Annotated in this window: 57 protein-coding genes (1 of these 57 cut by a window edge); 37 read left to right on the top strand and 20 right to left on the bottom strand. The window is 65.0% G+C overall.

The window, feature by feature from the left end; translation table 11 throughout:
* A protein-coding gene (locus tag A0J57_RS19900) for a prepilin peptidase (RefSeq protein ID WP_025547813.1) crosses the window boundary here: on the bottom strand, positions 1-431 show its 5' portion. 43 nt of this gene lie to the left of the window's left edge; 431 of the gene's 474 nt are visible here — the first part of the coding sequence; its start codon is at positions 429-431; its stop codon lies off the left edge, out of view.
* 42 nt (positions 432-473) lie between these two features.
* Here A0J57_RS19900 and A0J57_RS19895 point away from each other — a divergent pair, with 42 nt between their 5' ends.
* Positions 474-1,454, top strand: coding sequence for an alpha/beta hydrolase (locus tag A0J57_RS19895; protein ID WP_082718755.1), 981 nt, complete (start codon positions 474-476; stop codon positions 1,452-1,454).
* A complete protein-coding gene (locus A0J57_RS19890; protein WP_061938970.1) occupies positions 1,451-2,554 on the top strand; it encodes an FAD-binding oxidoreductase in 1,104 nt (367 codons plus the stop codon). Before A0J57_RS19895 ends, A0J57_RS19890 begins: the two co-directional genes overlap by 4 nt.
* Position 2,555: 1 nt before the next feature.
* Here the strand turns inward: A0J57_RS19890 and A0J57_RS19885 are convergent, their stop codons facing one another.
* A complete protein-coding gene (locus tag A0J57_RS19885; RefSeq protein WP_061938968.1) occupies positions 2,556-3,887 on the bottom strand; it encodes a lipopolysaccharide biosynthesis protein in 1,332 nt (443 codons plus the stop codon).
* A 117-nt stretch (positions 3,888-4,004) separates the two neighbouring features.
* Between A0J57_RS19885 and A0J57_RS19880 the strand changes: the two genes are divergently transcribed.
* Positions 4,005-4,772 (top strand): sugar phosphate nucleotidyltransferase, encoded by a 768-nt coding sequence (locus A0J57_RS19880; protein WP_061938966.1) that lies wholly within the window; start codon positions 4,005-4,007, stop codon positions 4,770-4,772.
* Here A0J57_RS19880 and A0J57_RS19875 read toward each other — a convergent pair.
* The 3 genes from A0J57_RS19875 to A0J57_RS19865 are packed head-to-tail and all read right to left on the bottom strand — an operon-like array spanning position 4,760 to position 7,367.
* The gene (locus tag A0J57_RS19875) at positions 4,760-5,188 is read right to left on the bottom strand and encodes an HIT family protein (RefSeq protein ID WP_061938965.1); all 429 of its coding nucleotides are present in this window, start codon (positions 5,186-5,188) and stop codon (positions 4,760-4,762) included. The genes A0J57_RS19880 and A0J57_RS19875 overlap by 13 nt on opposite strands.
* Positions 5,185-6,279, bottom strand: a complete 1,095-nt coding sequence (locus A0J57_RS19870) for a CDP-alcohol phosphatidyltransferase family protein (RefSeq protein WP_061938962.1) — start codon at positions 6,277-6,279, stop codon at positions 5,185-5,187. The genes A0J57_RS19875 and A0J57_RS19870 overlap by 4 nt, the downstream gene beginning before the upstream one ends.
* Complete coding sequence (locus A0J57_RS19865; RefSeq protein WP_061938960.1) at positions 6,276-7,367, bottom strand: hypothetical protein; 1,092 nt, start codon at positions 7,365-7,367, stop codon at positions 6,276-6,278. Before A0J57_RS19865 ends, A0J57_RS19870 begins: the two co-directional genes overlap by 4 nt.
* 154 nt (positions 7,368-7,521) lie before the next feature.
* Here A0J57_RS19865 and A0J57_RS19860 point away from each other — a divergent pair, with 154 nt between their 5' ends.
* The 9 genes from A0J57_RS19860 to lpdA all read left to right on the top strand — a co-directional run bounded on the left by A0J57_RS19860 (position 7,522) and on the right by lpdA (position 18,060).
* The gene (locus A0J57_RS19860; RefSeq protein ID WP_025547823.1) at positions 7,522-8,310 is read left to right on the top strand and encodes a succinate dehydrogenase iron-sulfur subunit; all 789 of its coding nucleotides are present in this window, start codon (positions 7,522-7,524) and stop codon (positions 8,308-8,310) included.
* Positions 8,311-8,344: 34 nt separating this feature from the next.
* Positions 8,345-8,791, top strand: coding sequence for a PaaI family thioesterase (locus A0J57_RS19855; RefSeq protein ID WP_061938980.1), 447 nt, complete (start codon positions 8,345-8,347; stop codon positions 8,789-8,791).
* Positions 8,788-9,900 (top strand): cell division protein ZapE, encoded by a 1,113-nt coding sequence (zapE, locus tag A0J57_RS19850; RefSeq protein ID WP_044661780.1) that lies wholly within the window; start codon positions 8,788-8,790, stop codon positions 9,898-9,900. Before A0J57_RS19855 ends, zapE begins: the two co-directional genes overlap by 4 nt.
* Positions 9,901-10,188: 288 nt before the next feature.
* Positions 10,189-11,151 (top strand): malate dehydrogenase, encoded by a 963-nt coding sequence (mdh, locus tag A0J57_RS19845; RefSeq protein WP_044661781.1) that lies wholly within the window; start codon positions 10,189-10,191, stop codon positions 11,149-11,151.
* Positions 11,152-11,255: 104 nt separating this feature from the next.
* Entirely contained in the window at positions 11,256-12,140 is an 885-nt protein-coding gene (gene sucD / locus A0J57_RS19840; RefSeq protein WP_025547828.1) for a succinate--CoA ligase subunit alpha, read from the top strand.
* Between the two features lie 86 nt (positions 12,141-12,226).
* A complete protein-coding gene (locus A0J57_RS19835) occupies positions 12,227-15,022 on the top strand; it encodes a 2-oxoglutarate dehydrogenase E1 component (protein WP_061938958.1) in 2,796 nt (931 codons plus the stop codon).
* 8 nt (positions 15,023-15,030) lie between these two features.
* Positions 15,031-16,272, top strand: coding sequence for a 2-oxoglutarate dehydrogenase complex dihydrolipoyllysine-residue succinyltransferase (odhB, locus tag A0J57_RS19830; protein ID WP_061938956.1), 1,242 nt, complete (start codon positions 15,031-15,033; stop codon positions 16,270-16,272).
* 75 nt (positions 16,273-16,347) lie between these two features.
* On the top strand, positions 16,348-16,656 hold the full coding sequence (locus tag A0J57_RS19825; RefSeq protein ID WP_099186335.1) for a GIY-YIG nuclease family protein: 309 nt from the start codon (positions 16,348-16,350) through the stop codon (positions 16,654-16,656).
* A gap of 3 nt (positions 16,657-16,659) precedes the next feature.
* Entirely contained in the window at positions 16,660-18,060 is a 1,401-nt protein-coding gene (lpdA, locus tag A0J57_RS19820) for a dihydrolipoyl dehydrogenase (protein WP_048576156.1), read from the top strand.
* 210 nt (positions 18,061-18,270) lie between these two features.
* Here lpdA and A0J57_RS19815 read toward each other — a convergent pair whose 3' ends face one another.
* The 3 genes from A0J57_RS19815 to A0J57_RS19805 all read right to left on the bottom strand — a co-directional run bounded on the left by A0J57_RS19815 (position 18,271) and on the right by A0J57_RS19805 (position 21,019).
* Positions 18,271-19,443, bottom strand: coding sequence for a diguanylate cyclase (locus tag A0J57_RS19815; protein WP_061938954.1), 1,173 nt, complete (start codon positions 19,441-19,443; stop codon positions 18,271-18,273).
* A gap of 149 nt (positions 19,444-19,592) precedes the next feature.
* Complete coding sequence (locus A0J57_RS19810) at positions 19,593-20,354, bottom strand: enoyl-CoA hydratase/isomerase family protein (protein ID WP_061938953.1); 762 nt, start codon at positions 20,352-20,354, stop codon at positions 19,593-19,595.
* Complete coding sequence (locus A0J57_RS19805) at positions 20,351-21,019, bottom strand: HAD family hydrolase (RefSeq protein WP_173664372.1); 669 nt, start codon at positions 21,017-21,019, stop codon at positions 20,351-20,353. The genes A0J57_RS19810 and A0J57_RS19805 overlap by 4 nt, the downstream gene beginning before the upstream one ends.
* Positions 21,020-21,179: 160 nt before the next feature.
* Between A0J57_RS19805 and glmU the strand changes: the two genes are divergently transcribed.
* From glmU to glmS, 3 genes are all read left to right on the top strand, one after another.
* Entirely contained in the window at positions 21,180-22,472 is a 1,293-nt protein-coding gene (gene glmU / locus A0J57_RS19800; RefSeq protein ID WP_229742502.1) for a bifunctional UDP-N-acetylglucosamine diphosphorylase/glucosamine-1-phosphate N-acetyltransferase GlmU, read from the top strand.
* Positions 22,469-23,326 (top strand): metallophosphoesterase, encoded by an 858-nt coding sequence (locus A0J57_RS19795; protein WP_061938978.1) that lies wholly within the window; start codon positions 22,469-22,471, stop codon positions 23,324-23,326. Before glmU ends, A0J57_RS19795 begins: the two co-directional genes overlap by 4 nt.
* An 83-nt stretch (positions 23,327-23,409) precedes the next feature.
* Complete coding sequence (gene glmS, locus A0J57_RS19790) at positions 23,410-25,233, top strand: glutamine--fructose-6-phosphate transaminase (isomerizing) (protein WP_061938949.1); 1,824 nt, start codon at positions 23,410-23,412, stop codon at positions 25,231-25,233.
* A 19-nt stretch (positions 25,234-25,252) separates the two neighbouring features.
* Here glmS and A0J57_RS19785 read toward each other — a convergent pair whose 3' ends face one another.
* On the bottom strand, positions 25,253-25,447 hold the full coding sequence (locus A0J57_RS19785) for a KTSC domain-containing protein (protein WP_048576152.1): 195 nt from the start codon (positions 25,445-25,447) through the stop codon (positions 25,253-25,255).
* 54 nt (positions 25,448-25,501) lie between these two features.
* Here A0J57_RS19785 and A0J57_RS19780 point away from each other — a divergent pair, with 54 nt between their 5' ends.
* Positions 25,502-26,050: a GNAT family N-acetyltransferase gene (locus A0J57_RS19780; protein ID WP_235600918.1), complete on the top strand. Its 549-nt coding sequence runs from the start codon at positions 25,502-25,504 to the stop codon at positions 26,048-26,050.
* 20 nt (positions 26,051-26,070) lie between these two features.
* Here the strand turns inward: A0J57_RS19780 and A0J57_RS19775 are convergent, their stop codons facing one another.
* The gene (locus tag A0J57_RS19775; RefSeq protein ID WP_061938945.1) at positions 26,071-27,684 is read right to left on the bottom strand and encodes a bifunctional GNAT family N-acetyltransferase/carbon-nitrogen hydrolase family protein; all 1,614 of its coding nucleotides are present in this window, start codon (positions 27,682-27,684) and stop codon (positions 26,071-26,073) included.
* Between the two features lie 98 nt (positions 27,685-27,782).
* Positions 27,783-29,003, bottom strand: coding sequence for an NADP-dependent isocitrate dehydrogenase (locus tag A0J57_RS19770; RefSeq protein WP_025547848.1), 1,221 nt, complete (start codon positions 29,001-29,003; stop codon positions 27,783-27,785).
* Positions 29,004-29,168: 165 nt separating this feature from the next.
* On the opposite strand from A0J57_RS19770, the gene A0J57_RS19765 reads away from it, so the two are divergent.
* Complete coding sequence (locus tag A0J57_RS19765) at positions 29,169-29,903, top strand: phosphatidylserine decarboxylase (protein WP_025547850.1); 735 nt, start codon at positions 29,169-29,171, stop codon at positions 29,901-29,903.
* A complete protein-coding gene (locus A0J57_RS19760) occupies positions 29,903-30,679 on the top strand; it encodes a phosphatidylcholine/phosphatidylserine synthase (protein ID WP_062017357.1) in 777 nt (258 codons plus the stop codon). The genes A0J57_RS19765 and A0J57_RS19760 overlap by 1 nt, the downstream gene beginning before the upstream one ends.
* A gap of 3 nt (positions 30,680-30,682) precedes the next feature.
* On the opposite strand, the gene A0J57_RS19755 is transcribed toward A0J57_RS19760, so the two are convergent.
* Positions 30,683-30,985, bottom strand: coding sequence for a hypothetical protein (locus A0J57_RS19755; RefSeq protein ID WP_235600917.1), 303 nt, complete (start codon positions 30,983-30,985; stop codon positions 30,683-30,685).
* 172 nt (positions 30,986-31,157) lie between these two features.
* Between A0J57_RS19755 and rpsB the strand changes: the two genes are divergently transcribed.
* The 12 genes from rpsB to rpmE all read left to right on the top strand — a co-directional run bounded on the left by rpsB (position 31,158) and on the right by rpmE (position 42,597).
* The gene (rpsB, locus tag A0J57_RS19750) at positions 31,158-31,916 is read left to right on the top strand and encodes a 30S ribosomal protein S2 (protein WP_025547855.1); all 759 of its coding nucleotides are present in this window, start codon (positions 31,158-31,160) and stop codon (positions 31,914-31,916) included.
* 98 nt (positions 31,917-32,014) lie between these two features.
* Positions 32,015-32,941 carry a translation elongation factor Ts gene (tsf, locus tag A0J57_RS19745; protein WP_044661795.1) on the top strand — a complete coding sequence of 309 codons (927 nt, stop codon included), beginning with the start codon at positions 32,015-32,017 and terminating at the stop codon, positions 32,939-32,941.
* A 170-nt stretch (positions 32,942-33,111) separates the two neighbouring features.
* On the top strand, positions 33,112-33,837 hold the full coding sequence (pyrH, locus tag A0J57_RS19740; protein ID WP_020821031.1) for a UMP kinase: 726 nt from the start codon (positions 33,112-33,114) through the stop codon (positions 33,835-33,837).
* Positions 33,838-33,843: 6 nt separating this feature from the next.
* A complete protein-coding gene (gene frr / locus A0J57_RS19735; protein ID WP_025547858.1) occupies positions 33,844-34,401 on the top strand; it encodes a ribosome recycling factor in 558 nt (185 codons plus the stop codon).
* Positions 34,402-34,444: 43 nt separating this feature from the next.
* The gene (locus tag A0J57_RS19730; RefSeq protein WP_025547860.1) at positions 34,445-35,221 is read left to right on the top strand and encodes an isoprenyl transferase; all 777 of its coding nucleotides are present in this window, start codon (positions 34,445-34,447) and stop codon (positions 35,219-35,221) included.
* 5 nt (positions 35,222-35,226) lie between these two features.
* Positions 35,227-36,006 carry a phosphatidate cytidylyltransferase gene (locus A0J57_RS19725; RefSeq protein WP_061938940.1) on the top strand — a complete coding sequence of 260 codons (780 nt, stop codon included), beginning with the start codon at positions 35,227-35,229 and terminating at the stop codon, positions 36,004-36,006.
* A complete protein-coding gene (locus A0J57_RS19720; protein ID WP_061938938.1) occupies positions 36,003-37,160 on the top strand; it encodes a 1-deoxy-D-xylulose-5-phosphate reductoisomerase in 1,158 nt (385 codons plus the stop codon). Before A0J57_RS19725 ends, A0J57_RS19720 begins: the two co-directional genes overlap by 4 nt.
* Entirely contained in the window at positions 37,157-38,290 is a 1,134-nt protein-coding gene (gene rseP, locus A0J57_RS19715) for an RIP metalloprotease RseP (protein ID WP_025547864.1), read from the top strand. Before A0J57_RS19720 ends, rseP begins: the two co-directional genes overlap by 4 nt.
* A 112-nt stretch (positions 38,291-38,402) precedes the next feature.
* Positions 38,403-41,042, top strand: coding sequence for an outer membrane protein assembly factor BamA (gene bamA / locus A0J57_RS19710; protein ID WP_061938936.1), 2,640 nt, complete (start codon positions 38,403-38,405; stop codon positions 41,040-41,042).
* Complete coding sequence (locus tag A0J57_RS19705) at positions 41,042-41,701, top strand: OmpH family outer membrane protein (RefSeq protein WP_025547868.1); 660 nt, start codon at positions 41,042-41,044, stop codon at positions 41,699-41,701. The genes bamA and A0J57_RS19705 overlap by 1 nt, the downstream gene beginning before the upstream one ends.
* Positions 41,702-41,708: 7 nt before the next feature.
* Positions 41,709-42,191: a 3-hydroxyacyl-ACP dehydratase FabZ gene (gene fabZ, locus A0J57_RS19700; RefSeq protein ID WP_025547869.1), complete on the top strand. Its 483-nt coding sequence runs from the start codon at positions 41,709-41,711 to the stop codon at positions 42,189-42,191.
* Between the two features lie 181 nt (positions 42,192-42,372).
* Positions 42,373-42,597, top strand: a complete 225-nt coding sequence (gene rpmE / locus A0J57_RS19695) for a 50S ribosomal protein L31 (protein WP_007687040.1) — start codon at positions 42,373-42,375, stop codon at positions 42,595-42,597.
* A gap of 253 nt (positions 42,598-42,850) precedes the next feature.
* On the opposite strand, the gene aroB is transcribed toward rpmE, so the two are convergent.
* Positions 42,851-43,963 (bottom strand): 3-dehydroquinate synthase, encoded by a 1,113-nt coding sequence (gene aroB / locus A0J57_RS19690; RefSeq protein ID WP_061938934.1) that lies wholly within the window; start codon positions 43,961-43,963, stop codon positions 42,851-42,853.
* A complete protein-coding gene (locus tag A0J57_RS19685; RefSeq protein WP_025547872.1) occupies positions 43,954-44,502 on the bottom strand; it encodes a shikimate kinase in 549 nt (182 codons plus the stop codon). The genes aroB and A0J57_RS19685 overlap by 10 nt, the downstream gene beginning before the upstream one ends.
* 94 nt (positions 44,503-44,596) lie before the next feature.
* On the opposite strand from A0J57_RS19685, the gene A0J57_RS19680 reads away from it, so the two are divergent.
* From A0J57_RS19680 to A0J57_RS19660, 5 genes are all read left to right on the top strand, one after another.
* Positions 44,597-44,785, top strand: coding sequence for a hypothetical protein (locus tag A0J57_RS19680; RefSeq protein WP_044661801.1), 189 nt, complete (start codon positions 44,597-44,599; stop codon positions 44,783-44,785).
* A 5-nt stretch (positions 44,786-44,790) separates the two neighbouring features.
* Positions 44,791-46,605: a hypothetical protein gene (locus A0J57_RS19675; RefSeq protein ID WP_061938932.1), complete on the top strand. Its 1,815-nt coding sequence runs from the start codon at positions 44,791-44,793 to the stop codon at positions 46,603-46,605.
* Positions 46,605-47,522 carry a tyrosine recombinase gene (locus A0J57_RS19670; RefSeq protein WP_048576144.1) on the top strand — a complete coding sequence of 306 codons (918 nt, stop codon included), beginning with the start codon at positions 46,605-46,607 and terminating at the stop codon, positions 47,520-47,522. Before A0J57_RS19675 ends, A0J57_RS19670 begins: the two co-directional genes overlap by 1 nt.
* Before the next feature lie 11 nt (positions 47,523-47,533).
* Positions 47,534-48,478, top strand: a complete 945-nt coding sequence (locus A0J57_RS19665; protein WP_044661804.1) for an acetyl-CoA carboxylase carboxyltransferase subunit alpha — start codon at positions 47,534-47,536, stop codon at positions 48,476-48,478.
* A 79-nt stretch (positions 48,479-48,557) separates the two neighbouring features.
* Positions 48,558-50,036: a M48 family metalloprotease gene (locus A0J57_RS19660; protein WP_061938930.1), complete on the top strand. Its 1,479-nt coding sequence runs from the start codon at positions 48,558-48,560 to the stop codon at positions 50,034-50,036.
* Between the two features lie 66 nt (positions 50,037-50,102).
* On the opposite strand, the gene A0J57_RS19655 is transcribed toward A0J57_RS19660, so the two are convergent.
* Both A0J57_RS19655 and A0J57_RS19650 read right to left on the bottom strand, forming a co-directional pair.
* Complete coding sequence (locus A0J57_RS19655; protein WP_025772654.1) at positions 50,103-50,267, bottom strand: Flp family type IVb pilin; 165 nt, start codon at positions 50,265-50,267, stop codon at positions 50,103-50,105.
* A gap of 138 nt (positions 50,268-50,405) precedes the next feature.
* Positions 50,406-50,591 (bottom strand): Flp family type IVb pilin, encoded by a 186-nt coding sequence (locus A0J57_RS19650; protein ID WP_061938928.1) that lies wholly within the window; start codon positions 50,589-50,591, stop codon positions 50,406-50,408.
* Between the two features lie 78 nt (positions 50,592-50,669).
* Between A0J57_RS19650 and A0J57_RS19645 the strand changes: the two genes are divergently transcribed.
* Positions 50,670-51,077: a (deoxy)nucleoside triphosphate pyrophosphohydrolase gene (locus A0J57_RS19645; RefSeq protein ID WP_061938926.1), complete on the top strand. Its 408-nt coding sequence runs from the start codon at positions 50,670-50,672 to the stop codon at positions 51,075-51,077.
* Positions 51,078-51,194: 117 nt separating this feature from the next.
* On the opposite strand, the gene bfr is transcribed toward A0J57_RS19645, so the two are convergent.
* The 3 genes from bfr to A0J57_RS19635 all read right to left on the bottom strand — a co-directional run bounded on the left by bfr (position 51,195) and on the right by A0J57_RS19635 (position 53,293).
* Positions 51,195-51,674 (bottom strand): bacterioferritin, encoded by a 480-nt coding sequence (bfr, locus tag A0J57_RS19640; RefSeq protein WP_025547881.1) that lies wholly within the window; start codon positions 51,672-51,674, stop codon positions 51,195-51,197.
* A gap of 150 nt (positions 51,675-51,824) precedes the next feature.
* A complete protein-coding gene (locus A0J57_RS25500; protein WP_076605796.1) occupies positions 51,825-51,995 on the bottom strand; it encodes a bacterioferritin-associated ferredoxin in 171 nt (56 codons plus the stop codon).
* Between the two features lie 53 nt (positions 51,996-52,048).
* Positions 52,049-53,293, bottom strand: coding sequence for a DUF418 domain-containing protein (locus A0J57_RS19635; protein WP_061938924.1), 1,245 nt, complete (start codon positions 53,291-53,293; stop codon positions 52,049-52,051).
* Between the two features lie 61 nt (positions 53,294-53,354).
* Between A0J57_RS19635 and A0J57_RS19630 the strand changes: the two genes are divergently transcribed.
* Entirely contained in the window at positions 53,355-54,122 is a 768-nt protein-coding gene (locus A0J57_RS19630) for a methyltransferase domain-containing protein (protein WP_061938922.1), read from the top strand.
* A 124-nt stretch (positions 54,123-54,246) separates the two neighbouring features.
* Here A0J57_RS19630 and A0J57_RS19625 read toward each other — a convergent pair whose 3' ends face one another.
* Positions 54,247-55,188 carry an IS110 family transposase gene (locus A0J57_RS19625; RefSeq protein ID WP_061938920.1) on the bottom strand — a complete coding sequence of 314 codons (942 nt, stop codon included), beginning with the start codon at positions 55,186-55,188 and terminating at the stop codon, positions 54,247-54,249.
* Between the last annotated feature and the right edge of the window lie 211 nt (positions 55,189-55,399).

Genomic DNA, 55,399 nt, shown 5'->3' with positions numbered 1-55,399 from the left:
GCCGCGAACGAGATGGCGATGCCATAGGGGATTTGCGGCTGGCCCAGCCGCCGGGTCATGCGATGGTGCACGACGGTCACGATGGTGACGATGCCCCCCAGCACCGCCATCAGCATCAGCATCGACAGGGTCGCCTGCCAGGGAAACCAGAGCGCCAGCGCGCCCAGCAGCTTCACGTCGCCGCCGCCCATGCAGCCGAGCGCGAACAGGGCGGCGAACGCCATGAACACGATCAGCGCCACCAGCAGCTGCACCGCCATGCCCGGCCAGAAGGGCAGGCCGCAGGCCAGCCACCAGAGCGGCGCCAGCGCGGCCACCGTCAGGTTGAGCCGGTTGGAGATGATGCGCGACCGCAGATCGGTGACGGACGCCACGATCAGCAGCACTGTCAGGGCGCCGATCAGCGCCATTTGGAAAATATCCCCCGTCATGGGTTCGAAACTATAGACCGCATGGCTTACCAAAGCGTAACCATGCGGCGCATGGATTCGCCCCGTTTCGTTCCCGTTGCTTTCGACCGGCGCGCCTGGCCGATGGACGGGCGGCTCGATTACTGGACCGCGCCCGATGGCTGGCGCCTTCGCCGCTACCGGCTGGGCGAAGGTCGTCGCGGCCGGATGCTGGTGCTGGGCGGACGCGGCGACATGATCGAGAAATATCTTGAGGTCATCCGCCACTGGGCCGACCGGGGCTGGGCGGTCACCGGCTTCGACTGGCGCGGTCAGGGCGGATCGGGCCGCACGACCGGCGATCCGCTATGCGGCCATATCGACGATTTCGGACAGTGGATCGCCGACCTTGAAGCCTTCGCCACCGATTGGCGCGGGCAGGGGGTGGGGCCGAGCGTGATCGTCGGTCACAGCATGGGCGGCCATCTGTTGCTGCGCGCGCTGGCGGAGGGGATGGCTCCGCCCGATGCCGCCGTGACGGTTGCGCCGATGATGGGACTGCACACCGCGCCCCTGCCGCGCTGGCTGGCGGTGGCCATTGCCGAAGCGATGTGCGCCCTGGGCTTTGCCGAAAAGCAGGCGTGGACGCAGAAGGAGGAGTCGGAACGCCAGCGGCGCATGCGGCAGAAGCGGCTGACCCACGATCCCGAACGCTATGCCGATGAGCTGTGGTGGCGCGATCATAGCAGGGAGGTGGCGCTGGGCCCGCCGAGCTGGAAATGGGTGGCGCAGGCGCTGCATTCGACCCGCGCGCTGGAGCAGGGGCGCGCGATCGAGCGGATTGCCGTGCCCTTGCTCATCCTGGCGGCGCGGACCGACCGGCTCGTCTCCACGCCTGCCATCGCGCGGATCGCGGCGCGGATCGCCGGCGCGCGGCTGCATGTCTATGGGCGGGAGGCCGCGCACGAGATATTGCGGGAGCTGGACCCGGTGCGGCTGGATGCCTTGGCGCGGATCGATTGCTTTCTGGATGAAGTCGCCCCCGGCCGGGCCGGACTGGAATGAACCGGCCCGACATCGTGATTGTCGGCGGCGGGATCGCCGGGGCGAGCCTTGGCGCGGTGCTGGCGGACCGTGCCAGCGTGCTGATGCTGGAGATGGAGCCGAGCGCCGGCTATCACGCGACGGGGCGGGCGGTCTCCTTCTGGGAGGAGACCTATGGCGGGCTGGCGGTTCAGCCCCTGACCACGGCGTCGGGACCGATACTGGCCGCGCCCGATCCGGACTTTTCCGACACCCCTTTCCTGACGCCGCGCCGGACGTTGCATATCGGGCGGGCAGGCGATGCGGCGGCGCGGGACCGCCTGCTGGAGCAGTTCGGCGGCAAGGTCGACCTGGTTCCGGTCGAGCCTGCCGGGCTTGTCCCTGGACTGCGGCCGGAATGGACGCTGGGCGTGCTGGAGCCGGGTGTGTGCGACATCGACGTGGCGGCGTTGCATCAGGCCTGGTTGCGGCTGTTCCGTCGCCTGGGCGGCGAGGTGCGGCTGGCGACGGCGTTGCGGCGTGCCGAGGCGCGGGACGGCGGCTGGCGGGTCGAAACGGACAGGGGCGCGATCGATTGCAGGATGATCGTCAACGCGGCGGGGGCCTGGGCGGACGATGTGGCGCGGGCCTGCGGGGTCGCGCCGATTGGCATTGCGCCGCTGCGGCGGACAGTGGTGCAGTTGCGCGTGCCTGCCATGCCTGCGGCCGATCTGCCGCTGGTCATGGACCTTGCCTCGCAATTCTATTTCAAGCCGGAGGGGGAGGGCCGGGTCTGGCTCACGCCCCATGACGAGGAGCCTTCGCCGCCCTGCGACGCCGCGCCGGAGGAAATGGCGGTGGCGGAAGCGATCGCCCGCTTCGAGGCGGTGGTCGACTGGCCGGTCGAGGCGGTGGAACGCAAATGGGCCGGGCTGCGCAGCTTCTCCCGCGACCGGGCGCCGGTCTATGGCTTCGATCCGGCGGCGCGGGGCTTTTTCTGGTTTGCGGGGCAGGGCGGGTTCGGCATCCAGACCTCGCCCGCTGCGGCCTTGCTGGGCGCTGCCCTTCTCAGGGGAGAGGCTTTGCCGCCGCAGATCATGGGGATCGATCCGGCGCCTTATTCTCCGGCGCGGTTCCGTTAATTCAGCCTGCTTCCTTCATGCCGGGCTGTGTCAAAACCCGTCGGCTCGCCAGCCCCATCATGGCAAAGCCCGCGATCGCGGCGACGATATTCGCGCTTGCCGCCCCGACCGTGCCGTAGATCGGCAACAAGGCCGCCTGCATCCCCAGCAGCAAGGCGGTCGAAACCAGCGTGATGCGCAGCGACAGGCTGGCCCGGTCGGTCGCCATCAGCAGCGGACGATAGCTCACCCCGACCAGGTCGATGCAGGCCGCGATCCCCAGCAGCAGCAGCAGCGGATAGGCCGGCAGAAATGCCTTGCCGGCAATCAGCCCCAGCAGCGGATGGCCGATGGTCAGGATGAGGGCGATGATCACGGCCCCTGCGATCAGCGCCAGCCGGTTGGTCCGCCGGAACAGCGTACCCAGCGCCTCATGGCCATGGCTGGAATGAGTGCGGCTCAGTTCCACGAAGATGCTGCGGGAGAGCAGGCTGGAAATCTTGGTCAGGGAATTGGCGAGCTGGTTGGCAAGCCGGTAGAGGCCAGCCCCCGCAGGCCCCACGAACAGGCCGACCACCAGCACGGCCACCTGCTGGCCCACGGATGACAGGGTCGTCTGCAAATTGGTGGCGGTGAGAAAGCCGACGATGCCGGGATTTTCCCTGCGCGCGTCCAGCGCCCGGCCGGACCGCCAGCGCCCCAGCCTTTCGCCCCCGACGCGCAGCGCCAGCCACCAATAGCTGATCGCGCACAACAATTCCGCCGCGCCCCAGGCGATCAGGAAGCCGGTGACATCGGGCATCAGCACCCAGGCCAGCCCGGCGCCGATCATCCGCCCGACCGGGATCATGGTTTCGGCAAAGGCGCCGGAATCGAACCGGTCGAACAGCCGCAGCACGCCGGTCGGGCTGGAGCGGATGGTGATCATCATCACCATACAGAAGATCCAGGCCTGCCACCCCATGCCCGCCGACAATTCCATCAGCGGTCCGAAGGCGAGGATGATGAAGGCCGCGATCAGCCCGCCCGCCACGGCGGAGCCCAGATCGATCAGGATGCAGAAGCGCAGCACCCGGTTCAGCGCATCGCCGTCGCCCGCGGCCAGATGCGGCTGGCCGTAGCGCACGACGATCTGCCAGCTGTCGAAGCTGACCAGCGTCTTGATGACGTTGGCGGCGCTCAGCACCAGTGCGAACCGGCCGAAATCCGCGACGCCCAGCGTTCGCGTGACGATGGCCAGATAGGCAAGGCTCAGCACCGCGCCTACGCCCTTGCCGCCCAGCAGCCAGCCGGTATTCGCCAGGATGCGGGCGAAGCCTTCCTGAGCGCCAGCCGATCCGCGCTTGCTCGTCACTTGGGTTCCGGCCTTTCCTGATCGCCGACCGACCGGCGCGGGTCTATCTAGGATTGGGCCGGCTGTGATGCAACATGGCCTGTCCATCGGCCTGTCTTTGCTTTAATGGCCCGACGCATGACTATCTCGAAAGCCATCATCCTTTCCGCGGGCCAGGGATCGCGCCTGCTTCCGCTGACCCGCGACGTGCCCAAATGCATGATCGACTTCAACGGCCGCACTCTCATCAGCTGGCAGGTCGCCGCGCTGGTGGCCAATGGCGTGACCGACATCGTCGTCGTCACCGGCTTCCGCACGGAACGGGTGGAGGATCATGCGCTGCAACTCTACCGCGACACCGGCGCGCGCATCCGCACTGTCTTCAACCCCTTCTTTCAGGTGGCGGACAATCTCGGCACCTGCTGGATCGTGCGGGAGGAGATGGATCGGGACTTCATCATCCTGAACGGCGACACCATCGTCTCGGACGAGATCGTGGCGAAGCTGATCGCGGGGGCGGAGGACGCCATCACCGTGACCGTGGACGTCAAGCCCGGCGACTATGACGATGACGACATGAAGGTGAACCGGGACGAGACCGGCCGCCTGCTTGCCATCGGCAAGCGGCTGCTGCCCCATGACACCAATGCCGAATCCATCGGCATGCTGGCCTTCAAGGGCGAGGGGCCGGCGATCTTCCGCAACCAGATCGACCAGATGATGCGCACGCCAGAAGGCGTCGAGCGCTGGTATCTGCGCGCCATCGACATCATCGCCAAGGGCAACCGCGTCGGCACCGTCTCCATCGAGGGGCTGGACTGGCAGGAAGTCGACTTCCCGCAGGATGTGGAGGCGGCGAAGAGGCTCACCGCCCGCTGGCTGGCCGAGGGGCGTTACGCGAAATAGGGCCTGAGCCAGCCCGTCAGCGCGGCGATCTGTTCGGACGAGAGCTTCACCGCGCTGCCAAGGTCGGGCTGTCCCGGCCATCCGGCGTCCGTTATCCGCAGGCCCTCATGCTCGCGGCTGCCCCCATGGCGGGGCAGCACATGGAAATGGACGTGTGGGTCCACCATCATCAGCATCAGATAATTGATCTTCTCATAGCCGACTGCCTCAGTCAGCGCGCTTTCGATTGCCTTGGTCGCAAGGGCAAGTTCGGCATGGGCTTCCGCCGGCAGGTCGCCAAAGGCCGTGGCGTCGGACTTCGCCGCCAGCACCAGCGACCCCAGCGTCGGCTGGGCGGGGCGCAGCAACACCAGCCAATGCGCGAACTCCGCGATCAGGGTCGCGGGATAGCCGAATTTCCCGATGGTCGCGTTCATGCCCTTGCCTCCATCCAACTGACGATGGGCCGCCCGGAGCGCTTCACGCCATAGGCCTGCATCAGCCGCACCGCATGGACGCCCAGCGAGATGATCGTCCACCAGGCGAGCGCGATCAGCCCGATGTCCGGCCGCCCGGCCAGCAGCGCGACGAACAGGATCACCATATTCGGGTTGCGCCGCGCGGTGATCAGCCGGAACCAGCTGTCGAACCGGCCCCAGACATGGATGTCCATGCCGAAATCCTTGATGAACATCCCCTCGATCAGCCGCTGGAGCACATAACCCGCGATCACGGCCGCCATCACCAGCGCGAAAGTCTGCGTCGACAGCGCCAGCCCCCAGGCCGACAGCCCCACGCCCCAGAAATACCACCAGAAGGGCGGATGGATCAGGTCGACGCCATGGTCCGCGACATTGCCCCATTTGGACGAGGTGATGGTGCAGCGGGCCAGCTTCCCGTCTACCGTGTCCAGCACCATGAAGACGAAGCCGGCAAGCATGCCGGTCCAATACAGCCCCTGCGCGAAGAACCAGGTCGCCAATATGCAGAGCGTCGCGCCGATGGCCGTCACCATATTGGGCGTCATGCCGATCGAGGCGGCGAGCCGCGTCAGCCACAGCGCCAGTTCGGGCCAGAGATATTTGGTCAGCAGGTCGGTGACGCCCTTATAGGCGCCGAAATAGCTTTGCCGTTCGATGCCGCGCCGGGTCGCGGGCGTCAGTTCCCGGACGAAGGGCTGCTCCAGCTTGCGGAGTTGCCGGTTATAGAGCTTCCGCCCATCCGACAGATCGACGAGATGCGGCGCGCTCAGCGGATCGCTGCCTGCGGGCACCTGCCCGACGATCGGTACCGCGCCCCAGGCGAAGACCGTCCCCGGCTCCTCCAGCACCAGCCGCAGCAGCATCGGATCGAAGGCGTAGCTCAGGTTGAACAGCAGTTCTTGCCCCACCGCCAATGCGCTGCCATTCTTCGCGGCGCTTTCGGCCATGCGGCGGCAGCGTTCGGCATTGGACATGCCCCAGATGCGGGTCGCATTGTCGCCCAGCAGCCGCACCGGCCCCAGCGCGGTCATGATCGTCTGCGTCATGCGGCGGCAGTCCTTTCGGATTTCCGGGCGAAATCGAGGATGAGGTCGGCCTGCCTTTCGGAAGCAGGCGTGGGCGATCGGTCGATGGAATCGGACATGGCCGCTTCCTGAGCATCAACGAACCCGGCTTGCAAGTCCGCCGCGCGATCAAGCGCCTGTGGCAGGGCGCCCATATCCTCGATCACCTGTCCCAGCCGCCAATGGGCGAAGGCCTCATCGCCGCGCCAGTCGCGCCGGTCGAGATTGAGGAAGATGCAGGGGCGGGGATGGAGCAGATATTCATAGACCTGACTCGACACGTCGCCCAGATAGACGTCCGCGCTCATCGTATAGCTCATGTCGATGGAATGACGGCTGCCCATGTCGACGCGGATATGGGGCGCCGTCGTGCGGATCGGCGCGGTGCGGCAGGCAAGCTTGGTATGGGGGGCGATGATGACGTTCCACCCCTCCAGCGCTTCCAGCGCCGCCAGCACCTCCGGCCCATGGCGGGGCCAGGACGACAATTGGGCATCGAAATGCGGATTGTAGAGCAGCACCGGCCGGTCATTGTCGAAAAAGCGTTGCCGCGCGGCCTTCAGCTCGAACTTCGCATAGCCGCCGACCGCGCAATCCTGCGCCGTGCAGAGCCCGCGGTCGATCAGCCGCCGCCGGTCCTTCTCGCCCGCGACCAGCGTCAGGTCGAAGGCGGAATGGCGCGCCTTGTACCCGCCCTCCCGGTCGCCCGCGCCATGCTTGATCTGGATCATGCGGGCGGAAAAGCCGGGCATGGTGCGCAGCCAGCCGCTGGAAATCTCCGTCGTCACCAACAGGGGAAAGCGGCGGACCGTCGCATAGTTCAGCATCAGCGTCAGGAAACGCGACGGCTGGCGGAACAGCGAGTCGGGTTGGGCGGGCGGCCTGCGCAGGCGGATGAGGTCCAGCGCGCCTTCCGGATCATAGCTGGCGACCAGATCCAGGATCAGGCGGGAGGGGGAAAGCACATGCACCTTCACCCCCGCCCGGCGCGACAGGGCAAGCGCGGCCGGCAGCCAGTGATAGACCTGATGGGCTTCGGCAATGGCGAGGAAGGCGATGTCGGTCGGCAACGGGCTGGCTCTCCAGGGTGTGCCGCGCCGTAGCGATCAGGACCGCCACAAATCAAGCAACCCGTTTTTTGCATTGCGTCAGTGCTGGACCTTTGCAGATTTTTTGTTATGCGCAACGCCGACTGAAGGATTATCCGAAGAGGCTTGACGAGCAATGGCCGAATTTTCGCTGCCCAAGAACAGCAAGATCAGCGCCAAGGGCGTAACCCACAAGGCGCCCGACGGCGCGACGAACGTCAAGAGCTTCAAGGTCTATCGCTACGATCCCGACTCCGGGCAGAATCCGCGCTACGACACGTTCGAGATCGATCTCGACAATTGCGGGCCGATGGTTCTGGACGCCCTGCTGAAGATCAAGAATGAATATGATCCGACGCTGACCTTCCGCCGTTCCTGCCGCGAGGGCATTTGCGGTTCCTGCTCGATGAACATGAACGGCCGCAACGGCCTGGCCTGCACCACCTCGATCGAAGAATGCGCGGGCAAGGAAGTGCGCGTCACGCCGCTGCCGCACATGGACGTCATCAAGGATCTGGTCCCCGACTTCACCCATTTCTACGCCCAGTACAACAGCATCAAGCCCTGGCTGCAAACCGTCAGCCCGGCGCCCAGCGGCAAGGAACGGCTCCAGTCGCCTGCCGACCGCGAGAAGCTGGACGGTCTCTATGAGTGCATCCTGTGCGCCTGCTGCTCGACCTCCTGCCCCAGCTACTGGTGGAACAGCGACAAGTTCCTGGGCCCGGCGATCCTGCTCCAGGCCTATCGCTGGCTGGCCGACAGCCGCGACGAATATACCGGCGAGCGTCTGGACGAGCTGGAGGATCCCTTCCGTCTCTATCGCTGCCACACCATCATGAACTGCGCGAATGTCTGCCCCAAGGGCCTGAGCCCGGCCAAGGCGATCGCGGAAACCAAGAAGATGATGGTCGAGCGGCAACTCTGACACGGTGAGCGACGGAGCGGGTCATCTGAGCCCGGTGGCCGAAGGGCCCTGGGCGGGCTGGTCGTGCTGGACCGACACGGCGCCGGGCACGTTCCTCGACTCGGCCATCGGCACCAGCTATTCGCGCAGCGATGCGGCGGGCAGGGCGACGGTCATGCTGGAAAGCCTGCCGTCGCACGCCAACCGGCTGGGGGCGCTGCATGGCGGCTTTCTCGCCGGATTTGCCGATCATGCCTATTTCGCGGCCCTGGCGGCGATGGGGCGCCCGGAACAGGCGGCGGCGGTGACCGTTGACCTCAGCATGCAATATTGTGGCTCCGGAAAGATCGGTCCCGTCCTGCGCGCGGAGGTCGAATTGCTGCGGGAGACGGGGCGGCTGATGTTCCTGCGCCTGACCATTTCCCAGGATGACGACCTGATCGCGGCATCCGCCGCGACCGTGCGCAAGGCGCCCGAACCCAAGAAGCCGCTGCCAGGGTGAGCAGCGTTATCGCCCGTTACGACGCGCTCGTGACCGCGGGCGAATTGCGGCCCGACCCCGACCAGCGGGCGGCGGCGATGCGCCTGGACCTGCTCCAGCAGGAGCTGGAGGCGTCGCCGCCGCGCGGTTCGACCTTGTGGAGGCTGCTGCGAAAGGCGCCGGAACCGCCGCGCGGCCTTTACATGTGGGGCGGCGTCGGGCGCGGCAAGTCGATGCTGATGGACCTGTTCTTCGACACGGTGCATGTCCAGCGCAAGAAGCGCGCCCATTTCCACGAATTCATGCTCGATGTCCATGCCCGGCTGGCCGAGGCGCGCAAGTCGGAGACGGGCGACCCGATCCCCCCGGTGGTCGAGTCGCTGGCGGAGGAGGCGCGGCTGCTCTGTTTCGACGAGATGGTCGTCAACAATATGGCCGATGCCGCGATCATGTCGCGGCTCTTTACCGGCTTGCTGGAAAAGCGGGTGACGATCGTCACCACCTCCAACCGCGAGCCGGACGAACTCTACAAGAACGGTCTCAACCGCCAGCTTTTCCTGCCCTTCATCGACCTCATCAAGGCGAAGCTGGACGTCATGACCCTGAACGGTCCGACCGACTATCGCCGCGATCGCCTGGGCGATGCGACCCTGTGGCACGCGCCCAACGGTCCGGAAGCGACGAGGGCGCTGTCGGAAGCCTTTTTCCGCCTGACCGACTATCCGGTCGAAGACCGGGCGAAGGTTCCGGCCGAGGACATCAAGGTGCAGGGCGGCCGGACGCTGCATGTGCCCAAGAGCCTGAAGGGCGTCGCCGTCTTTTCCTTCAAGCGCCTCTGCGTCGAGGCCCGGGGCGCGCCGGACTATCTGGCGATCGCCCGCAAATATCACACCGTCATCATCGTCGGCATTCCGGTGCTGGGGCCGGAGAAACGCAATGAGGCCGCGCGTTTCGTGACGCTGATCGACGCGCTCTACGAATATAAGGTGAAACTGCTCGCCTCCGCCGATGCGGAACCGGCGCGTCTCTACCCGGAGGGCGATGGCGCGTTCGAGTTCGAGCGCACCGTATCCCGCCTGATGGAAATGCAGTCCGACGACTATCTGGCGCTGGGCCACGGCGAGAAATAATCTCGCTCCGTCGAATTCGCCATTGTCCGTTCTGGAAAAAAGGGTCCGCACGCTCCCATTGAAGGGAGGCGTGCGGCAGGTGGCCGCTGTGGGGAAGGGCCATGCGCCAGGGTAGGAGCGCGTGGGCGACAGAGGTGAAACGGCTATTAATGAAATTGCGAATGAATTGCAAAGATAAATTGGCATGCGGGCCTTTGCGCGGTTGAAACCTAGGGCGGATAGGCCTAAGCGCACTTTCAGTTCCGGTTTCTTGGCAATTCCAGTTTACGGCTTGGAGGATGATTGCATATGGCCCGTAAGAAGATCGCGCTTATCGGCGCTGGTAATATCGGTGGCACGCTCGCGCATCTGGCGGCTCTCAAGGGGCTTGGCGACATCGTCCTCTTCGACGTCGTCGAAGGCGTGCCGCAGGGCAAGGCGCTCGACCTGTCGCAATGCGCTTCGGTCGAAGGCTTCGACGCGAAGATCACCGGCTCCAACGATTATGCCGACATTGCGGGCGCGGACGTCATCATCGTCACCGCCGGCGTCGCCCGCAAGCCGGGCATGAGCCGCGACGACCTGCTGGGCATCAACCTCAAGGTCATGAAGGCCGTGGGCGAGGGCATCGCCGCCAACGCGCCCGACGCCTTCGTCATCTGCATCACCAACCCGCTCGACGCGATGGTGTGGGCGCTGCGCGAATTTTCCGGCCTGCCGCACAACAAGGTGGTCGGCATGGCCGGCGTGCTCGACTCGTCGCGCTTCAACCATTTCCTCGCGGAAGAATTCAACGTGTCGGCCAAGGACGTCACCAGCTTCGTGCTCGGCGGCCATGGCGACACGATGGTCCCGGTGATCGAATATTCGACCGTCGCGGGCATCCCGGTTCCCGACCTCATCAAGCAGGGCCGCTCGACCAAGGAGCGCATCGACGCCATCGTGCAGCGGACCCGTTCGGGCGGCGGCGAGATCGTCGCGCTGCTGAAGACCGGCTCGGCCTTCTATGCGCCGGCCACCAGCGCCATCGCCATGGCTGAAGCCTATCTGGGCGACAAGAAGCGCCTGCTGCCCTGCGCCGCCAACCTGACCGGCCAGTACGGCGTCGACAATCTCTATGTCGGCGTGCCCGTGATCATCGGCGCCGGCGGTGTCGAGCAGGTCGTCGAGATCGAACTGGACGACGAAGCCAAGGCGAACCTTCAGGTGTCGATCGACGCCGTCAAGGAACTGCTGGAAGCCTGCAAGGGCATCGATCCTTCGCTGGCCTGATCCGCAAACGAGCTTGCACCGGACCGTCCCAGGTAAGTGCGCAGCCTGGGGCGGTCCGCCTTTAGACCCAAAGTGCCACGTCCACAGAAAATGAAGGGACGCCCATGTCCATTCTGGTGAACAAGAACACCAAGGTCATCACCCAGGGTATGACCGGTGCCACCGGTACCTTCCACACCGAAACCGCCCTGGCCTATGGCACGCAGATGGTCGGCGGCGTCACGCCGGGCAAGGGCGGCACGACCCATATCGGCCTGCCCATGTTCGACACCGTGGCCGAAGCCAAGTCGAAGACCGGCGCCGATGCGTCGGTCATCTATGTTCCGCCGCCGTTCGCGGCCGACTCGATCCTGGAAGCGATCGACGCCGAAATCCCGCTGATCGTCTGCATCACCGAAGGCATTCCGGTGCTGGACATGGTGAAGGTGAAGCGCGCCCTTTCGGGTTCGAAGTCGCGCCTGATCGGCCCGAACTGCCCCGGCCTGCTGACGCCGGGCGAATGCAAGATCGGCATCATGCCGGGCAACATCTTCTCCAAGGGCAGCGTCGGCGTCGTCTCGCGCTCCGGCACGCTGACCTATGAAGCCGTGTTCCAGACCACCAATGCGGGCCTGGGCCAGACCACGGCCGTCGGCATCGGCGGCGATCCGGTGAACGGCACCAACTTCATCGACGTGCTGGAACTGTTCCTGGCCGACGACGCCACCGAATCGATCATCATGATCGGTGAAATCGGCGGCGACGCGGAAGAGCAGGCCGCCCAGTTCCTGATCGACGAAGCGAAGAAGGGCCGCAAGAAGCCGATGGCCGGCTTCATCGCGGGCCGCACCGCGCCTCCGGGACGCCGCATGGGTCATGCCGGCGCGATCGTGTCGGGCGGCAAGGGCGACGCGGAGAGCAAGATCGCGGCGATGGAAGCAGCCGGCATCAAGGTTGCGGCGAGCCCCTCCGAACTCGGCACGACCCTGCTGGAAGTGCTGAAGGGCTGATCCAGCCATGGAGATGGCCGGGCTGCACCCCGGCCATCTGTTACCCCGCACCCGCGACTGCACGCGGTTGGCATGGGACGAGAGAAATGGGTTACGAAAACCAGGACTTCGAGATTGAGCGCGGACCGAGCTGGGCGCGCACCAACTGGCCGCCGATCGACACCGACGACCTGACCGGGGCGCTTGACCCCACGCAGATGCAAGTGGCCGTGAAGGCCGCCGCCAAGGCCAATGGCAAGGCGGTTTCGGATGCTGATGCCGTAAGTGCGGCTGACGATGCAATACGCGCGCAGATGTTGATCCGCACATATCGCGTACGTGGTCATCTGGCTGCCAATCTCGACCCGCTGGGGTTGACCCAACGCGATCTGCCGGCTGACCTGACGCCGGAATATCACGGCCTGAACGATCCGGACAAGAAGGTCTATCTGGGCGGCACGCTGGGCCTGCAATATGCGACCGTGCGTGAGATCGTGGCGATTCTGCGCGCCAATTATTGCGGCAATGTCGGCCTGGAATATATGCACATCGCGGACGTGGAGGAACGCCGTTTCCTGCAGGAGCGTCTGGAGGGCAAGGACAAGGAAATCCATTTCACGCCGGAAGGCAAGAAGGCGATCCTGGCCAAGGTGATCCACGCCGAGCAATATGAGAAGTTCCTGGGCCGCAAATATGTCGGCACCAAGCGCTTCGGCCTGGACGGCGGCGAATCGATGATCCCGGCGCTGGAAGCCATCATCAAATATGGCGGCGCGCAGGGCGTGCGCGAGATCGTCTATGGCATGGCGCATCGCGGCCGGCTGAACGTGCTCGCCAATGTGATGGCCAAGGGCTTCCGCGTCATCTTCCACGAATTTTCGGGCGGCACCGCCAATCCCGAGGATGTCGGCGGATCGGGCGACGTCAAATATCACCTCGGCACCTCGACCGACCGTGAGTTCGACGGCGTCAAGGTCCATATGTCGCTGGTTCCCAATCCGTCGCACCTCGAAACCGTCGATCCGGTGGTGCTGGGCAAGGTGCGCGCGCAGCAGACCTTCCGCGACGACCTCGCCAAGCATGAGCAGGTGCTGCCCGTGCTGATCCACGGCGACGCGGCCTTTGCGGGGCAGGGCATCGTCTGGGAATGCTTCGGCTTCTCCGGCGTGTCGGGCTATAATACCGGCGGCTGCATCCACTTCATCGTCAACAACCAGATCGGCTTCACGACCAGCCCGCAATTCTCGCGCGGTTCGCCTTATCCCAGCGATGTGGCGAAGGGCGTCCAGGCCCCGATCCTGCACGTCAATGGCGATGATCCGGAGGCGGTGACCTTCGCGTGCAAGCTGGCGATGGAATATCGCCAGACCTTCCACCGCGACATCGTGATCGACATGTGGTGCTATCGCCGCTTCGGTCACAATGAAGGCGACGAGCCGTCCTTCACCCAGCCGCAAATGTATGCGAAGATCCGTCAGCATCCGCCGGTCAGCGACGTCTATTCGGCGCGGCTGAAGGCGGAGGGTGTGGTCGACGATGATTTCGTCGCCCAGGTGACGGGCGACTTCGTCAACCATCTGGAGGAAGAGTTCGAGGCCGGCAAGAGCTACAAGCCCAACAAGGCCGACTGGTTCGCCGGTCGGTGGTCGGGCCTGCACAAGCCGGCCGATGCCGAAACGAGCCGCCAGAGCGTCGAGTCCGCTATCAGCCAGAAGCTGTTCGACAGCCTGGGCAAGACGCTGACGGCGATTCCGGAGGGCCTCAACGTCCACAAGACGCTGAAGCGCGTGATCGACGCCAAGGCCGAGATGTTCAAGTCCGGCGAGAATTTCGACTGGGCGACCGGCGAGGCGCTGGCCTTCGGATCGCTGCTGTCGGAAGGCTATGGCGTTCGTCTGTCGGGCCAGGACTCCGGGCGCGGCACCTTCAGCCAGCGGCACGCGGTCTGGACCGACCAGGATAGGGAGAACAAATATATCCCGCTCTCGACCGTGCCCCACGGCCGGTTCGAGGTGCTGGATTCGCCGCTCTCCGAATATGGCGTGCTGGGCTTCGAATATGGCTTCGCGCTGGCCGATCCCAAGAGCCTGGTGCTGTGGGAAGCGCAGTTCGGCGACTTCGCCAATGGCGCGCAGATCATCTTCGACCAGTATATCGCTTCGTCGGAGACCAAGTGGCTGCGGTCCAACGGCCTCGTCTGCCTGCTGCCGCATGGCTATGAAGGTCAGGGTCCCGAGCATAGCTCGGCCCGGCTGGAGCGCTATCTCCAGCTTTGCGCGGAAGGGAATATCCAGGTCGCGAACATCACGACCCCGGCCAATTACTTCCACGTCCTGCGTCGTCAGATGCTGCGGCCCTTCCGCAAGCCCCTGATCATCATGGCGCCCAAGTCGCTGCTGCGCCACAAGCTGGCGGTCAGCAAGGCGGAGGACTTCCTGGGCGAAACGCACTTCAAGCGCATCCTGTCGGACCCCAATGGGGCCGCCGACAAGGACACCCGCCGCCTGGTGCTCTGTTCCGGCAAGGTCTTCTACGACCTGATGGAGGCCCGCGACGCCGCGGGCGACACGGACGTGCAGATCGTGCGCATCGAGCAGATCTACCCGTTCGCGGCCGAAGCCCTCGCCAAGCGCATCGAGCGCATGACGAACCTGGAAGAAGTCGTCTGGTGTCAGGAAGAACCGCGCAACAACGGCGCATGGTTCTTCGTGGAGCCCTATGTCGAGGAAGCGCTGGCAGCCGCCGGCAAGGCGCCGATGCGCGCCCGCTATGCCGGCCGCAAGGCGTCGGCGTCGCCCGCCACGGGCCTCGCCAAGCGCCATGTCGCCGAGCAGGGCGCCCTCGTCGCCGATGCGCTGGGTCACAGCGTCCGTGAAGAAATCCGTCGCCAGAAGAAAGGCTGAACAAGCTCATGGCTACCGAAGTCAAAGTCCCCACCTTGGGTGAATCCGTTACCGAAGCAACCGTCGGCCAGTGGCTCAAGAAGCCCGGCGATGCCGTGAAGGCCGACGAGCCCATCGTCAGCCTTGAAACCGACAAGGTCGCGGTCGACGTGCCCGCGCCGGCCGCCGGCACGCTGGGCGACATCGTCGCCAAGGAAGGCGATACGGTCGAGGTCGGCGCGCTGCTGGCCTATGTCAACGAGGGCGCGGCCGCTGCGGCAGCGCCTGCCGCTGCTCCGGCCCCCGCCGCCAAGGCGGAAGCCGCCACGCCTGCCCCGGCCGCTTCGGCCCCCGCCGATGAGGATGAGGGCGGCAACCTGACCCTGTCGCCCGCCGTGCGCCGTCTGGTGCTGGAGCATGGCCTTGATCCGAGCAAGATCAAGGGCACGGGCAAGGACGGTCGCCTGACCAAGGACGACGTCGTGGCCGCCGCCGCCGCCGGTACCGCCAAGGCCGCCGCTGCTGCGCCTGTCGCCGCGCCCGCCGCTGCTGCGCCTGCCGCTGGTCCCAGCCGCGCGCAGGAACGCGTCAAGATGACCCGCCTGCGCCAGACCGTCGCCAAGCGGCTCAAGGAAGCGCAGAACAACGCCGCGCTGCTGACCACCTATAACGACGTCGACATGACCAACGTCATCGAGGCGCGCGCCAAGTATAAGGACCTGTTCGAGAAGAAGCATGGCGTCCGCCTGGGCTTCATGGGCTTCTTCACCAAGGCCGTCTGCATGGCGCTGCGCGATATTCCGGGCGTCAACGCGCAGATCGAAGGCGACGAGATCGTCTATAACGACTTCGCCGACATCTCGGTCGCCGTGTCGGCGCCGAACGGGCTGGTCGTGCCGGTGATCCGCAATGCCGAGAGCCTGAGTGTGGCCGAGATCGAGAAGACGATCGGCAGCTTCGGCAAGAAGGCCAAGGAAGGCACGCTGACCATGGAGGACATGAAGGGCGGCACCTTCACCATCTCCAATGGCGGCGTGTTCGGTTCGCTGCTGTCGAGCCCGATCATCAACCCGCCGCAGTCGGCGGTGCTGGGCCTCCACCGCATCGAGGATCGTCCGGTCGTCCGCGACGGCCAGATCGTCATCCGCCCGATGATGTATCTGGCACTCAGCTATGACCATCGCCTGATCGACGGTCGCGAGGCAGTGACCTTCCTCGTCGCGGTGAAGAACGCGATCGAGGACCCGACCCGCCTGCTGATCGACCTGTAAAGATGCGACCAGTGCTCTTGCGGAAGCAGGAGTCCAGGGTGGAGACGCGCTACGCGAGCCGGCTATGTCTATCTTCTGGCCAACAGGCGCAACGGCACCCTATATCTGGGTGTCACCAGCGATCTGGCGGCCAGGGCATATCAACATCGCAAAGGCTTGATTGACGGTTTCACCAAGGACCATGATTGTAAGCTTTTGGTCTGGTTTGAGGCATATGACGATCTGCAGGAAGCGCGACATTGCGAACTGCGGATGAAGAAATGGAAACGCGCCTGGAAGATCGAGCTGATCGAACGCGATAATCCACAATGGCGGATTTGTTCGAAACGCTGTTCTGACGACGCCCTGGGCTCCCGCTTTCGCGGGAGCACGGCAATGGAGTGAGAAATGGCAGACTTCGATTATGATGTTCTGGTGATTGGCGCCGGTCCCGGCGGCTATGTCGCGGCGATCCGCGCGGCTCAGCTCGGCCTCAAGACCGCCTGCGCCGAAAGCCGCGAGACGCTGGGCGGCACCTGCCTCAATGTCGGCTGCATCCCGTCCAAGGCGCTGCTGCACGCTTCGGAACTGTATGAGGAAGCCGCCAATGGCGCGCTCGCCAAGCTGGGCGTGAAGATCGACAAGATGAGCCTCGATCTCGACACCATGCAGGGCCAGCGCAAGGAAGCGGTGAAGGGCCTGACCGGCGGCATCGAATATCTGTTCAAGAAGAACAAGGTCGACTGGTTGAAGGGCCTGGCGACCTTCACCGGCGCCAACACCGTTGAAGTCGCGGGCAAGACGGTGACGGCGAAGAACATCGTCATCGCCACCGGCTCGTCGGTCACGCCGCTTCCGGGCGTTGCGGTAGACAATGCGGGAGGCAGGATCGTCGATTCGACCGGCGCGCTGGAACTGGACAAGGTTCCCGGCCATCTGGTCGTCGTCGGCGGCGGCGTCATCGGGCTGGAACTGGGTTCGGTATGGCGTCGCGTCGGTGCGAAGGTCACGGTGGTCGAGTTCCTCGACCAGATCCTGCCGGGCATGGATGGCGAAGTCCGCAAGGAAGCGAACAAGATCTTCAAGAAGCAGGGCTTCGAATATAAGCTCGGCACCAAGGTCACGAGCGCGGAAGTCGGCAAGAAGGGCGTGACCCTGACCGTCGAGCCGGCCGCCGGCGGCGAGGCGGAGAAGATCGAGGCCGATGTGGTGCTGGTGTCGATCGGCCGTCGTCCGAACACGGAGGGGCTGGGTCTCGACAAGATCGGTCTGGAACTCAATGCCCGTGGCCAGATCGAGACCGATCATGACTTCGCGACCAAGGTTCCCGGCGTCTGGGCCATTGGCGATGTCATCCCCGGCCCGATGCTCGCGCACAAGGCCGAGGATGAAGGCATTGCCGTTGCCGAGAATATCGCGGGCCTGACCGGGATCGTGAACCATGACGTGATCCCGTCGGTGGTCTATACCAAGCCGGAGATCGCTGGCGTGGGCCTGACGGAAGAGGCCGCCAAGGAAAAGGGCGCGATCAAGGTCGGCAAATTCCCGATGCTGGCGAACAGCCGCGCCAAGACCAACCATGAGCCCGATGGCTTCGTGAAGATCATTGCCGATGCGGAAACCGACAAGGTGCTGGGCGTCTGGATCATCGCGACGGTTGCGGGCACGATGATCGCGCAGGCGGCGCAGGCGATGGAGTTCGGCGCTTCGAGCGAGGACATTGCCTATACCTGCCACGCGCATCCGACGCATAGCGAGGCGATCAAGGAAGCGGCCATGGCCGTGACGGGCAAGCCGATCCACATCTGATCGCGTCCCGCCCTTGGGAAAGAATAAGAAGGCCGTCCTTCGGGGCGGCCTTTTTCATGGCCTATTGACGATTGGAGCATTGCGTGGAGCTTGCCCCGATTGCGTTGAGGCATGCCCATTCTCGCGAAGGCAGGAATGCCGTTCCCAGGACGGAACTGGGTTCCTGCCTTCGCAGGAACATATGTCGACCTGCAGGGAGCGGAGCAAATTCTATCCGCTCCGGGCCCGGGACCTTGGACCGTCGGCGCGCTTGTCAGGCACGGCAAGCGCCCGCCGCACGCAAACCCGGTTGCGGCCATGCGTCTTCGCTTCATAGAGCGCCGCATCCGCCCGCGCGATGGCATCGTGGATCGCGGCATCGCCGGGCTGGACGGCCGACAATCCGAAACTGGCGGTAAGGGGCCGCGAAAGGCCAAGCTGGCGAGCGACCTCCTGCGCGATGCTCTCCCGAATGTCATTGGCGACCGTGGCTGCCCGGGCCGCGTCGGCATCGGGGAGGAACAATATGAATTCCTCCCCGCCGAAGCGCGCCGTGATGGCCTCGGCAGGCGCGAATTGCACCAATATCCGCGCCAGTGTGACGATCACGCGATCGCCCAGCGCATGGCCATGGGCATCGTTGATCGACTTGAAATGGTCGATGTCGCAGACGATCAGGCTGCCCTGCGTCGGCAGTTTCCGCGCCCTCTGGCCGATGGCATCGTCGAATCCCCGTCGGTTGAGCAGGCCGGAGAGGGGATCATGCAGCGCGTCGCGCTGATAGCGGGCGAGAAGGTCGAGCATGTTCGCCGCAAGCGCGGCCAGAGCCAGGAACAGGCCAAGGACGCAGGCAAGCGCCTGCATCAGGAAGGCATAGTCGCTGCTCAGGAAACTGCCCCCCGACAGGGTAAGGGGCACGGTGCTGCCGCGTATCAGATTGTCCACCGCGACCAGCGTCGCCGCGCCGAACAATGTGCGGTCCGACCAGTTGTCGAGGCGATCCCTGCCGGCGATCAGCGGCAGGCCGATCAGCAGGAAGCAGCCGAAATCGGACGCGGCCAGTTCGAAGGGCAGATTGTCCAGCATGAGGGAAACGGCGCACAGCATCACGGACAGCGCCCAGATCGCGATCCGCACCCGCAGCAGCCAGTTGGGCCGCCACCGTTCCAGCAAAGCCTGGCTGAACAGCAGGAAGCCGCTGGCGAACAGCAGGTCCGCCAGGAAGCCCCAGAGGGGCGTCGGCACAAGGGCGAATCCCGCCGGCACGGCAAAGCCGCCCGCGACGCAGAAGAAGGCGGCGCTCCAATATCCCGCGGCGCGCACCCGCAGGGTCCAGACAAAGGCGAAAACCACGCCGAAGCTCGCCATCATGACGGGCAGGAAGAAGGCGAAATTCTCTCCCACGCTGCGTGCCTGTTCCTTCTATCGGTCGAAAGTCATGCGCGAGCCGGCGCGTCGTCCGTGTCGGGAGACCGGTAAAAGCCGATCCTTAACAAATACTTCCGGATCGGATGAGATGTTCATCCAATTTGGATGAACATGCGATGAGCGGGTCAGAAGCGGGGACGACGCTTGTCGCGGAAGGCCTGCACGCCCTCCTGAAAGTCGGGCAGGGTGAAGGCGTCCCGGAACATGGCCAGCGTTTCCGCGTCGTCATCCGCCTGTCCATCCAGGATGCGGCGGACGATCGCCTTGGAAGAACGGATCGAATGCTGGGCATTGGCGGCCATGCGCCGAGCCAGTTCCACTGCTGCCTCCAGCGGGGCGGGGGCGATCTGGTCGATCAGGCCGATGGCGAGCGCATCCTCCGCATCATGGAGGGCGGCGGTGAACAGGATGCGCTTGGCCCGCGCCGGCCCCACCAGATCCACCAGCAGCCTGGTGTCGAACAGCGAATAGACGATCCCGAGCTTGGCCGGCGTGATGCCCAGCCGGGCGGAGGGGGAGGCGATCCGCAGGTCGCAGGCGATGGCCATGCCGCATCCGCCGCCGATCGCGTCCCCGTCTATGGCCGCGATCACCGGTTTTTCGGCATGGGCCAGGGCATATTGGGTGGCGCGGATCGCCGCCTGATTGGCGACGCGCCAATCCTCCTCGCCCGAATGACGCGCGAATTCGTGAATGTCCGCACCCGCGCAGAACAGGCCCGGTGAAGCCGATGTCAGGATCAGCACGCGGATCGCCTCGTCCGCCATCGCTTCCTGCACCAGTTGGGGCAATCGCTCCCACATCTCCTGATTCATGGCGTTGTGCTGCCGGGGGCGGTCGATCAGCAGCGTGGCGACCGCGCCGTCGCGTTCCAGGCGGAGGGTCATGCCGGCCAGCCTTCGAGCAGCGGCACCAGCTCGTCGAAATGGTGGATGACGGCGTCGGCCTCCAGCGCCTCGACCGGCCCGTCGAGAAAGCCGAAGCTGACGGCGATGCTGGGGATGCCCGCATTGCGCGCCCCGGCGATGTCGTTGATCGTGTCGCCCAGGAAGATCGTCCGCCCGCCGCCCGCGCGCTCGATCATGGCGTGGATCGGCGCCGGGTCGGGCTTTGCGATGCCGACCGTGTCGCCGCCGACGACGCTGGCGAAACGGTCCGACAGGCCGATCTGGTGCAGCAGGGGAATGGTGAAGCGCTCCGCCTTGTTGGTGCAGATGGCGAGCTTCACGCCCGCCTCCCCCAGCGCATCCATCGCCGCGATCAGGCCGGGATAGGGCAGCGAATGGATCGCCAGATTCTGCTCATAATAGTCCAGCAGGATCGGCAGCATCCTTTCCAGCATGGCGTCGTCATGGCCGCCCGAGGCGTCGAGCGCGCGCTGAAGCATCACCTTCGCCCCCTTGCCGACAAAGGGATGGATCGCCTCGACCGGAAAGGGCGGCCGTCCGTCGGTGGCGATGGCGTAGTTGACCGCCGCCGCCAGGTCGCCGCTGGTATCGAGCAGGGTGCCGTCAAGGTCGAAGCCGACAATGTCGAAGGGAATGGAAACCATGCCCGGCTCATGCCGCCTGGGTGGTGGCAAAGGCAAGTCAAACATGGCAGAGAGCGCTCAGATTCTTGGCCCTTTCGTGAAGGATGCCCCCGTGACCTCCAGCCGCTCCCCCGCTCGCCCCTTGGCCGTGATCATCCTTGCCGCCGGGCAGGGCACGCGCATGAAGTCGGCCAGACACAAGGTTCTGCACCCGATTGCGGGGCGGCCGATGCTGCTCCATCTGCTCGCCAGCGTGGCGGAGTTGCAGCCCGAGCGGCAGGTCGTGGTGGTCGGCGCTGGGCGCGAACAGGTGGAAAGGGCGGTGGAGGGCAGCGGCGCCGTCATCGCCGTGCAGGAACAGCAGCTGGGCACCGGCCATGCCGTGGCGCAGGCGCATGACGCGCTGGCCGGTTTCGCGGGCGACATATTGATCCTCTATGGCGACGTGCCGCTGGTGCGCGCCGAAACGCTGCGGAGCATGCTGGACCGCCTGAACTGGGGCGACGAGCCGCGCGCCGTGGTCCTGGGCTTCCGGCCGGAAGACGCCGCCGCTTACGGCCGGATCATCGCCCGCGATCAGGGCGTCATCGAGAAGATGGTCGAATATAAGGACGCCAATGCGGAGGAGCGGGCGGTGACGCTCTGCAATTCCGGGCTGATGGCGGTGCGCTCGACCGATCTGTTCGTGCTGCTCGACAAGATCGGCAACGACAATGCGGCGGGCGAATATTATCTGCCCGACATCGTCATGCTGCCCGGAGCGCAGAGCGCCGTCATCGAGGCGGAGGCCTGGGAAGTGGCGGGCGTCAACAGCCGCGCCGAACTGGCGGGGGTGGAGGCCGTCTGGCAGGACCGCCGCCGGGCAGAGGCGATGCGGGAGGGCGCGACGCTGATCGCGCCGGAAACGGTGTTCTTCGCGCATGACACGCTGCTGGGCCGCGATGTGGTGATCGAGCCGCATGTCGTCTTCGGTCCGGGCGTCAGCGTGGCGGACGACGCGACGATCCACGCCTTTTCCCATCTGGAGGGCGCGGCCGTCGGCAAGGGGGCGGAAATCGGCCCCTATGCCCGGCTGCGTCCCGGCGCGAAGATCGGCGTCAAGGCCAAGGTCGGCAATTTCGTCGAGGTGAAGAAGGCTGAACTGGGTGAGGGCGCCAAGGCCAATCACCTGTCCTATATCGGGGACGCCAGCGTGGGCGCGGGCGCGAATATCGGCGCGGGCACCATCACCTGCAATTATGACGGCTTCTTCAAATATCGGACGGAAATCGGCGTGGGCGCCTTCATCGGCTCCAACAGCGCGCTGGTCGCGCCGGTGAAGATAGGCGACGGCGCGATCGTGGCGGCCGGCAGCGTCGTGACCCAGCCGGTGGAGGCCGACGCGTTATGCCTCGTCCGGCCGAAGCAGGAGGCGAAGCCCGGCTGGGCGGCCCGCTTCCGGGCGCGGATGCAGGCGCGCAAAGCCGCCAAGTGACGGGTCTTCTGCGAAGGCGGCGCTGGCTTGCGGCGCTGCTGCTCATCCTTCTGGCCGTGCCGGGTGGGGCGGTCTGGCTCTATGCCAATGCACGGGCCATGCCGGTCGTGCGGCGGCTGGACGTTGCGCTGCCCTTTCCGGCGGATGCGCCGCGCCGCCCGGTGACGGTGGCGCTGCTGACCGACAGCCATTTGTCCGGTCCCGATAACAGTCCGGAGCGGATGGCGCGGATCGTCGCTCTGGTGAACGGCCTCAGGCCCGAGCTGATCGTGCTGGGCGGCGACTATATCGGGGACGACAAGGGCGGTGCGACCTATGATCCGGCGCAGAGCATCGCCCCCTTCGCCGCCTTGCACGCCCCGCTGGGGGTGGTGGCGGTGCTGGGCAATCACGATGCGCGCAAGCATACGGGGATCAGCCGCCGGCAATGGGGCGATCTGTTCGGCCGGATCGGCATCCGCCTGCTCGACAATCAGGCGGTGCGGCGGGGACCGCTGGCCATTGGCGGACTGCGCGACATCTATACCGGGCGGCCCGATATTCCCGGGACGCTGGCGGCCATGCAGGCGCTGGGCGGCGCGCCGCTGATGCTGTCGCACGGGCCGGACGCCTTTCCGCTGCTGCCTGACCGGGCGATGCTGACGCTGGTCGGGCATACCCATTGCGGGCAGGTGGCCTTGCCCTTTGCGGGCATCGTCTATGTGCCCTCGCGCTATGGCACCCGCTATGCCTGCGGGGTGTATCGGGAAGGGCGGCGGACCATGGTGGTGTCCGCGGGGCTCGGCACCAGCGGCCTGCCGATCCGGATGCTGGCGCCCCCCGATGTCTGGCTGATTACAATTCATCCACGATGATGCGGTACCCCTGTCGCCCGCCGCATGATCGTGGCATAGGCGGCGTAAGCATAGAGTTTTCACGGCTTTGGGACTGACTATCCATGTGCGGTATCATCGGAATCATCGGCAAGGACGACGTGGCGGGACGGCTGGTGGAAGGCCTCAAGCGCCTGGAATATCGCGGCTATGACAGCGCGGGCGTCGCCACCGTCCATGACGGGCGGATCGACCGCCGCCGGGCCGAGGGCAAGCTCGCCAATCTGGTGAAGGAACTGGACGCTGCGCCCCTGCCGGGGACCACCGGCATCGCCCATACCCGCTGGGCCACCCATGGCGCGCCGACGACCAGCAACGCCCATCCCCACGCCACGAAGGAAGTGGCGCTCGTCCACAACGGCATCATCGAGAATTTCAAGCCGCTGCGCGAGGAGCTGATGGCGCGGGGCCGGACCTTCGACAGCCAGACCGACACGGAGGTCGTCGCCCATCTGGTGAGCGAACTGGTGGAGCAGGGCGCGTCGCCCCGCGATGCCGTGGCGCAGGTTTTGCCGCGCCTGCATGGCGCCTTCGCGCTCGCCATCCTGTTCCGCAGCCATCCGGAAATCCTCATTGGCGCGCGCCTGGGTTCGCCGCTGGTGGTGGGCTATGGAGACGGCGAGACCTATCTCGGCTCCGATGCTTTGGCACTGGCGCCGCTGACCCAGCGCATCGCCTATCTGGAGGAAGGCGACTGGGTCGTCATCACCCGCGACGGCGCGGAGATTTTCGACAGGGACAACAACCCCGTCGAGCGCCCCGTCACCATTAGCGGCGTGACCGGCGAGCTGATCTCCAAGGGCAATCACCGCCACTATATGCTCAAGGAAATCTATGAGCAGCCGGTGGTCGTGGCCCAGACCCTGCGTTCCTATCTGCGCCGGATGGAGGATCAGGTATCGCTGCCGATCCCCGATTTCGACCTGGGGACCATCCGCCGCGTCACCATCGTCGCCTGCGGCACCAGCTATTATGCGGGCATGGTCGCCAAATATTGGTTCGAGCAGTTCGCCCGCGTGCCTGTCGACATCGATGTGGCGAGCGAGTTCCGCTACCGCGCCCCGGTGATGGAGGAGGGCGGCCTGATGATCGTCATCAGCCAGTCGGGCGAGACCGCCGACACGCTCGCCGCGCTCCGCCATGCGCGGGCCGAAGGGCAGAAGATCGCCGCCGTCGTCAACGTGCCGACCAGCACCATGGCGCGGGAGGCGGACCTGCTGCTGCCCACCAATGCCGGGCCGGAGATCGGCGTCGCCTCGACCAAGGCCTTTACCTGCCAGTTGGCGGTGCTGGCGGCGTTCGCGGCCAATCTCGCCCGCGCCAAGGGGCGGCTGGACGCGAAGGCGGAGAAGGAACTGGTCCGCCACCTGTCCGAAGCGCCCGCCGCGCTGAACGGGGCGCTGGCCTATGATGAATCGATAGAGGCGATGGCGCATCTGATCGCGGGAGCCCGCGACGTGCTCTATCTGGGGCGTGGGCCGGACTATCCGCTGGCGCTGGAAGGGGCGCTGAAGCTCAAGGAAATCAGCTATATCCATGCCGAGGGCTATGCCGCGGGCGAGATGAAGCATGGTCCCATCGCCTTGATCGACGACAAGGTGCCGGTGATCGTGCTGGCGCCCAGCGGGCCGCTGTTCGAAAAGACCGTCAGCAACATGCAGGAAGTGCAGGCGCGCGGCGGCAAGGTGGTGCTGATCTCCGACTATGACGGGGTGCAGGCGGCGGGCGAGGGCTGCATGGCGACCATCACCATGCCCAAGGTGCATCCGCTGATCGCGCCGATGGTCTATGCCGTGCCGGTGCAATTGCTGGCCTATCATGTCGCCGTCGCCAAGGGCACGGACGTCGACCAGCCAAGGAATCTCGCCAAGTCCGTCACTGTCGAGTGATAGATGGCTGGCGAGTGATTCACTGGCGAGTGAAGCGGTAGCGGTCCCGGATGCGGCGGTTGAAATAGCCGCCCTTGGACGTTGCGGCGCGCATGCCTTCTGCGACGTCCACCGGGACATCATGATAGCTGTAGCGCCGCCCGCCGACGAACTGCACGTCCAGCCGGCGCTGGGCGGCGTCATAGTCGAAGCGGGCGATGGCGGTCGACGGCATGCGGATGACAATGATCCGCGACGGGGGAGGTTGCGTGTCGGAGGGCGCCAGCCGTTGCCGGCCGAACCGGGCCGCTCTATCCTCTCGGGAATGATCGAGACGGAAAGACTGCGCCTTCGCCCCTACACGCTCGCTGACTTCGCGCCTTATTGCGCCATGTGGTCGGACATGGACCTGATGCGGCATATCGGCGGCGTAGCTCCTTCGCCGGAAGACGCCTGGAACCGCATCCTGCGTTATGAGGGGCACTGGTCCCTTCTGGGCTACGGCATTTTCGCGGTGATCGAAAAGGCCAGCGGCCGCTATGTCGGAGAGACCGGGCTGGCGGATTTCCATCGGGGCCTTGGCGATGATTTCGACAAGGCGGGGGAAGCGGCCTGGATTTTCTCATCCGAGGTACATGGCCGCGGCTACGCGTTCGAGGCTGCCCGCGCCGCGCACGACTGGTATGCGCGGCGCAAGGGTGCCGGCCGAACCGTCTGCCTCATCGATCCCGCCAACGAACCATCGCTCAGGCTTGCGGCCAGGCTTGGCTATGCGCCGTTCAGGGAGGCGGTCTACAAGGGGCGGACGGCGGTCATGCTCGAAAAATCGTCCGCATAGAGGCAACCCGGCGGAGAAGCTCAGCCGCCACCCGGCGCGTTATGGCCGCCCGCCGGCACCGGCCCGCCGCTCGGCGCATGGCTGTGGTCGGGATTGCTGTCCCAGTCGATATGATAGAGGTCGAACCGCCGGTCGCGCAGGTTGCGGACCGTACCCTCCGCCCGCGCCCAGCTCAGGTCCGCCAGGTTCACGTCGGCCATGGTCAGCGTCTCGACATTCTCCGTCGATTCCGCCGCGATCCCGTCCCGCGCGAAGGGCAGGTCGCAGGGCGTCAGGATCGCGCTCTGGGCATATTGGATGTCCATATTGTCGACATTGGGCAGGTTGCCGACATTGCCCGACATGACGACATAGCATTGGTTCTCGATGGCGCGCGCCTGCGCGCAATAGCGCACGCGCATATAACCCAGCCGCGAGTCGGTGCAGAAGGGGACGAAGATGATCCGCGCGCCCTGGTCCACCAGTCGCCGCGCCAGTTCCGGAAATTCGCTGTCATAGCAGATGAGCACGCCGATCGGCCCGCAGTCGGTCTGGATCACGTCCAGCGAGTCCCCGCCCTTGATGTTCCACCAGAAGGCTTCGTTGGGCGTCGGGTGGATCTTCTCCTGCGTGTGCAGCGAACCGTCGCGCAGGGCGACATAGGCGATATTCTGGATGTCGCCATCCTCGGCCCGCGTCGGATGGGAGCCGCCGATGATGTTGATATTATATTCCAGCGCCATCCGCTCCAGTTCGCGGGTCAGGCGCGGGGTGTAGCCGGTCAGCCTGTCGATGGCCTCAATGGGGGAGAGCTTCTTGGTTTCGTAGGAGAGCAGCGGCAGGGTGAACAGTTCGGGAAAAACGATGAAGTCGGAACGGTAGTCGGCGGCGACATCGACGAAATATTCGATATTGCGGATGAACTCTTCGAAGTCCTTCACCGCGCGGGCCTGCAACTGACAGGTGGCTAGGCGGACGCTTTCCACGCCGCGCGGCACCCGCATTTCGGGCGCTTCGTCGGGGTCGACATAGGGGTTGCGCCACACCAGATGAGCGGCGTGTCCGTCGGACTGCCTGTCTTCGGGCAGGTAGTTTTCCAGCACGCCCAGCGGCTCGAACTGGTTCTTGAGCTGGAAGCTGATCACCTGATCGCGCAGCTTGCCGTGCACGACCTTGTCCAGATAATCCGCCGGGCCATCGACGCGCCGCTTCGCACGCGCATAGCCCGGCATGCGCCCGGCGATGACGATGCCGTGCAGGTCCAGTTCCTCGGCCAGCTCCTTGCGCTCGTCATAGAGGCGCTGGCCGATGCGCAGGCCGCGCAGCTTCGGGTCGACGGCCATTTCATAGCCGTAGAGCCACTCGCCCGCCGCGCTGTGCCGGGTGCCGAAGCCGTTTGCGGTGATCTCCTCCCAGTCATGATGGGAAAAGGCCATCGCCTTGCTGACCCGCATGGTCGCGCAATAGCCGACGACCTTATTGTCGTAGAGCGCGACGAAGCAGCCATTGGGAAAATTGTTGATCTGCCCGCGCAGGGTGGCGAGCGAATAATTGGGCATGCCGGGATAGACCCGGGCGATCAGTCGCTGGATGCCGCGTACATCGGAAGGAACGGCGGCCCGGACCTCCAGGCGTTTCTTGGCTGTCGTCGTCATCGCTGATCTCCTGCCATGGAAAAGGCGGCGCCGATACACGGCGCCGCCTCGTTCCGTTTCCGTATTGAACCGCGGAAGGGCGGATCAGTTCCGTCCGATTATTGCCACTTGCCCATGGCTTCTTCCAGGTTCACGCGGATCGCCTCGAAGAACTGCTCGGTGGTCATCCACGCCTGTTCCGGACCGATCAGCAGGGCGAGATCCTTGGTCATCGCGCCGCCCTCTACCGTTTCGATGCAGACCTTTTCCAGCGTTTCCGCGAACTTGGTGACTTCCGGCGTTTCGTCGAACTTGCCGCGATAGGAAAGGCCCTGGGTCCAGGCGAAGATCGAGGCGATCGGATTGGTCGAGGTCGCCTTGCCCTGTTGATGCTGGCGATAGTGGCGGGTGACGGTGCCATGCGCGGCTTCGGCCTCGACGGTCTTGCCGTCGGGCGAGAGCAGCACGGAGGTCATGAGACCCAGCGAGCCGAACCCCTGCGCCACGGTGTCCGACTGGACGTCGCCATCGTAATTCTTGCAGGCCCAGACGAACTTGCCGCTCCACTTGAGGGCGGAGGCGACCATGTCGTCGATCAGGCGATGTTCGTAGACGGCGCCCACCTTCTTGAACTCGTCGGCGAATTCATTGTCGAACACTTCCTGGAACAGGTCCTTGAAGCGGCCGTCATAGGCCTTGAGGATGGTGTTCTTGGTCGAGAGGTACAGCGGCCAGCCGCGGCCGAGCGCATAGTTCATGCTGGCGCGGGCGAAATCGCGGATCGAGTCGTCCAGATTGTACATGCCCATGGCGACGCCGGAGCTGGGGAAGTTGAAGACGTCCTTCTCGATCTTCTCGCCATTGGCGCCGTCCCACACCATGCGCAGCTTGCCGGGGCCGGGGACGAGGAAGTCGGTGGCGCGATACTGGTCGCCGAAGGCGTGGCGGCCGATGACGATGGGGTCGGTCCAGCCGGGGACCAGGCGCGGCACGTTGCGGATGACGATGGGTTCACGGAACACCACGCCGCCCAGGATGTTGCGGATGGTGCCGTTGGGCGACTTCCACATTTCCTTCAGGCCGAATTCCTCGACGCGGGCTTCGTCCGGGGTGATGGTGGCGCACTTCACGCCGACGCCATGTTCCTTGATCGCGTTGGCGGAATCGATGGTGATCTGGTCGTTGGTCTCGTCGCGCTTCTCGACGCCCAGATCGTAATATTTAAGATCGATGTCGAGATAGGGGAGAATCAGGCGCTCACGGATCCACTGCCATATGATCCGCGTCATTTCATCGCCATCGATCTCCACGACGGGGTTTTTCACCTTGATCTTAGCCATAGCGCCTGTTCGCCTTCTCGTTCGGGTGGAATTTGCGACCGCCCTAGGCAAAGCGACGGCAATGTTCAACCGTCCAATGCCCTTTGCAGGATTGGAACATTTCATGGCTCCTGCGACGGTATCGGACGTTGTCACTGCAAGTGTCTGTCCTTAAAGACGGTGCCCATGGAAAATGACGAACTGACGGTCGCACTGGGCGGCAATGTGAAATGGCGCTTCCCCTCCGTGCATCCGGAGGGCGTGAAATTCGGCCTGATCGCGGCGGCCATCACCGCGCTGCTGTTCCTGGTAGGCTGGGAAATCCTCGGCTGGCTGATGGTGATGGTGACCATCTGGGTGCTGGCGTTCTTCCGCGATCCGGTGCGCGCGGTGCCGCAGGATGAGCGGGCCATCGTCGCCCCCGCCGATGGGCTGGTGACGCTGATCCAGCGGGTGCCGCCCCCCCGCGAGATGGCGGGGGCGGATGGGCTGGGCGACCAGCCCATGATCCGCGTGTCGATCTTCATGAGCGTGTTCGACGTCCACATCAACCGCACGCCGATCGGCGGGACGGTGAAGTCGGTCGTCTATATTTCGGGCAAGTTCCTGAACGCCGATCTCGACAAGGCGAGCGAGGATAATGAGCGCCAGCATATATTGGTGGAGCGGCATGACGGCGTGCGCATCGGCTTCACCCAGATCGCCGGATTGGTGGCGCGGCGGATCGTGCCCTTCGTGAAGCCGGGCGACATGGTTGCGGCCGGACAGCGCATCGGCCTCATCCGTTTCGGCAGCCGGGTCGACGTCTATCTGCCCGCCGGCACCGCGCCGCGCGTGGTGCTGGGGCAGCGCACCGTCGCGGGTGAGACGATCCTGGGCCAGATCGGTGACATGCGCGTGATTTCGGGGATTCAGCAATAATGCGGCAGCGGCGCGCCATCCCGCGCGGATTGCGCCGGGGGATCACCCTGCGGATGGTGGCGCCCAACGCCGTGACCGCAATGGCCCTGTGCTTCGGCCTGACCGGCGTGCGCTACGGCATATCGGGCGAGTGGGAGAGGGCGGTGCTCTCCATCCTCATCGCCGGGGTGCTGGATGGGCTGGACGGGCGCATTGCGCGGTTGTTGCGGGGGGAGAGCCGTTTCGGAGCCGAACTCGACTCCTTGTCGGACTCCATCGCCTTTGGCGTGGCGCCGGCGCTGGTGCTCTATCTCTGGTCGCTGAACGCCATGCCGAAATTCGGCTGGATTTTCGCGCTCGCCCATGCGCTGTCCTGCGCGCTGCGGCTGGCGCGGTTCAATGCGAATATCGACGCCGATGTTCAGCCGCACAAATCCGCCGGTTTCCTGACCGGCGTGCCGGCTCCGGCAGGTGCGGGGCTGGCCTTCGTGCCGCTCTATCTCTGGCTGGTGACGGGCGAGCCGCTTTTTCGGGAATGGTATGTCGTGGCGCCCTGGACCGCCTTCACGGCTTTCCTGATGATCTCCAACATCGCGACCTATAGCTGGTCGGCGCTGCGCCTGCGCAAACGCATCCGGCTGGAGGCGATCGCGCTGGCGGGCCTGCCGGCGGCGCTGCTGATCACCGATCCGTGGCTGACGCTGCTGGTGTTGTGCGCCTTCTACCTTGCGCTCATCCCCTTCGGCATGATGTCCTATGCCAAGGTGCGCCGCCAGCGGGCGGGCGAGGAAGCGTAATCCTCAGGCGGCCAGGACCGCCGCCGCAAAAGCCGGCGCGGCCTGCCGTGTAGAGGGTGACGCGCGTCGCCGGCTGATGCGCAAGCGATAGACCGGCGTTTCCTGCGGAATGGGTTCGAACGTCAGCGCCGCGACCATCTTGTCATGATAGGCCAGGAACATGCCGATAATGGTGCCTGCGGCCAGCAGGAAGGATCCGATGAAAACAAGTGCTGCGACCAGTGCGAACATATGCAGCTCACTTTCTGTCTTGCCATTTGCACGGCTTGGTTCACTATAGGCAGGCAAACGGCGTGAATCCGCCATTTGTTCCCGATGTTCTCCTTATGTTCCATCCGGAATGGAGAGTCAACCCCCTTGCATTGATATTCCGACGCCGTTAAAGGCGCGCCCATTCCACATGGGAATCGACATATCCGGTGCTGTGCGTGACGCCCAGTTCCTGATTCCCAGAGGTGTAACCGGAAGGAGAAATATTATGGCGGCTCCTGTCGTCACCATGCATCAATTGATCGAGGCCGGCGCGCATTTCGGCCACCAGACCCACCGCTGGAACCCGCGCATGAAGCCGTACATCTTCGGTGAGCGCAACGGCATTCACATCCTTGACCTGTCGCAGACCGTGCCGCTGTTCGGCCGCGCGCTGGACTTCGTGTCGGCGACCGTCGCCGCCGGTGGCAAGGTGCTGTTCGTCGGCACCAAGCGCCAGGCGCAGGACCCGATCGCCGAAGCCGCCCGCAAGTCGGGCCAGCATTTCGTCAACCATCGCTGGCTGGGCGGCATGCTCACCAACTGGAAGACCATTTCGGGTTCGATCAAGCGTCTGAAGACCCTGGAAGAGAAGCTGTCGGGCGACACCCACGGCTTCACCAAGAAGGAAGTCCTCCAGATGACCCGCGAGCGCGAGAAGCTGGAACTGTCGTTGGGCGGCATCCGCGACATGAACGGCATCCCCGATGTCATGTTCGTGATCGACGCCAACAAGGAAGAACTGGCGATCAAGGAAGCCAACACGCTGGGCATCCCGGTCGTTGCGATCCTCGATTCGAACGTCTCGCCCGACGGCATCGCGTTCCCGGTTCCGGCGAACGATGACGCCAGCCGCGCGATCCGCCTTTACTGCGACGCCGTCGCCGCCGCCGCCACCAAGGGCAACCGCGGTGCGCAGCAGGCTTCGGGCGTCGACCTGGGCGCTCTGGACGAGCCCGAGGCCGAAGAGGTCGTCGCTCAGGCCTGAGACGCGGTCTTCGAACTGCAAAATTGACAGGCTAGGGCGCGCTCCACTGGAACGCGCCCTGCCGTTTTTCTGAAACATTGAACTTTAGGAGCCGAAACATGGCCGAGATTACCGCTGCTGCCGTCAAGGAACTGCGCGACCGTTCGGGCGCGGGCATGATGGATTGCAAGAAGGCGCTCACCGAAGCCAATGGCGACATCGAAGCGGCGACCGACTGGCTGCGCGCCAAGGGTCTGGCCGCCGCGCAGAAGAAGTCGAGCCGCACCGCCGCCGAAGGCCTGGTCGGCGTCGCCGTCGCCGGCACCAAGGGCGTGGCCGTCGAAGTGAACAGCGAAACCGACTTCGTCGCCAAGAACGACCAGTTCCAGGATTTCGTCCGCACCGTGTCGGTCATCGCGCTGGAGAACGGCGTGGCCGATGCCGAGGCGCTGTCGAACGCGGCCTATCCCTCGGGCGGCACGGTCGCCGAGAAGCTGGTCGCCAACATCGCCACCATCGGCGAGAACCAGACCCTGCGCCGCGTCGGCCAGGTCGAGGTGAACCAGGGCGTGGTCGTTCCCTATGTCCACAACGCGGCCGCTCCGGGCCTGGGCAAGATCGGCGTGCTGGTTGCGCTGGAAGGCGATGCGCCCGCCGACGTCCTGGAGCCGCTGGGCAAGCAGATCGCGATGCACATCGCCGCTGCCTTCCCGCTGGCGCTGTCGGCCGCCGACATCGATCCGGCCCTGCTGGAGCGCGAGCGCGCCATCGCCGCTGAAAAGGCCGCCGAATCGGGCAAGCCTGCCGAGATCGTCGCCAAGATGGTCGACGGCGCCGTCGCCAAGTTCGCCAAGGAGCAGGCCCTGCTCAGCCAGCTCTTCGTGATGGACAACAAGACCCCGGTTGCCGATGTCGTCGCGAAGGCGGCGAAGGATGCCGGCGCGTCGATCACGCTGAAGAACTATGTCCGCTTCCAGCTCGGTGAAGGCATCGAGAAGGAAACGAGCGACTTCGCCGCCGAAGTGGCCGCGGCCGCAGGCGTCTGATCCGATAGTTCGTTCGCTTCGGCGGTGTCGGGAGGCTCAGGCTTCTCGACAAGCCGGAAGCGGGCGCTAAGGAAGTTCGGGGTTTCCAAAACCCTGCTTCACAACATGGCGCGCGCTGCTTAAGGTGCGCGCCATTTCCTTGCCCGATCATAAAAGGAATATTGCCCCGCATGTCTCGCCCAGCCTTCAAGCGCATCCTGCTGAAACTTTCGGGCGAAGTGCTGATGGGGCAGGGGCAGTTCGGCATCGAGCCGGAGACGGTGAACCGCGTCGCGGGCGAGATCGCGGCGGCGAAGGATGCGGGGTTCGAACTGTGCGTCGTCGTTGGCGGCGGCAATATCTTCCGGGGTCTGGCGGGCGCCGCCAAGGGTTTCGACCGGGCGAGCGCCGACTATATGGGCATGCTGGCCACCGTCATGAACGCGCTCGCCGTGCAGAATGCGCTGGAGAAGCTGGGCTACGACACGCGCGTCCAGTCCGCCATTCCGATGGCGTCGGTCTGCGAACCCTATATCCGGCGCAAGGCGGTGCGGCATATGGAGAAGGGACGGATCGTCATCTTCGCGGCGGGCACCGGCAGCCCCTTCTTCACCACGGACACCACGGCGGCGCTGCGGGCGGCCGAAATGGATTGCGACGCCCTGTTCAAGGGGACCAGCGTCGACGGCATCTACAATGCCGATCCCAAGAAGGTGCCGGATGCGGCCCGCTATGAAGCGATCAGCTTCGACCAGGTGCTGAACGACAATCTGAAGGTCATGGACGCGAGCGCCATTGCCCTTTGCCGCGAAAACAATATCCCCATCGTCGTGTTCAACATCCGCGAAACCGGCAATCTGGCCAAGGTGCTGGCCGGGGACGGTGTGGCGACGATCGTGCAAAATCAGGAGCGCTGAAACAAAATGGCTCAATATGACAAGGCCGACCTCGAACGCCGCATGGCGGGTGCCCTGGAATCGCTGAAAGGCGATCTGTCGGGCCTGCGCACGGGCCGCGCCAATATCCAGCTTCTCGATCCGGTGACGGTCGAGGTCTATGGCGCGCATATGCCGCTTAATCAGGTCGCGACCGTTTCCGCGCCCGAACCGCGCATGCTTTCCGTGCAGGTGTGGGACAAGAGCAATGTCGGCCCGGTGGACAAGGCGATCCGTTCGGCGGGGCTGGGCCTTAACCCCATCGTCGACGGCCAGACGCTGCGCCTGCCGATCCCCGACCTGACCGAGGAGCGCCGCAAGGAACTCGCCAAGCTCGCCAGCAAATATGCCGAGGGCGCCCGGATCGCCGTCCGCAATGTCCGCCGCGACGGCATGGACAGCCTGAAGACCGACGAGAAGAAGGGCGAGATCAGCGAGGACGAGCGCAAGCGCAAGGAAACCGAAGTCCAGAAGCTGACCGACAGCACCATCGCGGACATCGACGCGGCGGCTGCGGCGAAGGAAAAGGAAATTCTCGGTCAGTGATCCGGGGCTTTCCTTTCGCGGCCAAAGCACGCATTCCTGTCTGATGGCCACCCAAGCCAAAACCGATCTGACCAGCGGCGCGCCAGCCCATGGCGCGCGCCCCAAGGATGTTCCGCCAGGAACGGCCATGCCTCGTCACGTCGCCATCATCATGGACGGCAATGGACGCTGGGCGAAGAAGCGCTTCCTGCCCCGCATCGCCGGCCATCGGGCGGGGGTGGAGGCGGTACGCCGTGTCGCCCGCGCCGCGCGGGAACTGGGCCTGGAATGCCTGACGCTCTACGCCTTTTCCTCGGAAAACTGGAAGCGTCCGGCCGGCGAGGTGGCGGACCTGATGGGCCTGCTGCGTCATTTCATCCAGTCCGACCTTGACGAATTCCATGCCAATGGCGTGCGGCTGCGCATCATCGGCAATTATCGGGCGCTCGATCCTGCGCTGGTGGCGCTGATCGACAATGCGGTGGCGCGGACTGCGGGGAATAGCGGGCCGATCATTGCCATAGCGCTCAACTATGGCGCGCAGGACGAACTGGTGCGCATGGCCCAGACGCTGGCGCGCCGCGTGGCCGCCGGCGAGATCGCGGCGGAGGAGATCGGCCTCGCCGATGTCGATGCGGCGCTCTACACCGCAGACCTGCCGCCGCTGGACCTGATGATCCGGACGTCGGGGGAACAGCGGCTCAGCAATTTCATGCTGTGGCAGGCCGCCTATGCGGAGCTTTACTTCACGGACATGCTGTGGCCGGATTTCGACGGGCGGGCGCTGGCTGCCGCACTGGACGCCTTCCGCCTGAGGGACCGCCGTTTCGGCGGGCTGTGACAGGCATGTCGAGCGAGCTTCGCACCCGCGCCATCGTCGGCGTCATGCTCATCCTCGTAGCGTTGGCGGCCCTGTTTTCGGGCGGCTTCCTTTTCTGGATGCTGCTGTCCGTGGCGGGCGTGCTGATGCAGGGGGAGTGGGGCGACCTGACCGGAGCCACGCCGGAGAACCGCAAGCTGGCGATGTTCGCCGTCTCGGTGCCGCTGGCGATCCTTTGCCCGGCGGCGGCCGGCGTGTCCTGGCTCGCCTTCACATTGATGGCGGCCGCCTTCTTCTTCGTCGCGCTGGTGGGCCGGTCGGTCAAGCTGGCGCTGGGCGTGCCCTATATCGTCGTGCCGGTGATGGCGCTGCTTTTCCTGCGCGAACAGGCGCCCAATCTTCAGGGGTTGCTGCTGACCCTCTGGGCGCTGGGCCTTGTTTGGGCGACCGACATCGGCGCTTATTTCGCCGGCCGGTCCATTGGCGGGCCGAAGCTGGCTCCGCGCGTCAGCCCGTCCAAGACCTGGGCCGGCCTCGGCGGTGGGGTGCTGGCTGCGCTGACCGTGGGTTTCCTGCTCTACCGGTTCGTTGATCTGCCGGTTCAGCTTGCCGCGGCAAGCGGCCTGCTGGCGGTCGCCGCGCAGCTGGGCGACCTGTTGGAAAGCTGGATGAAGCGCCGTGCAGGGGTGAAGGATAGCGGTACGCTGCTGCCCGGCCATGGTGGGGTGATGGATCGGTTGGACGGGGTGGTCGCCGCCGCGCCGCTGGCCGCGATCTGCTATATGATCCTGGTGCAATTGCCATGAAGAAGGTGTCGATCTTCGGCGCGACCGGATCGGTCGGCATGTCCACGCTGGACCTGATCCAGCGCGATCCGGACAGCTACAGCGTCGTTGCGCTGACCGCGCATGGCGATGTGGCGGGTCTGGCCGCCGCCGCGCGGCAGAGCAATGCCGCGATCGCGGTGATCGGGGACGAGACCCGCTATGACGCGCTGAAGGATGCGCTGCGCGGTTCCGGGACGGAGGCGGCGGCCGGCCAAGGCGCGTTGGTCGACGTGGCCGGTGCAGGCGCGGACTGGAGCATGGCCGCCATCGTCGGTTGCGCGGGGCTGCGCCCGACCATGGCGGCGTTGAAGGCGGGTGGCACGGTCGCGCTCGCCAACAAGGAATCGCTGGTGTCGGCGGGTGCGCTGATGATGGACGCGGTCGGTGCGTCGGGCGCGACGCTGCTGCCGGTCGACAGCGAACATAATGCCATATTCCAGTGCCTTGCGGGCAGTCGCATGGAAGATGTCGCAAGGATCACCCTGACCGCGAGCGGCGGCCCCTTCCGCACCCGCAGCCGGGAGGAGATGCGCGGCATCACCCCCGCGCAGGCCGTCGCCCATCCCAACTGGTCCATGGGCGCGAAGATCAGCGTCGACAGCGCGACGATGATGAACAAGGGGCTGGAACTGATAGAGGCGGCGCATCTCTTCCCGGTCGGGCTCGACCGGATCGAGATCCTCGTCCATCCGCAATCGGTCATCCACTCCATGGTCGAATATCGCGACCGCTCAACCCTGGCGCAGCTTGGCTCGCCCGACATGCGCATCCCCATCGCCCATGCGCTGGCGTGGCCCGATCGGATCGCCACCCCTTGCCAGCCGCTGGACCTCGCCCGGATCGGCAGCCTGGATTTCGAGGCGCCGGATGAGCATCGCTTCCCCGCGCTGCGGCTGACCCGGCAGGCGGCGGAGGCGGGCGGCGCAGCGCCCGCCATATTGAACGCCGCCAATGAGGTCGCCGTCGCCGCCTTCCTCAAAGGCGCCATAGGCTTCCTTGATATCGCCATGATTGTGGAGGATGTCCTGAACCGCTATAGCGCGCCTGTGCCCCGCCAGATCGACGATGTGCTGGAAGCGGATGCGCAGGCGCGTAATATGGCTGCACAAGTGATGGAAAGATTGACCGCTTGATCCAGAATCCCGGTTTCCTGTTGACCGTAGTCGCATTTGTGGCGGTCATCGGACCGCTCGTCTTCGTGCATGAGCTGGGCCATTATCTGGTGGGCCGCTGGTGCGGGGTGAAGGCGGAGGCCTTTTCCATCGGATTCGGCCCGGAAATCGCGGCCTGGGTGGACAGGCGCGGCACCCGCTGGCGCCTGGGGGCGCTGCCGCTGGGCGGCTATGTGCGTTTCAAGGGCGACATGAACGCGGCGAGCCAGACCGATCCCCGCTGGCTGGAAATGCCCGCCGCCGAACGGGCCGAGAGCTTCCCTGCCAAGCCGCTATGGCAGCGGGCGGCCATCGTCGCGGCCGGGCCGGCGATCAACTTCCTCTTCGCCATGGCGATCCTTGCAACCTTCGCCTTCGTCCATGGCGAGAGCCGTACCCCTGCGGTCGCCGGGCAGGTGCAGCCCGGCAGCGCGGCAGCGGCGGCTGGCATCGTCGCGGGCGACCGCATCGTCTCGCTCAACGGGCGGGAAATGACGACCTTCGACGATATTCGCCTGTTCGCGCAGATCCGCCCCGGCGAACCCGTCACCATCGTGATCGACCGCCGGGGCAAGCTGTTCGAGAAGCAGGGCAAGGTCGGCGCGGTCGAGGAAGATGACGGCTTCGGCAACAAGTTCCGCATCGGACGGCTGGGCATCGCGCCGGGTGAGCCGGTGATCGAGCCCGTCAGCCTGGCCCGAGCCCCGGTCGTCGCCGTGGAGCGGACGGGTCAGATCATCCGCACGATGGTGGAGACGCTGGGGCAGATCGTTGGGGGCGGCCGATCGGTCAAGGAACTGGGCGGCCCGCTCAAGATCGCGGAGGTTTCCGGTCAGGCGGCGACGCTGGGGGTGGAGAGCTTCGTCTTCTTCATGGCCCTCATCTCGATTAACTTGGGGTTCATCAACCTCTTGCCAATCCCGATGCTGGATGGCGGGCATCTGCTGTTCTACGGGGTGGAGGCGATACAGCGGCGACCGGTCAGTCCGCAGGTGCAGGAATGGGCCTATCGCTCGGGCCTGGCGGTCCTGCTGGCGATGATGGTGCTGGTAACATTCAACGATTTATCCTCTTTCGGCCTCTGGGATCGTCTGTCCGGCTTGATCGGCTGAGCCGTATCGGGCAGGAGGACGCGATTTGGCGCCGTCTTTCCGGATGTGAACGGAATGGGTCCGGCGTGAACGACATGTTGCTTTTTTGTAGAAGGTGGAGCGGGTGACAGCGATGATGAGCAGCAACAGGCAGCGCCCGGTCGTCGTGGCCCTGTTGGCGACGACGATGATCGCGGGCATGTCTGCGATCCCGGCGATGGCTCAAAATGCCCCGCCGGCTGCCGCGCCTGCGCCCGTTCCGGCAGCCGCGCCAGCGGCCGGAACCATCCGCGCCATCTCCGTCACTGGCCAGCAGCGCCTGGAGCCGGATACGGTGCTGTCCTACACCAAGCTGCGGATCGGCCAGCCCTTCACCCAGGAATCGCTCGACCAGGCGCTGCGCGACCTTTATGAGACGGAGCTGTTCGCCGACGTCCAGATCCGCAACGACAATGGCGCGCTGACCGTCGAGGTTAAGGAAAACCCGGTCATCAACCGCATCGTCCTTGAAGGTAATAAGCGCCTCAAGGAAGACAAGATACGTCCCGAAATAAAACTGGCTCCGCGCCAGATCTACACCCGCTCGAAAGTGCGCGCCGACGTGGCCCGCATCATCGAACTGTATCGCCGGCAGGGCCGCTTCGCCGCCACGGTCGAACCGAAGATGGTGCAGCTTGACCAGAACCGCGTCGACATCGTCTTCGAAATTTCCGAGGGGCCGAAATCCAAGGTCCGCCAGATCAACATCATCGGCAATGAGAAGTTCAAGGACGGCGAACTGCGCAGCCAGATGGTGACCAAGCAATCGCGCTGGTTCCGCATCTTCTCGTCGGGCACCAGCTACGATCCGGATCGTCTGGCCTATGACCAGCAGAAGCTGCGCCAGTTCTACCTGACCGAAGGCTATGCCGATTTCCGCGTGATCTCCGCCGTGGCGGAACTGACGCCGGACAAGCAGGACTTCATCATCACCTATGTGGTCGAGGAAGGGCAGCGCTACAAATTCGGCGATGTGAAGGTCAACAGCGACATTCGCGACCTGTCCGGCGATTCGCTGACCAAGATGCTGCCGATGAAGAAGGGCGACTGGTACAACGCCAAGCAGGTCGAGGATACGGTCGACACGTTGAGCGAAACGGCGGGCCTGTTCGGCTATGCCTTCGCGGACGTCCAGCCGGACTTCCAGCGCGACAAGGACACGCTGACGATGGGGATCGACTTCCGCATCGCCAATGCGCCGCGCGTCTATGTCGAGCGGGTCGACATCAACGGCAACACGCTGACCCAGGACAAGGTGGTGCGCCGCGAATTCCGCCTGGCGGAGGGCGATGCGTTCAACAGCTTCCTGGTCAAGCGGTCGAAGGACCGCATCAATTCGCTGGGCTTCTTCCAGGAAAAGCTGGACATCGAGCAGAAGCCGGGTTCCGCGCCGGACCGCATCGTCCTGGAAACCAATGTGCAGGAAAAATCGACCGGCGAATTGTCGCTTTCGGCCGGCTTCTCCTCGCTGGAGCGTTTCATCGTCGCGGCGTCGATCACCCAGCGCAACTTCCGCGGCAAGGGCCAGGAACTGCGCACCAGCGTCAACTATTCGGCTTATTCCAAGTCGGTGGAAGTGGGCTTCACCGAGCCCTATTTCATGGACAAGAATATCGCACTGGGCGGCGACATCTATCGCCGCGACCTCAACAGCTTCCGTTATCTGAACAATAACGACCGCGACACGACCTATGAACAGACGACGACCGGCTTCCAGCTTCGCGCCGGCGTGCCGATCACGGAATATATGTCGCTGGCCCTGCGTTACACGTTGAACCTGGACGATGTGACGCTCGACAAGGATACCTACTACTCCGATCCCGATGGCGCAGGTCCGCTGGGACTTCAGTGCGATCCGCTGCTGGCCGGACGCTATCTTTGCGACGCCATCGGCAAGCGGACGACGTCGTCGCTGGGCTATTCTCTGATCTACGATACCCGCGACAACCGCATTCGTCCGACACGGGGCCATAATGTCGTTCTCAGCCAGGATTTCGCGGGTCTGGGCGGCAGCGTCAAATATGTGCGCACGCGGTTGAACGGCTCCAAATATTGGCCTGTCGGCGGCGGGTTCATCTTCTCCGTCTCTGCGGAGGGCGGCTATATCCACAGCCTTGAAGGCGACCGCCGGGATGCTTCGAACGAACTGGTCGACAAGGTTCGCCTGACGGATCGCTTCTTCCTGGGCAATCCGCAGATTCGCGGCTTCGATATTCGCGGCATCGGCCCGCGCGTGAAGCGCTATTACCTGCAGTCGCAGACCGACTCGAGCGGCAATACCACCTATGTGCGGGGCGAAGGGAACAACAATGTTTCCGACGACGCCCTGGGCGGCAAGGTCTATTATCTGGCGCGGGCGGAAATGGAAATTCCGCTGGGCTCGGGTGCGCGTGAAATGGGCCTGCGTCCCTCGATTTTCGCGGACGTCGGCGCGGTCGCCGGATTGCGCAATCCCCGCACGACGAATTCGAACGGCATCTGCGCCGACAACACGACCGGTTCGCGCAGCGAGGCGGGGACTCCCGGCACGTGCGGGACCAACCAGACCCTCATCATCGGACCGTTCGATGAGGAATATCTGGGCGATACGCTGAAACCGCGTGTCGCCGTGGGCTTCGGCGTCAACTGGAACTCGCCCTTCGGGCCGTTCCGCATCGACATCGCCAAGGCCCTGCTCAAGGAACCAGGGGACGACACTCAGCTCATTAGCTTCAACGTAGGGACTCAATTCTGATGAAGACGATTTTCAAGGCTGCGGCGCTGGTTCTCGCGCCGATGACCGCCATGGCGCTGACCAGTGTCCCGGCCGCTGCCCAATCGAAGACCGGCATCGCCGTCGTCGACCTGCAGCGCGCCGTCGCCACCAGCTCGGCCTATTCGACCGCACGCACGCAGATCCAGACCACCTACAAGGCGCAGATCGACGGCTTTACCGCACGCAAGAATGCGATCGACGCCGATCTCAAGGCCAAGGGCACGGCCCTGGAAGCCGCGATGAAGGCAGCCGGTGGCAAGCCGACCCCGGCGATCCAGACCCAATATGAGGCCTATCAGAAGGCCGGTCAGGACGGCCAGGCCGAACTGCAGCGCCTGGGTCAGCCGATCGCTCTCGCCAACGCCTATGTCGAGGAGCAGATTTCTGCCAAGCTGTCGGATGCGCTGAAGTCCGCCATGACCAAGGCGAAGGTCGACCTGATCCTGTCGCCCGACGCGACCGTGTCCTATCAGCCGACCGTCGACATCACCCAGTCGGTGGTGACCGAACTCAACGCGCTGGTGCCCAGCGTCGGCATCACCCCGCCGGCCGGCTGGCAGCCGGGCCGTCAGGGCCAGGCCGCTGCCGCTCCGGCCGCTGCTCCCGCCAATCCGTCGCAGCAGCCGACCTCGCGCTGATCGCTTGATGACGGTTCAGTCTGACAATGCTGCCGCCGCCATCGGCCCCATCGATATTCGTGGGGTGATGGCGGCGCTGCCGCACCGTTATCCGATGCTGCTCGTCGACCGCGTGATTTCGCTCGTGCCGAACAGTACGATTCACGCGGTCAAGGCGGTGTCGATCAACGAGGATTTCTTCCAGGGGCATTTCCCCGGCCGGCCGATCATGCCCGGCGTATTGATCGTCGAAGCCATGGCGCAGGCCGCTGGCGTGCTGACGGTCGAAACCATGGACCTTCGCGGTTCGGGCAAGCTCGTCTATTTCATGAGCATCGACGGGGCGAAGTTCCGCAATCCGGTAGAACCGGGCTGCCTGCTCGACCTGCATGTCGATCTGGTCCAGATTCGCGGCCGCGTCTGCAAGTTCACGGGCAAGGCGATGGTCGAGGGCAAGCTCTGCGCCGAGGCCAGTTTCGTCGCGATGATTGCCGACCCGCCGGTGGACTGAAACGCGGCGGTGATCCCGACTTTCCCGCCACTTCCTCCCAAGCCGGAATGACGGGTCGACTGATACAGGGAACCGCCTGTTCTTCCCCTTGCTTTTGCGCGCATTCCCATGTAACCGCGCGCCTTCGCAGATTTTCGCATCCATGGCCGGTCGGAAACCGGCCCCTGAACGGAGCAGACCCATGAAGGCCGATACGCATCCCGATTACCACTTCATCACCGTCCAGATGACCGACGGCACGACGTTCCGCACCCGCTCGACCTGGGGCAAGGAAGGCGACACGCTGGCGCTCGACATCGATCCCAAGTCGCACCCGGCCTGGACCGGCGGCACCCGCCAGCTTGAGCAGGGCGGCCAGGTGGCACGCTTCAACAAGCGTTTCGGCGGCCTGACGCTGAAGAAGTAATCGGCCTTCAAGCGAAGCATAGGGAAGGGCGCCTCCTGGGGCGCCCTTTTATTTGGCTGGTAGAGGCGGCTTTTCGCCAGAAGCGGACATTGACGCTTGCCCTCCTCTTCAGGGGAGAGGGGCGTGCCTCACGTGCAGTCTCAGCCTATGGGCACTCCCCATCCCCACCCTTCAAATGAGTTACATGCCTCGTTTGAACCTGAATGGAAGGGGCTTAACGGTGGCTGACCATCCCTATCAGCCATCCCGGGCATCATCCCGCCGCCATGCGATCCTCGTCCAGGAACGCGGCGACATCATCCAGCACGATATCCTTCGACAGGAAGGTCTGCCCGATTCCCCGCGCCAGCAGGAAGGGCAGGGTGCCTGCCGCCATCTTCTTGTCGTGCAGCATATGCGCGACCAGCGCCGCGCCGTCCGCCTTCACATGCGCGCTGGCGAGGTCGTGCGGCAGGCCGACGGCTTTCAGATGCGCCGTCACCCGCTCCGCATCCTCCGCCGGGCACAGGCCGCGCCGCGCCGAATAGCGGAAGGCAAGAGCCATCCCCGCCGCGACGCCCTCGCCATGGAGCAGAAGATCCGAAAAGCCGGTATCCGCCTCCAGCGCATGGCCGAAGGTATGGCCAAGGTTCAGCAAGGCCCGCCGTCCGGATGTCTCCCGCTCGTCATCGGCAACAATGGCCGCCTTGGCGGCCACGCTGCGCTCGACGGCATATTCGCGCGCCTGGACGTCGCCGGACAGCAGCCTGTGCCCTTCCGCCTCGCACCAGGCGAAAAAGGCGGGATCGTCGATCAGGCCATATTTCACCACTTCGGCATAACCGGCCCGCGTCTCCCGCGCCGGCAGCGTGTCGAGCGTCGAGGGATCGATCAGCACCAGCGAGGGCTGGTAAAAGCTGCCGACCAGATTCTTGCCCGCCTTCGCATTGATCGCGGTCTTTCCGCCGACGGAACTGTCCACCTGCGCCAGCAATGTCGTGGGCACCTGGATGAAATGGCAGCCGCGTTTCAGGATCGAGGCGGCAAAGCCCACCAGATCGCCGATCACCCCGCCACCGAGCGCCACCACATGGTCGCCGCGCTCTATCTCCAGCGCCAGCAGCGCATCGAGCAGCTCTTCAAGGTGGCGCCAGCTCTTGGTCTGCTCTCCCGGTGGCAGGACCACCGCTTCGACCGCCACATTGGCGGCCCGCAGGCTTGCTTCCAGGCGGGGCAGTTGCGCGGCGGCGACATGCCGATCGGTCACCACCACCAGCCGTCCCTTGCGCGCATAGCCTGCCAGATGCGTTGCCGCCCGGTCCAGCACGCCCTGTTCGATCAGAATGTCGTAGCTGCGCGAATCCAGCGCGACGCGGACTATGGCCATTGGGAAAGCTGCTCCATGATGCTGTCGACCGCCACGTCATGCGGCGCGGCGGCGCTTTTCACATGAATGGGGCAGAGTGCGTAAACCGGATTGCGGATCGCGGCCAGCTCGGTCAGCACGACGCGCGGGTCCTTGCCCTTCAGCAGCGGCCGTCCCTCGCGCCGCGACACCCGGTCGACCAGCGTGTCGATGTCGGCGTTCAGCCAGATCGCCAGCGCATGCTCCAGGATCAGCGCCCGCGTCTCCTCCTGCATGAAGGCGCCCCCGCCTGTCGCGATGACCTTGGGCTCCCCATCCATCAGCCGGGCGATCACCCGCCGTTCGCCATCGCGGAAATAGGCCTCGCCATAGCGTTCGAACATTTCGGTGATCGTCATGCCTGCGGCCTTTTCGATCTCCTCGTCCGCATCGACGAAGCCCACGCCGAGCCGCGCCGCCAGCCGACGCCCGACGGTCGATTTGCCCACACCCATCATGCCCACCAGGACGATGGGGCCGCGCTTCGCTTGCGCATTGGCGGATTTGCTGTTTCGCTGCATGGCGAGCGGGGCTATACATCCCCGCGTCGACAAGGCAAATCGCAACTTTCCTTCAGCTTTGACCCAGCCAGAATAGCCAGCCAGAACAGGACTCATGAAGCGCAACCGTTCCTACAGCAGTTTTGAGGGCAGCTCCCGGCGCCGCAAGACGTCCCTGCCGATCATCCCCATCATTGCGGTCCTTGTGCTGGCGGGGATTATCGCCCTGCTCTGGTCGCGCGGCGGCGAAAAGCCGCAGGCCCGCGTGGAAAAGGTCATTCCCGCCGAAAAGCTGGGCCAGTAAACGGCATGGCGCAACGGCGGGTGAATGCGAAATGGGCGCTGGGCACGCTTGCGCTCGCTCTGGCGCTGCCGGTGGTGGCGCAGGAGACGCCCGAATCGCTCCTGCCGCCCGGCTTCGGCGATGCGCCCGAAGCGCCGCAATCCGGCACGCAGCCGCCGCGCCCCGCACCGGGCACGCCCGCGCCGCCTGTCGGCTCCACGCCCGCCACGCCCATCGTGCCGCCCAGCTTCGCCATCACGGACGAGGCCGGGGACAATGCGGCGGAACCGATGAGCGAGGAGGAGCTGGCCGCCGAAAAGCAGAAATACGACCTGCCGGAAAACGCCCATCGCTCACTCGATCGCGTTGGGCCGTTGACGCCGGAGCAGCGGGGGCTGGCTCCCAATGCCTTCGGCGCGCAGTCGGGCCAGTTCCTCGCCGCATTGATGAAGGAAACGCGGGCGCCGATCACCTCCCGCTGGGCGTCGATCCTGCTGCGCCGGGCGCTCTTGTCCGCGACCGATACGCCCCGCGACATCGACGGCGCCGATTGGGTGGCCGAACGCGCCTGGCTGCTGCTGCGCATGGGGGAGGCGGACAGCGCCCGCCTGCTGGTGCAGAGCGTCGATTCCGACCGGTTCACCCCCCGCCTCTATGCCATCGCCATGCAGACCTATCTGGCGACGGCCGATCCGGCGGGACTGTGTCCGCTGTCGGCGGGCGCGCTGCGGTTCAGCAAGGAGCCGGGCTGGGACATGACACGCGCCATATGCCCGGCGCTTTCAGGAGATCAGGGTTCGGCCAGCGGGGCGCTCAACCAGGCGCAACGGCGGGGCGTGGTGCGCGGCATCGACTATCGGCTGGCGGAAAAGGTCGTGGGCACCGGATTCAACGCCCGCAGGTCGGTGAAGATCGAATGGGACGCGGTGGACCGGCTGACGGCCTGGCGTTTCGGCCTCGCGACGGCGCTCAATGTCGAGATACCCGATGATCTCTATGCCACGGTCGGGCCCCATGTCCGCGCCTGGGAAGCGCGTGCGCCTGCCTTGTCCGCCGTTCGTCGCCTGCCGGGCGCAGAGGTGGCGGCTCGGCTCGGCGTCTTTTCCTCGCAGGCGCTGGTTGGCTTCTACAGCCAGTTGCAATCCGACGGCGACGTGCCCGCCAATGCGGCCGACCGGGTGGACGCGCTGCGCACCGCCTATGCCGGATCGGGGACGGACGAGCGGCTCCAGGCGATGCGGACAGTTTGGCAGAATGAGGCGCGGCCGGATTTCGTCGGCTTGATCGCGACGGCGCGGGCGGCCGCGGCGCTGCCGGTTTCGGAGATGAGCGCGCGCGATGCCGCCAATCTGGTCGCGGCCATGTTCACCGCCGGTTATGACCGCAGCGCGGCGCAATGGTCGCGGCTTGCGGCGCAGGCGGACGGTGACGGCGCGGCCGACCTTTGGGCCTTGCTGGCGGTCGGTGCGCCGAGCGCGGTGGTGGAGATCGGGTCGGGACGGGTTTCCTCCTTCGCCAAGGATGCCGATCCCCACAAGGCGCAGATGCTGATCGCCGCGCTGGCGGGACTGTCGCGACTCAATGCGCAGGACGGTGCGGCGCTGGCGCAGGATCATGGTTTCGATCTGGCTGCCGCCAGCCGCTGGTCGCGCGCCATCGATGCGGCGGCCGGCCGGGGCGAGAAGGGCAGCGTCGCGCTGCTGGCGGCGGTCGGCATGCAGACGGCCGACTGGAACCGGCTCCCGGCCTTCCACCTCTACCACATCGTCGCGGCACTGCATCGGGTCGGGCTGGACCCCGAAGCCCGGATGATCGCCGCGGAGGCGATGACGCGGCTCTGATGGGAGAGGATGCCGCGCTTATCGACCGCTTTCTGGAAATGATGGCGGCCGAACGGGGTGCCTCGCGCAACACGCTGCTGGCCTATCGCGCGGACCTGCAGGGGGCGGCGGACCTTGTCGGCGGCCTGGCGGTCGCCACCAAGGATGGCCTGGCGGAACTGGCGACGGCCTGGGCGGAACTGGCGGCCTCTTCCGTCGCCCGCAAGTCTTCCGCCCTGCGCGCCTTCTACGCCTTTCTGGAGGAGGAGGGGCTGCGCGCCGACAATCCTGCCGCTGCCCTGCCGCGTCCCGTCACCCGCCGGCCGCTGCCAAAGATCCTTTCGACGGGCGAGGTCGAATCCCTGTTCGCCCTGATCGCGGCGAAGCTGGCTGTCGAGCATCCCGCGCCGCTGGACCTGCGGCTGTCCGCGCTGATCGAGCTGCTTTACGGATCGGGGCTGCGGGCGACGGAACTGGTGTCGCTGCCGCGCCGCGCCCTGGCATCCGATCGGCCCTTCCTGATCCTGAGGGGGAAGGGCGGGCGCGAGCGGCTGGTGCCGATTTCAGACCGCGCCCGCGCCGCCGTGGCGGCCTGGCTGCCGCATGTTCCGGCCGACAGCCCCTGGCTCTTTCCGTCGGGCAAGAGCCATGTCAGCCGGATTCGCCTCTATCAGATGGTGAAGGCGCTGGCCGCCGCTGCCGGCATCGCGCCGGATCGGGTCAGCCCCCATGTGCTGCGCCATGCCTTCGCCACGCATTTGCTGGAAGGCGGGGCGGACCTGCGCGCGCTGCAATCCATGCTGGGCCATGCCGACATCGGCACCACGCAAATCTATACCCATGTCGACAGCCGCAGGCTGGTCGAACTGGTCAACAGCCGCCATCCACTGGCTTCCATGACGCATCGGCGCGTTGACGGCGAAGCGTCTGCGCCCTAACGCCATGCGCCATGGTTAGTTTTCTCGAATTCGAAAAGCCGATTGCCGAACTCGAAGCGCGCATCATCGAATTGCGCGCGACCGCCAATGCGGGCGACATCGACATCAGCGGCGAGATCGACAAGCTGGAGCAGCGCGCCTCCAAAATGCTGGTCGACACCTATGCGAAGTTGTCGCCCTGGCAGAAGACGCAGGTCGCCCGCCATCCCGACCGTCCGCATTTCAAGGATTATGTCGCGGGCATGTTCGACAATTTCATGCCCCTGGCCGGCGACCGCGCCTTTGCCGACGATCAGGCGATCATCGGCGGCTTCGCCACGCTGGGCGAGCGGCGCGTGATGGTGATCGGCCATGAGAAGGGGGACGATACCGCAAGCCGCGTCCGCCATAATTTCGGCATGGCCAAGCCGGAGGGCTATCGCAAGGCGATCCGCCTGATGCAGCTGGCCGACCGTTTCGGCCTGCCTGTGGTGACGCTGGTCGATACGTCGGGCGCTTTCCCCGGCGTGCAGGCGGAGGAGCGCGGTCAGGCGGAGGCGATCGCCCGTTCGACGGAACAATGCCTGGCGCTGGGCGTGCCGATGGTGGCCGCCGTGGTGGGTGAGGGCGGCTCCGGCGGTGCGGTGGCGCTGGCCGCGGCCAATCGCGTGCTGATGTTCGAACATGCCGTCTATTCGGTGATCTCTCCCGAAGGTTGCGCCTCCATCCTCTGGCGCACGGCGGAAAAGGCGAGCGACGCCGCGACCGCCATGCAGGTGACGGCGCAGCATCTGAAGGCGCTTGGCGTCATCGACCGGATCGTGCCGGAGCCGGTCGGCGGCGCCCATCGCGAGCCGGTGCAGGCCATCGCCAATCTGGGCGCGGCGATCGGGGAGGAACTGGATTCGCTCTCGGGTCTTGGCGGCGATGCGCTGCGTACCGATCGCGCCGACAAGTTTCTGGCGATCGGCGTCTGACCGCGCGATCCTCTGTTTCGGGGAACATCCGCCTGCTATTGCTCGTTACGCGAAGGTAACAGGGGTAGCAGGAGGCGCCGTGAAACGAACATCATCTCTGGCTGTCGCCGGGCTGGGCCTGATCGTCCTGGCCGGCGCGCCGTCCGCAGACGGCCAGCAGCGGGCGATTCGTACGGTTTCGTCGATCAGTCCGCAGGAAAAGGAAGCGGGCGCCAAGCAGCATCCCCAGCTTCTCAACGAATTTGGCGGCGCCTATGCCGGGCCGCAGGCGAAATATGTGGAGGGCGTGGGTCGACGCATCGCGGTCCAGTCCGGCCTGTCCAATGCGCAGGGGGACTTCACCGTCACCCTGCTCAATTCGCCGGTGAACAACGCCTTCGCCATTCCCGGCGGCTATGTCTATGTGACGCGCCAGCTCATGGCGCTCATGAACGACGAGGCGGAGCTTGCCGGCGTGCTCGGTCATGAGATCGGCCATGTCGCGGCGCAGCATGGCCAGAGGCGGCAGCAGGCGGCGCAGCGCAACGCCATTGGCGGCACCCTGTTGCAGGTGCTGACGGGCGCTCTGCTGGGCGATTCGGCGCTCACCGGCATGTTGCAGAAGGGGATCGGACAAGGCAGCCAGTTGCTGACGCTCAAATTCTCGCGCAGCCAGGAATATGAGGCGGACGATCTGGGTATCCGCTATCTTGCGTCCGGCGGTTACGATCCCAAGGCCCTGTCATCCATGCTGGCCTCGCTCGCGGCGCAGAGCAGCCTGGATGCCCGGGTCGCCGGCAGCTCCCGTTCGGTGCCGGAATGGGCAAGCACCCATCCCGACCCCGCCTCGCGCGTTGGCCGCGCGTCACGCAATGCAGCCGGCAGCGGCTCCACCAGCACGGTCCGCAACCGGGACGCGTTCCTGAACGCCCTCAACGGCGTTCTCTATGGCGACGATCCGAAACAGGGCGTGATCGAGGGCAGCCGCTTCCGCCATCCCGATTTGCGGGTCAGCTTCACCGCGCCATCGGGCTTCGGCATGGAAAATGGCGCGAGCGCCGTCAGCGTCGTGGGGTCGGGCGGCCAGGCGCAGTTCAGCGCCGCACCCTATTCGGGTGATCTGTCCGCCTATATCGACTCAGTGTTCGCGAAGCTGGGCGGCGGCAATGGCGGCGTTCCGGCCGGAGAGGTGCGGCGCACCACCGTCAACGGCCTGCCCGCAGCCTGGCGCACCGTTCGCGCCAGCACCCAGTCCAGCCAGGTGGATGCGACGGTTTTCGCTTATGATTTCGGCGGCGGGAAAGCCTATCATTTCCTGCTGCTGACGGCGGCGGGGCAGGGGATCGGTCCCTTTTCCACCATGGTGCAGTCGGTACAACGTCTTTCGGCCCAGGACGCGGCGGCGATCAAGCCTCGCCGGGTCGATGTCGTGACTGTAAAGGCTGGCGACACCGTCCAGTCCCTGGCCAGGCGCATGGCCTATACGGATTATCCGCTGGACCGGTTCCTGACGATCAACGCCCTGACGGCGAATAGCGTGCTGCGTCCCGGGCAGCGGGTCAAGATCGTGACCTGGTGAAGTTGGGCGCAATGAAAAGGGCGACGGAATTGCTTCCGTCGCCCTTTTTAAAACTAAAGCCTAAGCTTAGTTGGTCAGGCTGTTCGACACCTTGTTGAAGGTGTTGGTGAGCTTGCCGCCCAGGCTGGTCATGGCGCCGATGGCGGCGACGGCGATGAGCGCGGCGATCAGGCCATATTCAATGGCGGTCGCACCCTTTTCATTCTTCATCATCTTGCGGATGAACTGCATTGGAAGTCTCCTTGCGTCAAATTTCACGTTTAACTACCCGGCCGCCCCCCGCTTGGAATGAAGGTCAGCTTCGGACGGTGTAGAGAGTGCGGGTTGATAAAGATTTAATGGAGCGCAGCAGGTGTCAGACATAAATGGTTAATGCGCCAGGACTTCCGTCGCGACATTGTTCCACATGCCGATGGTCTTGTTGGCGACGTTCGACAGGGCGCCGATGATGGCCAGGCAGATGAGGGCGAGGATCAACCCATATTCCACCGCCGTCGCTCCGCGCTGGCAGTAGATCAGCTTCCAGAAGCTGAAATTTTTGAATAATGCCCGCATGCCGCACCCCATTTACACACAGCCCCGGATGCCCTTGTAAAAGGGGCAGAGTTAACAAACCCCTCAAGCGGAACCATTATGACGATAATTTCTCCTCTGCTGGTGGTCGCGGCCGCCCTGGTTAACGCGGATGGCCGCGTGCTGTTGCAGCAGCGGCCGCCAGGCAAGCCGATGGCGCATCTCTGGGAGTTTCCCGGTGGCAAGGTCGAGCCGGGGGAAGCGCCTGAAACCGCGCTGATCCGGGAACTGGAGGAGGAATTGGGCATTCGCACCCATGCGAGCTGCCTGGCGCCCGCGACCTTCGCGAGCGAGCCGCTGGGCGACCGCCATCTGCTGCTGCTGCTTTATGTCTGCCGCAAGTGGCAAGGAATAGCGGAAGCGCGTCATGCGACCGCGCTGCAATGGGTCAGGCCGGCGCAAATGTATGCGCTGGAGATGCCGCCGGCCGACCTGCCGCTGATCGGTTTGCTCGATTCGCTGATTTAAATGGGCTGAATGACGCCTGCTCCCGTCTTCGCATGAGCACAATGTCATTCCCGCCGCTGATCCGAAGCGTCAGTGGCGGGGCAGGCATGCCGGATAGGCCCGCCCGCCCGTGATCCCTTATTCTTCCGCAGCCTTGCTCTGCAGCTGGATATAGTTCTGGATGCCCATGCGCTCGATCATCTCGAACTGGGTTTCCAGCGTGTCGACATGCTCTTCCTCGCTTTCGAGGATATGCTGGAACAGGTCCCGGCTCACATAGTCACGGATCGATTCGCAATAGGCGATGGCGTCCTTCAGCACCGGCAGGGCTTCATATTCCAACTCGAGGTCGGCTTTCAGTATTTCTTCCACCGTTTCCCCGATCTTCAGCCGGCCGAGCAACTGGAAGTTGGGCAGGCCGTCAAGGAATAGAATGCGCTCCGCCAGCTTGTCCGCATGCTTCATCTCATCGATGGATTCTTCATATTCGAACTTGGCCAGCTTCTCGATGCCCCAATGATTCAGCATGCGATAGTGGAGGAAATATTGATTGATCGCGGTCAGCTCGTTCTTGAGCACCTCGTTCAGATATTCGATAACCTTGGCGTCGCCCTTCATGGCGTTCTTCTCCGGCTGTAAGGGAAAGTGCCGGGATCATAAGCGTTCGGCTTGCGTTTGTTAATCCGCAAAGCCGCAGAAATCCGCCATTTTCTGCTCCGCTATTGCGTCAGGTTCGCGTCAATCCGATGCGCTTGCTTCGCAATGGCTTCAAATAGAGGCGCGCTCCGCCGCGATGATCGTGCGGGCGAAGGGCACGCACTGGCCGCATTTCGGCCGCCGGCCAAGGCGCGCATAGGCGCTGCAAGGGGTTGAGCAACCTTCACGGGCGACCTCTTTCAGGTCCTTTTCACGGATGGCATTGCAGACACAGACAACCATGCAAATCTCCTGAAGGGGAGATAGCGCAGATGATAATAGGTCGCAATAGGAATTCAGGCGCTGTTGCGAATCTTTTGCGTTTGGCCGCGGGCAAGGCTGCGCCACAGCCACTCCGCCGGGCCAAGGGCGAATCGGCGTTGCCAGAGGGGCGACCAGATCAGCATCGTCGCCCATGCCGCGATCACGAACAGCGGCAGCCTATGGTGCGGAACCTGGCCGAACAGTTCCAGTCCCCAGCCATAGAAGATCCCGCACATGATGAGGCTGCTGCCCAGATAGTTGCTGAGCGCCAGTCGGCCGACGGCCGCGATGCGCCCGGTCAGCGATGCGGCAGGGTGGCGCGTGAACAGCCACAGGATCAGGGCCGCCCACCCGACAGCAAGCGGGATGCGGAAGGGGAAGGACCAGGCCAATACCGATCCCAATGCCGTGAGCGGAGCGAACCGGCTGGAAACGATCCACGCCCCCAGCGCCGCCATCGGAATCAGCCCGATCAGGAAGCAGTGCCGCGCCGTCCGCCAATATTGCTCCGCCTCCCATCGGCCGGTGAGGAAACCGCCCTTCAACATCGCCATGCCCAGCAGCATGAACCCCAGCGTATCGAATGCGACGAATGGCAGGGTCGTGAGCCACTGTCCGCCGAACAGGGCGACATGATGGAGGAGGATGCCGCCATAGCCGCCGCGATAGACCCTATATTCGCCGCTGATGGCCGCGTGGTCCGGATCGGAAAGCGAAGCGACGAAATCGGCGAAACCCGCACTGACATGGCCGGGAGCATCGGGTGCGGCGGCGGCATGGCCCCAGGCATAGAGCGTGCCGATGAAGCCTGCGCAGATCAGGAAATGCGCCAGGAAGAAGAAAAAGGCCCATTTGACGAGCGCCAGCGGCTCCCTGCGCGCGAATGGCAGCGCCGCCAGCCCGACCAGCGCATAGATCATCAATATGTCGCCCCACCACAGCAGCAGGTAATGGGCGAGGCCGAAGACGAACAGCCAGCCGGCCCGGATCATCTGCGCCCGCCGTCCGTCGCGTCCGGCCATTTCCTCCCGGTCGATCAGCAGCAGCATCGACGCGCCGAACAGCATGGAGAACAGCGCCCGCATCTTGCCGTCCACCAACAGGAAGCTGACGGTCCAGAAGGCGATGTCTCCTGTCGACAGCGGCCCCGCCGCCGCAGGGTTGAAATAGGCCTGTTCGGGCAGGGCGAAGGCCGCGATGTTCATCCAGAGGATTCCCATGACCGCGCAGCCGCGCAGAACGTCCATGGCGGGAATCCGGGCGGAAAGGGCGGTCATCGGTCGGCGCGGTCCTTGAAAGGCTGGAAAAGAGAGTGCGGCTCTGTCAATGCGACTAGCCATGAACGGCCACCGCAAGCAACGAATAAGCGACGCTTTCGGCGCGGCTGCGGGGCATTATGACGATCATGCCGGGCCGCAGCGGCTGGCCGCCGCGCTGGTGGCCGATCTTGCGCAGCGGCAGAGGCCCGGCGGGGTCGGCCAGATATTGGAGATCGGTTGCGGCACGGGTTTTCTGACGCGCGACATCCAGGCGCGCTGGCCGGGCGCCGAACTGGTGGTGACGGATCTGTCGCCGGACATGCTGGCCCGCGCCGCCACGGGCGGACTGGTTGCGGGCACTTTCCTGGCGATGGATGGGGAAGCGCCGATCTTCGAGGGCGAATGGTTCGACCTCATTCTTTCCAGCCTGGCCTTTCAATGGTTCGACGATCTGGAAAGCGCGATCGCACGGTTGGCGGGATTGCTGCGACCGGGGGGCAGCCTGCTTTTCTCGACCATGGGGCAGGGCAGCTTCGCCCGATGGCGTTCGGCGCATGAGGCCGCCGGATTGAGGCCGGGCATTCCCGACTATCCTTCGCTGCCCGCATTGCGGTCCATGCTGGCGCCCTATGAGGACGCCTTCGCCTTCGATGAGGAATATGCCCTGCCATGCGGCGGCGCAAAGGGTTTGATCGCCCATCTCAAGGGCATCGGCGCCGTGGTGCCGAGCGAGGGGAGAAAGCCGCTTCCTCCCCGCGACCTGCGCCGCGTCATGGCGGCCTTCGAAGAGGACGGCGGCGATGACGTCTATCAGATATTGTTCGGCCGGGTGACGCGCGCCGGTTAGAGTATCCGTGATGATCAAGCGGGAGATTGCGACCAGCATCGATCGGCCTTGAGCAGCGCGTTTGCGGTGACGACGAGCTTTCGCATGACGGCTGTGATGGCGATCTNTAGAGTATCCGTGATGATCAAGCGGGAGATTGCGACCAGCATCGATCGGCCTTGAGCAGCGCGTTTGCGGTGACGACGAGCTTTCGCATGACGGCTGTGATGGCGATCTTGGCGGGCTTTCCGGCGGCAACGAGTTGCTGGTACTTGGCCTTGAGGTCGGGGTTGTATCGGGCGGCGACCAGGGCGGGCATGTAGAGGGCCTGCCTCACGTTGGCGCGTCCGCCGCGTATGAAGCTTTTGCCTTTCCACTGGCCGGACTGTCGCGCGATCGGGGCGAGTCCGGCGAGGGATGCTGCCTGCTTGTTCTCGAGGCTGCCGAGTTCGGGCATGGTGGCGATGAGCTGGTTGGCGGTCAGGGTTCCCACGCCAGCGATGCTGGTCAGGATTTGGTGCCGGCGGGCGAGTGCGGCATCGGCAGCGATCAGGTTGGCGATTTCGGCGTCGAGAGCCTCGATATGCCGATCGATCTGTTCGAGCCGCTGCCGGCACTGGCGCTTGAGGAAGGTGATCGTAAGGTTTTTCTCGCGGTTCTTGAGCGCAGTGCGATCGCGCACCAGACCGTCGCGAGCATTGATGAGTTCGGCCATTTGGGCCTCTTGTGGATCTCGAGCCGGTCTGACGGTTGGCTGCAAGGTGGCAGCCATACGAGCGAGCAGCATGGCATCGATGCGATCGGTCTTGGCCAACGTGCCAGTTGCCTGGGCGAAGCGCCGGGCGCGCTCGGGGTTGAGTTTTACGCAGGGCCAGCCGGTTAGCGCTGCCTCCAGCGCCCGATGGTAAGTGCCGGTTGCCTCATAGGCGATCCGTTCGATCGGCCACTGTTGCAACCAGGCTATCAGCGCCTTGTAGCCCTTTGTGGTGTTGGCGAACTGGCGCTCGGCGCCGGCGGGGTGGGCATGGCAATCGAGGCTCGCTTTGGAGATGTCGATACCGATCGTCTGTGGTAGATTGTCGCTCATCTTTTCCGCTGTCCCATGCTTGTCATCCGGGCCGCAAAGCCCCGGTATCCGTTCGGGCCTGAAGGAAAAGAAAGGGGCGATCCTACTCTAACCCGGTCCCTCAACGACCGGCGGTTTCGCGATCCGTCCCCTTCCGCCCGGACCGGGGTGGCCACCCCGGTCCGGGCAATCCAGCATGACCCAAACGGACAGCAATGTCATAAGACAAGCG

Origin of the sequence: Sphingobium sp. 22B, assembly GCF_001580035.1 — a bacterium.
Taxonomy (GTDB): Bacteria; Pseudomonadota; Alphaproteobacteria; order Sphingomonadales; family Sphingomonadaceae; genus Sphingobium; species Sphingobium fuliginis.
The sequence above is the reverse complement of the archived record's forward strand: the minus strand, read 5'-3'. Positions and strand labels throughout refer to the sequence as shown.

What these genes read in the sequence shown, in the direction of transcription:
- A0J57_RS19760 (WP_062017357.1), top strand. Translation starts at nt 29,903, where the DNA reads ATGCGGCAGCGGCGCGCCATCCCGCGCGGATTGCGCCGGGGGATCACC.
- A0J57_RS19630 (WP_061938922.1), top strand. Translation starts at nt 53,355, where the DNA reads ATGAACGGCCACCGCAAGCAACGAATAAGCGACGCTTTCGGCGCGGCT.
- odhB (WP_061938956.1), top strand. Translation starts at nt 15,031, where the DNA reads ATGGCTACCGAAGTCAAAGTCCCCACCTTGGGTGAATCCGTTACCGAA.
- frr (WP_025547858.1), top strand. Translation starts at nt 33,844, where the DNA reads ATGGCTCAATATGACAAGGCCGACCTCGAACGCCGCATGGCGGGTGCC.
- A0J57_RS19895 (WP_082718755.1), top strand. Translation starts at nt 474, where the DNA reads ATGCGGCGCATGGATTCGCCCCGTTTCGTTCCCGTTGCTTTCGACCGG.
- rpsB (WP_025547855.1), top strand. Translation starts at nt 31,158, where the DNA reads ATGGCGGCTCCTGTCGTCACCATGCATCAATTGATCGAGGCCGGCGCG.
- A0J57_RS19890 (WP_061938970.1), top strand. Translation starts at nt 1,451, where the DNA reads ATGAACCGGCCCGACATCGTGATTGTCGGCGGCGGGATCGCCGGGGCG.
- bamA (WP_061938936.1), top strand. Translation starts at nt 38,403, where the DNA reads ATGATGAGCAGCAACAGGCAGCGCCCGGTCGTCGTGGCCCTGTTGGCG.
- A0J57_RS19730 (WP_025547860.1), top strand. Translation starts at nt 34,445, where the DNA reads ATGGCCACCCAAGCCAAAACCGATCTGACCAGCGGCGCGCCAGCCCAT.
- rpmE (WP_007687040.1), top strand. Translation starts at nt 42,373, where the DNA reads ATGAAGGCCGATACGCATCCCGATTACCACTTCATCACCGTCCAGATG.
- A0J57_RS19770 (WP_025547848.1), bottom strand. Translation starts at nt 29,003, where the DNA reads ATGGCTAAGATCAAGGTGAAAAACCCCGTCGTGGAGATCGATGGCGAT.
- glmU (WP_229742502.1), top strand. Translation starts at nt 21,180, where the DNA reads ATGAAGTCGGCCAGACACAAGGTTCTGCACCCGATTGCGGGGCGGCCG.
- A0J57_RS19835 (WP_061938958.1), top strand. Translation starts at nt 12,227, where the DNA reads ATGGGTTACGAAAACCAGGACTTCGAGATTGAGCGCGGACCGAGCTGG.
- aroB (WP_061938934.1), bottom strand. Translation starts at nt 43,963, where the DNA reads ATGGCCATAGTCCGCGTCGCGCTGGATTCGCGCAGCTACGACATTCTG.
- A0J57_RS19650 (WP_061938928.1), bottom strand. Translation starts at nt 50,591, where the DNA reads ATGCGGGCATTATTCAAAAATTTCAGCTTCTGGAAGCTGATCTACTGC.
- A0J57_RS19645 (WP_061938926.1), top strand. Translation starts at nt 50,670, where the DNA reads ATGACGATAATTTCTCCTCTGCTGGTGGTCGCGGCCGCCCTGGTTAAC.
- A0J57_RS19875 (WP_061938965.1), bottom strand. Translation starts at nt 5,188, where the DNA reads ATGAACGCGACCATCGGGAAATTCGGCTATCCCGCGACCCTGATCGCG.
- A0J57_RS19765 (WP_025547850.1), top strand. Translation starts at nt 29,169, where the DNA reads ATGGAAAATGACGAACTGACGGTCGCACTGGGCGGCAATGTGAAATGG.
- bfr (WP_025547881.1), bottom strand. Translation starts at nt 51,674, where the DNA reads ATGAAGGGCGACGCCAAGGTTATCGAATATCTGAACGAGGTGCTCAAG.
- A0J57_RS19805 (WP_173664372.1), bottom strand. Translation starts at nt 21,019, where the DNA reads ATGGTTTCCATTCCCTTCGACATTGTCGGCTTCGACCTTGACGGCACC.
- fabZ (WP_025547869.1), top strand. Translation starts at nt 41,709, where the DNA reads ATGACGGTTCAGTCTGACAATGCTGCCGCCGCCATCGGCCCCATCGAT.
- A0J57_RS19810 (WP_061938953.1), bottom strand. Translation starts at nt 20,354, where the DNA reads ATGACCCTCCGCCTGGAACGCGACGGCGCGGTCGCCACGCTGCTGATC.
- A0J57_RS19785 (WP_048576152.1), bottom strand. Translation starts at nt 25,447, where the DNA reads ATGCCGTCGACCGCCATCGCCCGCTTCGACTATGACGCCGCCCAGCGC.
- A0J57_RS19775 (WP_061938945.1), bottom strand. Translation starts at nt 27,684, where the DNA reads ATGACGACGACAGCCAAGAAACGCCTGGAGGTCCGGGCCGCCGTTCCT.
- tsf (WP_044661795.1), top strand. Translation starts at nt 32,015, where the DNA reads ATGGCCGAGATTACCGCTGCTGCCGTCAAGGAACTGCGCGACCGTTCG.
- A0J57_RS19870 (WP_061938962.1), bottom strand. Translation starts at nt 6,279, where the DNA reads ATGACGCAGACGATCATGACCGCGCTGGGGCCGGTGCGGCTGCTGGGC.
- A0J57_RS19635 (WP_061938924.1), bottom strand. Translation starts at nt 53,293, where the DNA reads ATGACCGCCCTTTCCGCCCGGATTCCCGCCATGGACGTTCTGCGCGGC.
- A0J57_RS19705 (WP_025547868.1), top strand. Translation starts at nt 41,042, where the DNA reads ATGAAGACGATTTTCAAGGCTGCGGCGCTGGTTCTCGCGCCGATGACC.
- glmS (WP_061938949.1), top strand. Translation starts at nt 23,410, where the DNA reads ATGTGCGGTATCATCGGAATCATCGGCAAGGACGACGTGGCGGGACGG.
- A0J57_RS25500 (WP_076605796.1), bottom strand. Translation starts at nt 51,995, where the DNA reads ATGGTTGTCTGTGTCTGCAATGCCATCCGTGAAAAGGACCTGAAAGAG.
- A0J57_RS19625 (WP_061938920.1), bottom strand. Translation starts at nt 55,188, where the DNA reads ATGAGCGACAATCTACCACAGACGATCGGTATCGACATCTCCAAAGCG.
- lpdA (WP_048576156.1), top strand. Translation starts at nt 16,660, where the DNA reads ATGGCAGACTTCGATTATGATGTTCTGGTGATTGGCGCCGGTCCCGGC.
- A0J57_RS19880 (WP_061938966.1), top strand. Translation starts at nt 4,005, where the DNA reads ATGACTATCTCGAAAGCCATCATCCTTTCCGCGGGCCAGGGATCGCGC.
- A0J57_RS19655 (WP_025772654.1), bottom strand. Translation starts at nt 50,267, where the DNA reads ATGCAGTTCATCCGCAAGATGATGAAGAATGAAAAGGGTGCGACCGCC.
- A0J57_RS19680 (WP_044661801.1), top strand. Translation starts at nt 44,597, where the DNA reads ATGAAGCGCAACCGTTCCTACAGCAGTTTTGAGGGCAGCTCCCGGCGC.
- A0J57_RS19720 (WP_061938938.1), top strand. Translation starts at nt 36,003, where the DNA reads ATGAAGAAGGTGTCGATCTTCGGCGCGACCGGATCGGTCGGCATGTCC.
- A0J57_RS19665 (WP_044661804.1), top strand. Translation starts at nt 47,534, where the DNA reads ATGGTTAGTTTTCTCGAATTCGAAAAGCCGATTGCCGAACTCGAAGCG.
- A0J57_RS19860 (WP_025547823.1), top strand. Translation starts at nt 7,522, where the DNA reads ATGGCCGAATTTTCGCTGCCCAAGAACAGCAAGATCAGCGCCAAGGGC.
- pyrH (WP_020821031.1), top strand. Translation starts at nt 33,112, where the DNA reads ATGTCTCGCCCAGCCTTCAAGCGCATCCTGCTGAAACTTTCGGGCGAA.
- sucD (WP_025547828.1), top strand. Translation starts at nt 11,256, where the DNA reads ATGTCCATTCTGGTGAACAAGAACACCAAGGTCATCACCCAGGGTATG.
- A0J57_RS19755 (WP_235600917.1), bottom strand. Translation starts at nt 30,985, where the DNA reads ATGGCGGATTCACGCCGTTTGCCTGCCTATAGTGAACCAAGCCGTGCA.
- A0J57_RS19725 (WP_061938940.1), top strand. Translation starts at nt 35,227, where the DNA reads ATGTCGAGCGAGCTTCGCACCCGCGCCATCGTCGGCGTCATGCTCATC.
- mdh (WP_044661781.1), top strand. Translation starts at nt 10,189, where the DNA reads ATGGCCCGTAAGAAGATCGCGCTTATCGGCGCTGGTAATATCGGTGGC.
- A0J57_RS19685 (WP_025547872.1), bottom strand. Translation starts at nt 44,502, where the DNA reads ATGCAGCGAAACAGCAAATCCGCCAATGCGCAAGCGAAGCGCGGCCCC.
- A0J57_RS19670 (WP_048576144.1), top strand. Translation starts at nt 46,605, where the DNA reads ATGGGAGAGGATGCCGCGCTTATCGACCGCTTTCTGGAAATGATGGCG.
- A0J57_RS19675 (WP_061938932.1), top strand. Translation starts at nt 44,791, where the DNA reads ATGGCGCAACGGCGGGTGAATGCGAAATGGGCGCTGGGCACGCTTGCG.